Here is a 47,310-nt window from a genome sequence, read left to right as displayed (position 1 = left end):
CGGTGGCTCCCCCACGGTGTACCTGGATGACGAGAAGGACACCTACCTTGTACAGGGCTGGAAGGTACTGGACGACGAGCGACTGGGTCAGATGGACATCCCCGGCCACGAGTCCGTCGTGGAGATCCCGCGACGCATGGTTCAGTTCTTCTTGGAGGTACAGCGTGAGCACGGTTCCGACGTTTGAGGAACTGTTCCGCGACTGCCGGGAGTCGGCAGTCCACCTGGAGATGCGGGACTCCTACATGAAGTCGGATCCGTCTTACGTCGACTGGACCGCCGGCATCGCCATCGACCCTGCCGAGAGGTGGGCCGACTGGCTAGCCCTGGTGACCGAGGCAACGAGCCGCGGCGTGAAGGTCCGCCGAGCCCGCATCGTGTCTGAACCCGTAAGCCAGTACATCCGGTTCGAGTATGAGGTGACGAACGGCCTGAACATCGCCGCGGGTGAAGAAGTGCGCTGGCTTCCGCGACGAAGGACTACCGGCATAGCGTTGCCCGGCAACGACTTCTGGCTGTTCGACTCCGCACTGCTCTTGGTCAACCACTTCGACGGCAACGGCGAGTGTCTGGACCCGGTCCTCAGCACGGATCCCCAGGAGATCAAGCTGTGCGCCGACGCCTTTGAATCGGTCTGGCAACTGGGCATCCCGCACACCGACTACGAACTCGCATGAGCGGCAGGGAAAGAAAGTAGTGGGATACCTGGACGGGGAGGCCGTTGAACGACTCGGGACGGCGGGGGTCTTCGTTGCTTCGGGTTCCTGAAAGCTGTCGCGCGATGACTGTTCACAGCTCCGGGAACGGCGGGCTGTCGTCCATCACCTGCAACAACTTCCAATCAGGTGCTTCCTCCGCGGTATCACCGGCCCGCGTCGCCGAGAGGTTGTCCGGCAGGTGGGTTCATGAGGTCGGTGTGCCGGGTCCGCCACCATGGTGCGAGCTGGACGATGCCGAGCGCCATCTCGGCTGCGAGGAACACCCACAGCCAGCGCGGGGCGCCGTGTGCCAGGGCGTATGCCTGCCATGTGGAGAAGAGGGTGCGTGCGAGGCCGTCGTAGAGTCCGTGCGCGGGTAACGGGTTGATGATCCTCAGGAGTGCCCAGACGACCACCACCGAGCCCATCAGGTTGGCGTAGAGGGTCTCGATCGGGTCGAGGGCGGGCAGGGTGCCGAGTTTGAGCGCGTCGCCGAGCTTCGACAGCGCGTCGTGTACCAGTGCGTAGGTCCACGGTGTGGCGAATGCGGCGGTGACCACGAGGTCGTACCACGCACTCGTGCGTACGACGCGCAGATAGGCGGGGTGGGACGGGGGGACAGGTCGGATCACGGTGACGCTCCTGCTGGTCTTCTGCACGGACGCCACGACGGTAAACAGTGGAGTACTGTCCAGGGTCAAGTCGGCAGTTCAGGGAGAGCCGTGCGTATCGGGGAGCTGGCCGCGCAAGCGGGACTGAGCAGGGACGCCATCCGTTTCTACGAGAAGATCGGTCTCGTCACGGGGCGGCGTCTGGCCAACGGGTATCGCGACTTCCCGCCGGAGGAGGTGCCCTGGCTGCAGTACGTGCGCACCGCGCAGACGCTCGGCTTCTCGCTGGCGGAGATCGCGCAGACCCGCGAGGAACTGCGCGAACAGCCCGACACCGCGGCGGCGTTGTCGGCGCTGTTCGCGGAGAAGATCAAGGTCATCGATGCGCGTATGACGCAGCTTGCCGCCCTGCGGGCCGAACTCGACGCCCGTGTGGGCACCGGGTGTCCACTGCGGGCGGCCGGCTGAGCCGGGTGGATATGGATTGACAGGACGGTAGCTCCGGCGCGGGCGGGATGGGCCTGGTCAGGCGGGTTTTGTCTTTCCGCTCAAGGGAGTTCGGCGCGGCGAGACTTTGCGATGGCTGATGCGCCAGCCGTCCGCCGTACGCACGACGGTGTCGTCGTAGGAGACAGAACCGCAGGTGCCGTCAGCCTTGATGCCCAGCCCTTTGGAACGGGCGTGCACTTGGCCGTCCGCCGACGCGGTGACGACGACGTTGGTGACATGGTGCGCGACAGGGTTGGCCGCTCCCAGCGCCCATGCCGCTTCTCGGATGGCCGCCACCCCGTGCAGCGGCTCCTGGCCGAAGTCGGTCAGGTCGTAGACCACGTCGGCGGTGAACAACTCCTCCAACCGGTCGAGGCATCCGTCGTCCACAAGATGACCGTGCAGCGAGACCAGTTCGGTGATGGCCAAGCGATCTTCAAGAGCGAGCGACACACGCGGTCCTCTCTGAGGCGACGTGGAGAGCACCAAGCCGAGCGTCCATTGGCCGGCTCTCGTTCCGTTGGCTTCAACGTGCCCAAGGCCGCCCGGGTTTCCTGATCGTGGCGGTTCCGGGGTGAGCGTCAAGAGCGCCCTTCGGGCGTCGGCTGCGCCGATTCCGCTTCGCTGCACTCTTGACGCTCGCCCCTCCACCGCGGGGTGTTGTGAGGCCGGGCGGCCTCAGGGGTGGGCGGCGGAGGCTGGTGGGTTGGGGTGCGGGAGCGTTGCCGGGTGCGGGTGAGTGGGGTTTGTCGTAGGGGCGGCCGCCCTTGGGCGGCCTTGCGTCCGGTGGCCGTGGCGTGTCGGCTCAGGTGTGTTGGCCCCACTGGCCTCTGTGGATGACTTCGGCTGCGGGGCGGCGGCGTTGGGCGATGCGGGGGCTTGGTGGGGGTGCGTCTTCGGCTCGGTAGCCGACTGTGATGGCGCCGATGGGGGCGTACTCCTCTGGTACGTCGAACTCCTCGCGGAACGGCTGGAGATGCTCCGGCATGATGCCGAAGAAACAGGCGCCCAGGCCCTCGTCCACGGCGGTCAGGAGCATGAGGAGGGCTGCCATGCCGGTGTCGATGTGCCAGTACGGGGCGGGCCAGCGGGCCTCGGCTCGGTCCTCCCAGCCCTTGTCCGGCTCGGCGTAGCGGTTGAGGTAGGTGGCCTTGTGGGCCAGGGGTACGACGACGAGCGGGGCGTCCTGCATGGTCGGGGTCTGCTCGACCCGGGTGGGGATGAACGGCCAGAAGCGGGCGCGGTCCGCGGGGTCGGTCAGGGCGAGGAAGGCCCAGCCCTGCGAGAAGCCGGCCGAGGGGGCGCGGAGTGCGGAGGCGAGGATGCGTTCGATGACTTCCGGGGACAGGGGCTTGTCGGAGTAGTGCCGGATCATGCGGCGTCGGCGTACGACCTCGGAGAATTCCATGTCCGTCGATCTTGCCACTGACGCACCTGACTTCAAGGGCAGTTGACGCTGTCCTTTCGCTTCTGTGGCTAACCTGGCCCCATGGCCGTATCCGACAAATTGCCTCTCATCCTGCGTCCTGCTGAGCCTGCCGATGCGGCTGTCGTGGCGGAGATCTGGCGGAGTGGGTGGAGTGATGGGCATTTGGGGCACGTGCCTGCGGAGTTGGTGGCCGTTCGTACGCCTGAGTCGTTCGGGGTGCGGGCGGCTGAGCGGGTGGCCGATACGACGGTGGCGGTCGTTGGTGGGGAAGTCGCGGGGTTCGTCATGGTGGTGGGCGACGAAGTGGAGCAGTTGTACGTCGGTGCCGACAGTCGCGGTACGGGGGTGGCGGGGGCGTTTCTTGCGCATGCCGAGCGGGTGGGGCGGGAGGCGGGGTTCGAGCGGGTGTGGCTCGCTGTTGCCACCGGTAATGCTCGGGCTCGGCGGTTCTATGAGCGGCAGGGGTGGGTCGACGAGGGGGCGTTCGACTATCCGGCCGCGGGGCCCGACGGGCCGATTGCCGTTCCGTGCCATCGGTACGTCAAGCAGTTGGCGGCGCCGGCCAAGGGCTAGTGTTCCAGTATCCGCGCCCGCATGATCTCGAGCCACTGCTTGAGTGACTTCCCTGGGGGCGGCAGGATTTCGAGGCCGATCGCTTTGGTTGCCAGGTTCAGTTGCTCTTCGGAGGGGACGATCGTCAGGAGTTCGGTGATTTCGTTGACGGACCCCCTGACCTCATCTTCAATCAGTTCACTGCGATAGTCATCGACGGCTTCTTCCCAGGAGTCGTAGAAGTCCGGGCAATCCTGGTTGAGATACGCGCCGAACAACTGACCCAGATTGGGAAACCTCTCCTTCCATTCCCAGGAGTTCTGCGGATTTTGCTGTGGCACTCGAGACGGATCCTGCAAAACTTCGCTGATGTGATTCCTTGCAATACGGAGACAGTCCTCCACGCTCATCCCCATGGGCGGTTCGATCTCGGGCAGCCATGCGATCTCATCAGCGATCTCCTCCGAGAACAGCCCCACGGCGAGCAGGTCGTCGAGCTGCTGGACCGCCACGGCGCCGCGTGTGGGGTCGCGGGCCACGATTCTCAGATAGGAGGCGAGGCCCGGGCCAGGTTCCTCGGCTGTGTCAGAGAACACGAAGCCGCTGTTCGCGTAGGACTCCAGGAGATCGCTGACTTCGTAGAAGCGCTGTCCCGGCGGAGGTGGCTGACTCATGATTCGCTCCCAGTGCGTGCGTCAGGAAGGTCCCCGCCACAGCCGATCCATGATTGCGCCTGTGGTCCTACGGCGTCTCGTTCGGCCCCTCGTTCAAGCGGCGCAAAAGTTCGAGGAGGGTCGCGCGGTCGGACGGGGGCAGTGGGGCGAAGCACTGCTTCAGGACCTCGTTGGCCACCTTGTGGCCGGCGTTCAGGATGCGCTCGCCCTCTGGGGTGAGGTGGTGTTCGATGCGGCGGCCGTGGCCGGGGCGGCGTTCGATGAGGTTCTGGGTGGTGAGGCGGGTGGCGAGGGTGCCGAAGGCCTGTTCCGTCTGGAAGGTGGCGGCGGCGAGGTCGCGGGCCGACGAGCCGGGGGTGCGGCTGATGGCGCGGAGGGCGTCCCACTGGGCGAGGGTTGTGCCGACCGCCGCCAACGCGGTGTCCATGGCGCGGTGTTGGCGGTACTGGGCCTGTTTGACGGCTCGACCGAGGAGTTGCAGGTCAACGGGGGCTTCGGTGTCCATGGGGGTAGTTTAGGCGAAGACCAAGCTTGCTTACATAAGGATGTTTAGTTAGGCTCTCGGGCATGACTTCAGAACACAGCTCGCAGCTGTACGCCGACCTGCCCCTGACCATCGACGAAGCCGGCCCCGAAGCCGGCCGCCCCGTTCTCGTCCTCCATGGTGGCGGAGGTCCCGCCACCGTCGCCGGGATCGCGAAGCATCTGGCCGCGGCCTCCCGCACCCTCACTCCCGTTCACCCTGGTTGGGACGGCACTCCCCGGCCCGACTGGCTGACCGGCATCGACGATCTCGCCCTCGCCTACCTCCATCTCCTCCAGGACCGTGACCTCACGGACGTACTGGTCGTCGGGTCCTCGCTCGGCGGGTGGATCGCCGCCGAGATGGCCGTACGGGACACCGCACAGCGCATCAGCGGGCTGGTGCTCGTCGATGCCGTCGGCGTGCATGTCGACTCCGCGCCGATCGCCGACTTCTTCGCGCTGGATCCCCGTGCCGCGGCCGAGTTCTCGTGGCACGACCCGGACCGCTTCTACGTCGACCCGGCCACGGTGCCCGCCGATCAACTCGCCGTCCGCCAGGCCAACATGGCCATCATGCGCGTCCTCGCCGGCGACCCGTACATGCACGACCCCAAGCTGCTGCGCAGGCTCGGGCGGGTACGGCAGCCCGCGCTGCTGGTGTGGGGAGAGAGCGACCGCGTCGTCACGCCCGCCTACGGCGCCGCGTACGCCGCCGCCTTCGGGGACGGGCGGCTCGAGGTCGTCCCCAAGGCGGGGCACCTTCCGCACATCGAGCAGCCGGAGATCACGCTCGACCTCATCGACGAGCACCTGCGGCGGACGAGCGGGCGAGTGTGAGGCGGGCCTCAGCCCTCACCCACGAGGCGGGCCTCGGCCCCCACCCACAAGGCGGACCTCAGCCCCGCCCTCACACACCAAGCAGCCGCAGCGCCCCCATCAAGACGGCGCCGCGGCCAAAAAACGCACCCCCTACGCCGTAGCCGGACTAGACCCCGGCTTCGATCCCCCCGTCTTCCCGCGCACCGACGACGCTGCTGAACTGGCCGCCGCTGTAAGAGGCTTCGCGATGTCCTCCAGGGAGCGGCGTTCCGCGCGTACCGCGAGGAAGGCTGCCACCAGGCCGGCTGCGACCATGAGGCCCGCGCCGATCTGGAAGGCGAGGACTGTGTCGGCGACCTTGCCGGTGTTGGTGAGGTCGGCGAAGAGGAGGGGGCCGCTGATGCCGCCGGCCGCGGTGCCGAGGGCGTAGAAGAAGGCGATGGACATGGCGCGGGTCTCCATCGGGAAGATCTCGGAGACCGTCAGGTAGGCGCTGGAGGCGCCTGCCGAGGCGAAGAAGAGGACCGCGCACCAGCAGGCCGTCAGGGTGCCCGCGCTGAGCGAGCCCTGGTCGAAGAGCCAGGCCGTGCCGAAGAGGAGGATGCCGGAGAGCAGGTAGGTGCCGGAGATCATCACGCGGCGGCCCACCGTGTCGAACAGCTTGCCCAGCAGGAGCGGGCCGCAGAAGTTGCCGATGGCGATCACGGCGAAGTAGTAGCCGGTGTCGCCGGTCGGCACGTCGAAGAACTTCGTCAGGATCGCGCCGAAGCCGAAGGTGATCGCGTTGTACAGGAACGCCTGGCCGATGAAGAGGGAGAAGCCGAGCACCGAGCGCTTGCGGTAGTCCGTGAACAGGGTGCGGGCGATCTCGCGGAAGGTCACGCTGTGCCGCTGGTTGATCGTGATCTCGCTCTGGGGGCGGTCCAGCGGCTCCCCCTTCTCCGCCTCCACGCGCTCCTCGATCGACGTGACGATCTCTTCGGCTTCTCGGTCCCTGCCGTGGATCAGCAGCCATCGCGGGCTCTCGGGGACATGGCGTCGTACGAGAAGGATCACCAGCGCCAGCACCGCGCCCAGCGCGAACGTCAGCCGCCAGCCCACGTCCTTGGCGAAGATGTCGGTGTTCAGCGCGACGATCGACAGCAGCGAGCCGCCGACCGCGCCCAGCCAGAAGCTGCCGTTGATGATCAGGTCGACCCGGCCGCGGTAGGCCGCCGGGATGAGTTCGTCGATGGCGGAGTTGATCGCCGCGTACTCACCGCCGATGCCGAAGCCCGTCAGGAAGCGGAAGGCGAAGAACCACCAGGTGGAGAAGGAGACCGCGGTCAGGGCCGTGGCCGCCAGATACACCACCAGCGTGATCATGAACAGCTTCTTGCGGCCGAAGCGGTCGGTCAGCCGGCCCCAGAACAGGGCGCCGACGCACGCGCCCGCCACATACAGTGCGGCCGCGAGGCCGGTGATCTGGCCGGAGGTGATCGGCAGACCGCTGCCCGGCTCCGACAGACGGCTGGCGATGTTTCCGACGACCGTGACCTCCAGGCCGTCGAGGATCCATACGGTCCCGAGCCCGATGACGATCGTCCAGTGCCAGCGCGACCAGGGCAGACGGTCAAGGCGTGCGGGGATGTTCGTGGTCACGGTGCGTCCGGTGTCGGCCTCGGCAGTGGACATGGGCTCCCTCCTCGTCGAGCGGAACGCTCTTCGAGTGCCCGTGATCGGCGCGTCTACGCCCCGAGCGCCCGCGTCACGGCGTAGATCAGCAGTCCTGCCAGCGAGCCCACCACCGTGCCGTTGATCCGGATGAACTGCAGGTCGCGGCCGATGTGCGCCTCGATCTTCTTCGTCGTGTGCTCGGCGTCCCAGCCCGCCACCGTGTCCGTGATCAGCGAGGTGATCTCCTTGCGGTAGGTGCTGACGACGTACACCGCGGCGCTCTCCACCCAGCCGTCCACCTTGGCCTGCACCTTCGGGTCCTCGGCCATCCGCGCCCCCAGCGACAGCAGCGAGGCCCGCACGCGCAGCCGCAGCTCGCTGCGCTCGTCCTCCGCCGCCGAGACGATCATGGAGCGTACGGCGGTCCAGGCGGACGCGATCAGGTCCTGCACCTCGCCGCGGCCCAGCACCTCGCCCTTGAGGCGCTCCACGCGCGCGCGGGTGTCGGTGTCGGACTGCAGGTCGGAGGCGAAGTCGGTGAGGAAGCGGTCCAGCGCCCCGCGCGCCGGGTGGGTGGGCATGTCGCGCATCTCGGTCACGAAGCGCAGCAGCTCCCGGTAGATCCGCTCGCCGACCTTCTTGTCGACGAAACGGGGGGTCCAGCCGGGGGCGCCGCCCTGGACGGCGTCCATGATCTCGGTGTCGTGCCAGACCAGCCAGTCGTGCGCCCGCGTCACGATCAGGTCGACGACCCGCTTGTGGCCGCCGTCGGCGACGACCTTCTCCAGCATCTTGCCGATGCCGGGCGCGATCTCCTGGGCGTCGGCGCGACGGGTGATCGCCTCGCCGACCACCGCCTGCACGTCCGAGTCGCGCAGCACCGTCAGCGCGCCCCGCAGGGCGGCCGACAGCTCCGCGGTCACCCGGTCCGCGTGCTGGGGCTCGGCCAGCCACGCGCCCAGCCGGCTGCCGATGCCGACGGCGCGCAGCCGCTGCCGTACGACGTCCCGGGACAGGAAGTTCTCGCCGACGAACTCGCCCAGGGAGACGCCCAGCTGGTCCTTCTTGGTCGGGATGATCGCGGTGTGTGGGATCGGCAGGCCGAGGGGGTGGCGGAAGAGGGCGGTGACGGCGAACCAGTCGGCGAGCGCGCCGACCATGCCGGCCTCGGAGGCCGCGGCGACATAGCCCGCCCAGGCGCCGGCGCCGGAGTCGTCCGCCCACTTGGCGAGGACGTAGACCAGCGCCACGAACAGCAGCAGCCCGGTCGCGGTGAGTTTCATGCGGCGCACCCCGCGCTGCTTCTCCTCGTCGGCGGCGCTGAAGGTGTTCATCGCGCGTGCGGCCGCGGCGGGCACGGTGCGGTTCTCCGTGGCCGCCGGGTGGGCATGCTCATTTACGCCACGCTCACCCGTTTCTTCCGGATTCGTGCGTTCCATCCACTCCACCCGTTCGTGATCCCCTGCACACATTGTCCCTTCCTGACCGACTCCTGGAACGGAAGATGAGTTCCCGGCGTCTTGGTGGAAGGGGGAGTTCGTCATGAACTCCGGTGACCCAAAGGGGGGTCCAGTTCGTCTACCCCGCATCCCATGACGCATCATGGGGTGATCACATCGGAGCCTCGGGCTCCCACTCGCCCGAGGAGAACCGCACCGCATGACCAAGCGTCACGGTTATGCCCTGCTCTGCGCGATCATCGCCGTGATCGTGGGCCTTTCCGCCGCCCTGTACGTCGGGGTCGCGGCCGACGACGGCAGCGACAGCAAGAACACCCTCGCCGGGGGCCGCACCCCGCACAACTCCGCCGCCCCCGCCTCCACCGGCATCTGGGTCGGCGCCTGGTCGGCCTCCCCCGCGGGCGCCGAGCCCGGCACCGAGACGACCGGCATGGCGGGCCGCTCCGTGCGCAACGTCGTCCACGCGAGCGTGGGCGGCACCAGCGCCCGCATCACCCTGTCCAACCTCTACGGCCAGTCGCCGCTGACCATCACCCACGCCTCGATCGCCGTGGCCTACGCCGACAACACCCCGGCGGCCAACGCCGACACCATGCGGCGGCTGACCTTCGGCGGCAGCCCCGCGGTCGTCATCCCGGCCGGCCGGCAGGTGCTGAGCGACGCCGTGCGCATCGTCGTCCCCCAGGGCAGCGACGTGCTGGTCACCACCTACTCCCCCAGCTCCTCCGGCCCGGTCACCTACCACCCGCACGCCCGCCAGATCTCCTACGTCGCCCAGGGCGACCGCACCGAGGACGCGACCGGCGCCGGATACACCGAGCAGGTGCCGTACTGGCGCTACCTCACCGCACTGGACGTCCTGAGCAACGAGTCGGACGGCACCGTCGTCGCCTTCGGCGACTCCCTCACCGACGGCATAACGTCCACCCAGGGCGCCAACCACCGCTGGACGGACGTCCTTTCGCAGCGGCTGCGCACCGCCATCGAGTCCGGCCGGGACCTGCCGCGCTACAGCGTCGTCAACCAGGGCATCAGCGGCAACCAGATACTCGCCGACGGCCTCGGCCGCCCCGCCGACAACCCCAGCGGCCTGCTGCGCTTCTCCCGCGACGCCCTGGACCGCACGAACGTCAAGGTCGTCGTCATCGACCTCGGCGTCAACGACATCCTGCGCAACCCGCAGCTCGCCGACCCGGACAAGATCCTCGACGGACTGCGCACCCTGGTCCGCGAGGCCCACTCCCGCGGCATCAAGGTGATCGGCGCGACCCTCATGCCCTTCCAGGGCCACCGCGGCTACACCCCGGCCCGCGAGGCGGTACGGCAGCAGGTCAACGCGGAGATCCGCTCGGGCCGCGTCTACGACGCCGTGGTCGACTTCGACAAGGCGCTGCGCGACCCGTACAACCCGCGCAGGCTCCGCTCCGACTACGACTCCGGCGACCATCTGCACCCCAGCGACAAGGGGTACGCGCGCATGGCGGACGTCTTCGACCTGGAAGACCTCAAGGGCTCGGCGCCCGCGGAACTGTAGCCGGCCATCGCCCGTCAGTAGTCGTCGTAGCGGCGCCGGTGGCGCTCCTCGCGGCGCTCACGGTGCCGCTGGCGCCGCTCCTCCTGCCGCTCCCGGCGCTCCTCCTGCCGTTCGCGCATCAGGTCGTGGTGGCTGTCCAGCATCCGGCGGTGCGCGTCGTAGGCACCGTCGCGGTAGTCCGCCTTCAGCTCCCGCAGGGAGGACTTGCGGTCCAGCTTGCCCTGCCGGCGCTCCTCCTTGAGCCGGCGCCGCTCCTCCTTGGTCAGCTTGCGCTCGATGCCGACGCCGCCCCAGAACGCGAAGCCGTTGACGATGACGCGCGGCCCACCGGGGTCCCCGGGCACGCCCGACTCGCGGTGGTCGAAGCCTCCCATGATCCCGATGCCGCGGACGACGACCTCGACGCCGGGCGGCACGATGATGTTCACCCCGCCCATGATCGCGACGCAGGTGATCTCGACCTCGCGGTCGGCGAAGTTCGCCTCGCGCAGGTCCAGCTCGCCGCCGCCCATGAAGGTGACGCAGGTGAACTGCTTGGGCACGGTCCAGCGGCCCCTGCGCTCGAAGCCGGACATCACGGCGACCGCCCACGACGAGGACCCCTCGCCGCCGGTGATCCGCCCGGCCCAACTCCCGCTCTGGGCGGGCTCCTTGGTCAGCGACACGACCGGCGGCGGGGCCACCGCCCCGACCGGCAGATCACGGGTGATCGGCGTCAGCTCGCCGTAGGTACGCGCCTTGTAGGTGGCCTCCAGCCGCTCGTTGAACTCCTCCATGTCGAGACGGCCCTCCGCGAGGGCGTCCCGCAGGACCTCGGCGACTCGTTCACGGTCGGCGTCGGATGCGCGGAGTTCGGGGACTGCGGCGTCATCGGTCATGTGGCCAGCCTACGAGTTGGCCCGGCCGGAGGCTACGAGACCGCTTTCTCCGACCGCCCCGGAACGGCACCCGCGTACATACGGGCGATCACGTCCTCGATGTCCGGCTCACGCACCGACAGGTCCGCGAGCGGATACTCCGCCGCGATCCGCGCGACCAGCGCCGCCGCCGACTCGCCCGCCGGGAACGCCAGCCACTGCCGCGGGCCCTCCACCTTCACCACCCGCGCGGGCGCCACGTCGACGGGCGGCAGCTCCCGCTCCAGATCCACCACCAGGGTCCGCTCGCTCTCCCCCACCTCGTGCAGCCCGGCGAGCGCGCCGTCGTACATCAGCCGCCCGTGGTCGATGACCATCACCCGCGAGCACAACTGCTCGATGTCCTGCAGATCATGGGTGGTGAGCAGGACGGTGGTGCCCAGCTCGGCGTTCAACTCCTTGAGGAAACCCCGCACCTTGGCCTTGGAGATCACATCCAGGCCGATCGTCGGCTCGTCGAGGTAAAGCACCTCCGGGTCGTGCAGCAGCGCCGCCGCGATGTCGCCGCGCATCCGCTGCCCGAGGGAGAGCTGCCGCACCGGCGACTCCAACAGGTCGCCCAGCTCAAGGAGTTCGACACAGCGGTCGAGGTTCTCGCGGTAACGGGCGTCGGGGATGCGGTACATGCGGTGCATCAGCCGGTACGAGTCGATCAGCGGCAGATCCCACCACAGCGTCGTCCGCTGCCCGAACACCACCCCGATGCGGTGCGCGAGCCGGGTGCGCTCGCGCGAGGGGTCGATGCCCGCGACCCGCAACCGGCCCGCGCTCGGGGTCAGAATGCCGGTGAGCATCTTGATCGTGGTCGACTTGCCGGCGCCGTTCGGCCCGATGTAGCCGACCATCTCACCGCGCGCCACGGTGAAGGACAGGGAGTCGACGGCGCGCACCTGCCGCCGCTCCCTCTTCAGGAACCCGGTCTTCCTGCGCACGTCGAAGACCTTCTCGACCCCGTCGAGTTCGATCAGCGGCTGCTCGGTCACGCTCACGCCCACCCTCAACTCCCCGTACTCCGATACGAACCAAGGCCCGCCCGCCACGCCAGGCCGGCCAGCGCGCAGCACACCAGCGCCACCAGCGGCGGCGCGAACGCCGCCCACCCGGGCAGATCCAGCGGGTACGCCCGGCCCAGCACATGGCAGGCGGGCACCCAGTTGACGAAGGCGAGCGGCAGCACGAACGTCACCCCGCGCACGAAGTCCTTGCCGAAGACCGTCGGCGGGTACTGCAGCAGCGTGGTGCCGCCGTAGGTGAAGGCGTTCTGCACCTCCGCCGCGTCCTGCGCGTAGATCTGGAAGGCCGCGCCCGCCACGAACACCGCACTGAAGATCACCGTGCCGCTGACCAGCATCAACGGCACCAGCAGCACCTTCACCGGGTCCCAGTCGACCTCCACCGACCACAGCGCCCAGCCCAGCACCAGCGCACCCTGCGTGATCCGGCCCAGGCGGCGCACCGCGAAGTGGTCCGCGCCGATCTGCGCGAGCACCGGCACCGGCCGCACCAGCAGGGTGTCGAAGGAGCCGTCGCGGATCCGGGAGCCCAGCACGTCCATCGAGCCCAGCACCAGATCGGCGACGCCGAACGCGGTCGCCGACAGGCCGTACAAGAAGGCGATCTCGGGCAGCGACCAGCCGCCGAGCGAGTCGACCTGCGAGAACATCAGCAGGATCCCGACGAAGTCCATGCCGGTCATCAGCAGATTCCCGGCCATCGTGACGACGAAGGAGGTCCGGTACGTCATGCTGGAGCGGATCCACATCCCGGCGATCAGCCGGAACGCCCGCAGCCCCTCCAGCAGGGTGCCGCGCTCACCCACCCTGCACCACCACCCGCCGCGTCGCCGCCGACTGCAGCAGCCGCCCCGCCGCCAGCAGGGCCACCGCCCACACCGCCTGGAAGGCGAACGCCCCCAGCGGATCGGTCTTGCCCATCAGCACATCCGCCGGCATCTGGAGCTGCCCCGCCCACGGCAGCACCCGCACGATGTCGCCCAGCACTCCGGGGAAGGCGTTCAGCGGCAGCACGATCCCGGAGAAGAACACACCTGTGATCATCACGGCCTGCGAGACGCCCATGCCGTCCATCAGCCAGAACGCGCTCAGCGCCGCCAGATAGCGGATGCCGAAGCTGACGACCATCGCCAGCAGCAGCGCGACCGCGAACGCCGCCCAGGTGGTGACCTCGCCCGGCAGCGCCATCGGGAAGAACACCGCGCCGAACACGAACGGGACCACACCCCGGCCCAGCAGCTGGAACAGCGACCGCCCCACGTCGCTCGCCAGCCACCACAGCTGCAGGTCGGCGGGCCGGTAGAGATCGACCGCGATCTCGCCCGTACGGATACGGGCCATCAGGTCCTTCTCGAAACCGCCGCCCTGGATGGCGAGCGTCGCGTAGAGGCACTGCCCGAGCCAAACGTAGGTGACCGCCTGCGCCTGGTCGTATCCGCCCAGGTGCGGCTTCTCGTCCCACAGCGCCAGGTAGGTGTAGACGAGGATGATCCCGAAGGCGGTGTTGGTGAACACCCCCGCCGCCGTTGCCGCCCGATACGTCGCGTACCGTCTGAAACCGCCCGCTGCGACGGCCGTGTACAACCGTCCCGAGCCCACGTCAGTCAACCTCCCGGACCCCTTGACACCAAAGCGCAGGAGCCTAGTCCGCCGAGAGTGGCGCACGCCACGCATTTTCCGGGCCGGACGCGTGCCGCGATCCGGGAACGGAACGCATGGTGCGAGAGTCTTCAAGAGGGGGCGCAGAAGGCGTACGAGGGCGTACGGGAACGTATGTTCCCACACGAGGGCGTACGGCGACGTACGACGCGAAACAGGAGTCCGTACACACGATGAGCGACGAGCCGCAGCCGCAGCAGCCGGACCAGGGCTGGGCACCGAGAGAGCCGGAGGCGACCGCCGACATGGGCGAGCAGGGGGACGGCAAGCCGAAGCGGGCCAGGCGGACGGGCTGGCGCCGGCTGGTCCCGACCTGGCGCATGGTGCTCGGCACCTTCGTCATCGGCGTACTGGTCCTGGTCGGCCTGTTCTACCTCGGCTACTCGCTGGTCAAGATCCCCCCGGCCAACTCCCTCGCCATGAAGCAGGCCAACGTCTACCTGTACGCCGACGGCTCCCAGATCGCCCGCGACGGCGAGGTCAACCGCGAGAACGTCTCGCTCGCCCAGGTCTCCAAGGCCGCCCAGCACGCCGTGCTCGCCGCCGAGGACCGCGACTTCTACACCGAGTCCGCCATCGACCCCAAGGCGATGCTGCGCGCCGGCTGGAACACCGCGACCGGCAAGGGCAAGCAGTCCGGCTCGACCATCACCCAGCAGTACGTCAAGAACTACTACCTCGCGCAGGAACAGACCGTCACCCGCAAGGTCAAGGAGTTCTTCATCTCCATCAAGCTGGACCGCGAGAAGTCCAAGGACGAGATCCTCGAGGGCTATCTGAACACCAGCTACTTCGGCCGCAACGCCTACGGCATCCAGGCCGCCGCCCAGGCCTACTACGGCCAGGACGCCACCGACCTCGACGCCGCCCACGCCGCCTACCTCGCCGCACTCGTCAACGCCCCCAGCGAGTACGACGTCGTCGCCCACCCCGAGAACAAGCCCTCGGCCGTCGCCCGCTGGAACTACGTCCTGGACGGCATGGTCAAGAAGGGCTGGCTCACCGAGAGCAAGCGGGCCGGCCTGAAGTTCCCCATGCCCAGGCAGCAGACCGCCTCCACCGGCATGTCCGGGCAGCGCGGCTACATCGTCGAGGCGGTCAAGAACTACCTCACCGAGAACAAGGTCGTCACCGACGCCGAACTCGACGCCGGCGGCTACCGCATCACCACCACCCTGCAGAAGAGCAAGCAGGACGCCTTCGTGAAGGCCGTCGACGACAAGGTGATGTCCAAGCTCGACAAGAAGGACAACAAGGTCGACAACTACGTCCGCGCCGGCGGCGCCTCCGTCGACCCGAAGACCGGCAAGGTCGTCGCCATGTACGGCGGCATCGACTTCGTCAAGCAGTACACCAACGGCGCGACCCGCGAGGACTTCCAGGTCGGCTCCACCTTCAAGCCGTTCGTGTTCACCTCGGCCGTCCAGAACCACTCCGAGACCCAGGACGGCGAGACGATCACCCCCAACACCTACTACGACGGCACCAACAAACGCCCCGTACAGGGCTGGAGCGGCAGCTACGCACCCGCCAACGAGGACGACGTCTCCTACGGCGACATCTCCGTGCGCACCGCCACCGACAAGTCCGTCAACGCGGTCTACGCGCAGATGGCCGTCGACGTCGGCTCCGACAAGGTGAAGCAGACCGCGATCGACCTCGGCCTGCCCGCCGACACCCCCGAACTGACCCCGACCCCCTCCATCGCACTCGGCGTGACCAGAGCCAGCGTCCTCGACATGGCGGAGGCGTACGCCACGCTCGCCAACCACGGCGAGCGCGCCACGTACACCATGATCGACAAGATCACCAAGGACGGGCAGACCGTCGTCGACCTGCCCGAGCGCAAGACCACCCGGGCCGTCAGCCGCGAGGCCGCCGACACCACCACCTCGATCCTGCAGAGCGTCGTCGACAACGGCACCGCGACCGCGGCCCAGGCCGCGGGCCGCCCCGCCGCCGGCAAGACCGGCACCGCCGAGGAGGACATGGCCGCCCTGTTCGCCGGCTACACGCCCGACCTCGCCACCGTCGTCTCCGTGATGGGCCAGAACCCCAAGACCGCCCACCACGAGTCGCTGTACGGCGCGCTGGGCCTGGAACGCATCAACGGCGGCGGCCCGCCCGCCGAGATCTGGGCGCAGTACACCAGGGACGCACTGAAGGGGAAGCCCGTGTCGGACTTCGACCTCCAGCTGCAGTCGGGCGCCGAGCAGACCGAGCCGCCCGCCACCACAGAGCCCCCGGAGCAGCCGGGCACGGGCGGCCTGGACAACGGCGGCACGGCGACCACCGGCGGCGAGGACGACGAGGGCCAGACCCAGGGCCAGGACAACGGCGGCACGACGGACGGCGGCACCACCACCGACGGCGGGACGACGGACGGCGGCACCACGACCGACGGCGGGACGACCGACGGCGGGACCACCGGTGGCACGACGGACGGCGGCACCACCGACGGCGGGACCGACGGAGGCACCACCACCGACGGCGGAACGACGGACGGCGGCGGCGCCACGAACGGCACGGACACGGGCGGTACGACAGGGGGGCCGGGCGGCCCGCAGGGCACCCGGAGACAGTGAACCCTCAGTGTCCCGAGGTCGCCTTCAGACCCACCACGGCGACCAGCAGCAGACACACGAAGAAGATCCGGGCGGCGGTGACCGGCTCACCCAGCACCACCATGCCGAGCACCGCCGCACCGGCCGCCCCGATCCCGACCCAGACGCCGTAGGCGGTACCGATGGGATGGGACTTGGCGGCGTACGACAGCAGCACCATGCTGGCGACGATGCCGGACGCGGTGAGCAGGCTCGGGACGAGCCGAGCCCAAGTTAGCAAAGGAACGACAAAAGGGCTGGTGACGAGGGTCACCAGCCCTTGGTGCCGCTGCTACGGCAGTCGCTCTGGACGTTCCGGTCGCTCTACAGATACAGGCCCGTCGTGTCCTCGGACCCCTCGAACCGGTCGGCGGCCACGGCGTGCAGATCGCGCTCGCGCATGAGCACGTACGCCACACCCCGGACCTCGACCTCGGCCCGGTCCTCCGGGTCGAACAGCACCCGGTCGCCGGGCTCCACCGTCCGTACGTTCTGCCCCACCGCGACGACCTCGGCCCAGGCCAGCCGCCGGCCGACCGCCGCCGTCGCGGGAATCAGGATGCCCCCACCCGACCGGCGCTCGCCCTCACCCGTCTCCTGCCGCACGAGAACCCGGTCGTGCAGCATCCGGATGGGCAGCTTGTCGTGGTGGCTCGGCTCGTTTCTGTTGGCGCTCACGCCCTGAACCTACAACTCCCGCTCAGCTCCTGCGCCGCCGGGTACCGAGCGCGAGCAGACCCACGAGACCCACGGCGACGACCGCGACCGGCACGATCCGCTCCAGCCGGGGAGAGCCCTCCTCGTCGACGAACTTCGCCTTGACGTCGCTGACGACCCTGTTGACCCCGACGTAGGCCCTGCCGAGGGTGTGATCGACATTGGACGCGATCCTGGCTTTGGCATCCCCGACGATCGTCTTCGGGTGCACCCGCACCCCGATCTCGTCCAGGGTCTCGGCCAGCACTTCGCGGCGGCTCTTGATGTCCGCCTCGATCTGCGCCGGGGTTCGGGTGTCCGGCGTGTCCGACGTGTGCGCCACCGTGGGGCCTCCGAAGTCAGCTGGTACCTGATGCTGCCTGCTGCGGACAGTCTGTCAGTTCCGCCCGCGCCTGCACTGTCAGGACCCCCGGTTACGCTGGTCCGATGAGTGAGCGACTGCAGCCCGGGGACGTGGCCCCCGACTTCACCCTCCCGGACGCCGACGGCACCGAGGTCTCCCTGTCGGCCCGCAAGGGCCGCAAGGTCATCGTCTACTTCTACCCCGCCGCCCTCACCCCGGGCTGCACCAAGCAGGCCTGCGACTTCACGGACAACCTCGACGTCCTGGCCGGCGCGGGCTACGACGTCATCGGGATCTCCCCGGACAAGCCCGAGAAGCTGGCGAAGTTCCGCGAGAAGGAGTCCCTGAAGGTCACACTCCTGGCCGACCCCGAAAAAACCGTCACCGAGGCCTACGGCGCCTACGGCGAGAAGAAGAACTACGGCAAGACCTACCTGGGCGTCATCCGCTCCACGATCATCGTGGACGAGGAAGGCAAGGTCGAACGCGCCCTCTACAACGTCCGGGCAACCGGCCACGTAGCCAAGATCATCAAGGACCTGGGGATCTGAGCGCCCCTTCCGTCAGGTGCTGTTGAGCGGCCCGCACCGGGTGTCCCGGTGCGGGCCGCTTCACGGTTCGGGCGTGACTGTCGGACAAATGCTTCGTTACTCCGTACGAGCCGCGAACACGCGGCCGGAACGGGGGGTCTTGATGGGGGCCGGCGTTTACACCAGGGAGCGGCTGGAGGAGGCGGCTCGCGGGGCGCGGACGTTGTCGGAGGCATTGGGGAAGCTGGGGGTTGATCCACAGAGCTCCACGCGGCAGTACGTGTCGGGACGGATGAAGAAACTCGGGGTGGATGTGTCGCACTTCGAGCGGGAGGGGGTGAAGTGGACGCGGGAGATCCTCCAGGCGGCGGTCTCGGCGTCGACGAACATGTGCGAGGTGTTACGCCACCTCGGCCTTGAGGTGGTCGGCGGGCACCACACGCACATCAGCCGCCGTATCAGGGCCTACGGGATCGATACGTCACACTTCCAGCAGCCTGCCCATCGGGGCGACGCATGGCGCCCCCGGACACCGGAGGGCCTGCTGGTCGAGCAGCTGCCTGACCGGGCCCGACGCATCCCCAGTGATCGGCTCAAGTGGGCCATGGCCTCGACGGGCATGCCCGAGCGATGCGCGATGTGCGGCGTGGAGCCCGTGTGGCGGGGGCGTCCGCTCCCGCTCGAGGTCGACCACATCGACGGCAACTGGCGCGACAACCGGATCGAGAACCTGCGGTTCCTGTGCCCCAACTGCCACTCGACGACGGACAGTTACCGCGGCCGCGGCAAGAGGAAGGCCCGAGGTGGGGCCGTATGAGCAGCGCTGACGTCTCGCACATGCCCCGTCGCAGAGGGGCGACGTCCGACAGACCCACGGCCGACGCGTTGCGCAGGGCCGTCGAGGGGGCGACCTCGCTCGCAGACACGCTCCGTGCCCTGGGAATGGAGCCGTACAACAGCAGACTGCGCACACAGCTCCGCACTTGGATCGCCGAGGACGGGCTCGACACCTCGCACTTCCTGGGGCGGGCGCACCGCCGAGGCAAGCAAGGGACCGTCCCGCTCAAACGCGCCGCGGACATTCTCGTCCAGCACGACGGCATCCGTCGGACTCGAACTCACCTGCTTCGCAGATCACTCCTGGAGGTGGGCGAGGCGGAGGTGTGTGCGGAATGCGGAGTCGGCCCCGAGTGGCTCGGCAAGCCCATGACGCTGGAGGTCGATCACATCAGCGGGGACTGGAGCGACGACCGGCGGGAGAACCTGCGGCTGCTGTGTCCCAACTGCCACGCGATCACCAGCACCTGGTGTAGGGGAGGCAACCAGCGACGACCGCTCACCGGGTGCCAGTAAGCTGTACGCGGGGCCGTAGCCCAATTGGCAGGAGGCACCACTTTTAGGTAGTGGACAGTGCGAGTTCGAGTCTCGTCGGCCCCACTTTCGGGCGCGGCTCCCCATGGGGCGCCGCGCCCTTGTGCGTACCTCAGCCCAACAATTCCCGCACCACCGGCACCAACGCCCGGAACGCCTCCCCCCGGTGGCTGATCGCGTTCTTCTCGGACGGGGTCAGCTCCGCGCAGGTTCGGGTGTCTTGGTCGGGCTGGAGGATGGGGTCGTAGCCGAAGCCGTTCGTGCCGGACGGGGTGTGGCGGAGGGTGCCGCGGAGGCGGCCCTCGACGACGCGTTCCGTGCCGTCCGGGAGTGCGAGGGCTGCCGCGCAGGCGAAGTGGGCGCCCCGGTGTTCGTCCGCGATGTCGGCGAGCTGGGCGAGGAGGAGGTTGAGGTTGGCCTGGTCGTCGCCGTGGCGGCCGGCCCAGCGGGCGGAGAAGATGCCGGGGGCGCCGCCCAGGACGTCGACGCAGAGACCGGAGTCGTCGGCGACGGCGGGCAGCCCGGTCGCCTGCGCCAGGGCGTGCGCCTTGAGCAGGGCGTTCTCCGCGAAGGTCACGCCGGTTTCCTTGACGTCGGGAATGTCCGGGTAGGCCTCGGCGCCCACCAGCTCGTGGCTGAGTCCCGCGTCGGCGAGGATCGCCCTCAGTTCGGTGATTTTCCCGGCGTTGCGGGTGGCGAGGATCAAGCGCGTCATGGGGACGAGGTTACGAGGTTACGAGGTGCAGACCTTGGTCAGTTCCCCGGCGGCGTCCGTGACCGGGCTGATGTCCGGGGTGTTGTCGCCGTTCTTGACGGCCGTACGGACGTTTTCAACCGCCTTGTCGAGGTCGTCGACCGCCTTGTTGACGTCGGCGTTGTCCGTCTTGTCGCCGATCTTGTCGAGGTTCTTGTCGATGGAGGAGAGCGACTCGTCGAGCTGCGAGGGGTCGTTCGAGGCGTTCTCGACGGCCTGCTGGAGGTCGGTGACGCTGTCGGCGATGGTGTCGGCGGTCTGGACGCAGTCCAGGGCCTTGTCGACGGCGTCGCAGCCTGTGGTCAGGCCCGCGGTGAGTCCCACGGCGGCCAGTGCTGCGACGGTGATGGTGATGCGGCGGCCTCGGCTCACGGCCATGACTGCGGTCCCTCCTTGGTCCAGGCCCCGGTGAGGCCCCCCGTACTGGTCGGGCGCACGGTGGTGTGCCGTGCGCCCGCACTCGTAGGGACGCGAGGGCGGTCGGCCGGGTTGCCCCGGGCCGCCGCTTCTCTTGGTGCGTCCTTTACTTTTCCAGGACCGTATCAAGAGCCTTGCGCTGGAGGACAGCGAGTTCTGTGCAGCCCGAAACCGCCAGGTCGAGAAGGGAGTTGAGCTCTTCGCGCGCGAACGGCTCGGCCTCGGCGGTGCCCTGCACCTCCACGAAGCGGCCGTCGCCGGTGCAGACGACGTTCATGTCGGTCTCGGCGCGGACGTCCTCCTCGTAGCAGAGGTCGAGGAGCGGGACCTGGCCGACGATGCCGACCGAGACCGCGGAGACGGTGCCGGTGAGGGGCTGGCGGCCGGCCTTGATGAGTTTCTTGCCCTGGGCCCAGTTGATGGCGTCGGCGAGGGCGACGTAGGCGCCGGTGATGGCGGCGGTGCGGGTGCCGCCGTCGGCCTGGAGTACGTCGCAGTCGAGGACGATCGTGTTCTCGCCGAGCGCCTTGTAGTCGACGACGGCGCGCAGGGAGCGGCCGATGAGCCGGCTGATCTCGTGGGTGCGGCCGCCGATCCGGCCCTTGACGGACTCGCGGTCGCCGCGGGTGTTGGTGGCGCGGGGCAGCATGGCGTACTCGGCGGTGACCCAGCCCTCGCCGCTGCCTTTGCGCCAGCGGGGGACGCCTTCGGTGACGGAGGCCGTGCAGAGGACCTTGGTGTCGCCGAAGGAGACGAGGACGGAGCCCTCGGCGTGCTTGCTCCAGCCGCGCTCGATGGTGACCGGGCGGAGTTGGTCGGGGGTGCGACCGTCGATTCGAGACATGGCGTCGAGCCTAGTCGCAGATGCGGCAGGGGCTCCTCCCGCGGTGGGAAGGGGCCCCTGTCGGTGGTCCGGTCGGTAGGGACCGGGTGTCACATCATGTCTTCGATCTCCGCTGCGATGGGGTCGGCGTCGGTGCCGATGACGACCTGGATCGCGGTGCCCATCTTGACGACGCCGTGTGCGCCGGCGGCCTTCAGTGCGGCTTCGTCGACCTTGCCGGCGTCGACTACCTCGGTCCGCAGGCGGGTGATGCAGCCCTCGACCTCTTCGATGTTGTCGATGCCGCCGAGCCCGGCAACGATCTTCTCAGCCTTGCTGGCCATGACGTCTCCTCACGCACAGTTGGCCCAACTTCACGAGCGATGGCGCCGCGCGTACCCAATGATGGCGTCACAGCATCCCAATCGTCGTAACTGGTCTACACCACCTTGCAGGCGGTCGCCAACTCATGAGTGCCGACACCGAGATCTCCCCCGCCCGACGCCGGTGGCAATCGGCGTTCCAGGGTCTGCAGAAGATGGGCCGCAGCCTGCAGTTGCCGATCGCGGTGCTGCCCGCGGCGGGCATCCTGAACCGGCTCGGGCAGCCGGACGTCTTCGGTGCGGACGGGCTCGGCTGGGACAACGTCTCCAAGGTGATGGGGGCTGCGGGCGGCGCGCTGCTGGACGGGCAGCTGGGTCTGCCGCTGCTGTTCTGCGTGGGTGTGGCCATCGGCATGGCGAAGAAGGCGGACGGTTCGACGGCGCTGGCCGCGGTGGTGGGTTTCCTCGTCTACTACAGCGTGCTGCGCGCCTTCCCGGAGGACTGTCCGTCGGGCAGCACGGCCGTGCAGGTGGGCTGCCGGCTGGAGGACAACTCGGTCGTCGAGTTCACGTACCAGAACCCGGGTGTGTTCGGGGGCATCGTGATCGGCCTGCTTTCGGCGTTCTTCTGGCGGCGGTTCCACCGTACGAAGCTGGTGGACTGGCTCGGTTTCTTCAACGGCCGCCGGCTGGTGCCGATCATCATGGCGTTCGTGTCGATCGCGTTCGCGGCGCTGTGTCTGTGGATCTGGCCGCCGATCGGTGACGGTCTGGAGAGCTTCAGCGACTGGATGAGCGATCTGGGGGCGTGGGGTGCGGGCGTGTTCGGTCTCGCGAACCGGGCGCTGCTGGTGATCGGTCTGCACCAGTTCCTGAACGTGCCCATCTGGTTCCAGTTCGGCAGCTTCACCAAGCCGGACGGGTCGGTGGTGCACGGTGACATCAACATGTTCCTGGCGGGCGATCCGAACGCGGGCCAGTTCACCTCGGGCTTCTTCCCGATCATGATGTTCGCGCTGCCGGCGGCGGCGCTGGCGATCACGCACTGCGCGCGGCCGGACCGGCGCAAGGAGGTCGGCGGTCTGATGCTGTCGGTGGCGCTGACGTCGTTCGTCACCGGTATCACGGAGCCGATCGAGTACTCGTTCCTGTTCATCGCGCCGGTCCTGTACGCGGTGCACGCGGTGCTGACGGGTGTGTCGATGGCGGTGACGTGGGGGCTGGGCGTGCACGACGGGTTCAGCTTCTCGGCCGGGCTGATCGACTACGTCATCAACTGGAACCTGGCGACGAGGCCGTGGGCGATCATCCCGATCGGCCTGTGCTTCGCGGTGGTGTACTACGCCGTCTTCCGTTTCGCGATCACCAAGTTCGATCTGAAGACGCCGGGGCGGGAGCCGGAGGAGGAGCGCGAGGACGTGACGAAGGCCTGAGAACCCCTGCTCGCGGAGCCGTCGCACAGGCACGGCGCGTAGCGTTCCGGTTGCGAATTTGACGGGTTCCTTATACGGCCTCCATCGTGTACAACAGGTCTACACCACTGAGTGGTGTAGACCACCACCGATGGAGGAAAGAAAGATGAGCACCGCCACCGCCTCGGCGGCTCCCGCGACGAAGCGGGGATCTGGCCTGTTCAAGGGCCTGCAGAAGGTAGGACGCAGCCTTCAGTTGCCGATCGCCGTGCTGCCGGCGGCGGGCATCATGGTCCGCCTCGGTCAGGACGACATCTTCGGCAAGGACGGCCTGGGCTGGGACAAGGTCGCCGCCGTGTTCAACAACGCGGGCGGCGCCCTCACCGGGGCCCTGCCGATTCTGTTCTGCATAGGCGTGGCCATCGGCTTCGCCAAGAAGGCCGACGGCTCGACGGCCCTGGCCGCCGTGGTGGGCTTCCTCGTCTACAGCAAGGTCCTCCAGGCCTTCCCCGTCACCGAGGCGAAGATCCAGAAGGGCGCGGACATCGCCGCGACCTACAACGATCCCGGCATTCTCGGCGGCATCGTCATGGGTCTGCTCGCCGCCGTGCTGTGGCAGCGCTTCCACCGCACCAGGCTCGTGGACTGGCTGGGCTTCTTCAACGGCCGCCGCCTGGTGCCGATCATCATGGCGTTCGTCGGCATCGTGATGGGTGTCTTCTTCGGCCTCGTCTGGGAGCCCATCGGCGACGGCATCTCGAACTTCGGCGAGTGGATGACCGGCCTCGGCTCGGGCGGCGCGGCCCTGTTCGGCGGCGTGAACCGGGCGCTGATCCCGGTCGGCATGCACCAGTTCGTCAACACGGTGGCCTGGTTCCAGCTCGGCGACTTCACCGACTCCGCCGGCCAGGTCTGGCAGGGTGACATCCCGCGCTTCCTGCACGGCGACCCGTCCGCCGGTCTGTTCCAGACGGGCTTCTTCCCGATCATGATGTTCGGCCTTCCGGCCGCCGCCCTGGCCATGGCGCACACCGCACGGCCCGAGCGCCGCAAGGCGGTGCTCGGCATGATGATCTCCCTCGCCCTGACGTCGTTCGTCACCGGCGTCACCGAGCCCATCGAGTTCTCGTTCATGTTCATCGCGCCGGTCCTGTACGTGCTGCACGCCGTCCTGACCGCCGTGTCCATGGCGGTGACCTGGGGCCTGGGGGTCCACGACGGCTTCAACTTCTCGGCCGGTGCCATCGACTACGCCCTCAACTGGCATCTGGCGACGAAACCATGGCTGATCATCCCGATCGGCCTGGTCTTCGCGGTGATCTACTACGTGACGTTCCGCTTCGCGATCGTCAAGTTCAACCTCCCCACCCCGGGCCGCGAGCCCGAGGAGGAGGTCGAGGACCTCACCAAGGCGTGAGCGCCCTCCAGGCATGACGAAGGCCCCGGCACCGTTTCGGTACCGGGGCCTTCGCGTGGGGCGGGGTCAGATGTCGTACGCCATGCGCGGCGCCGCCAGCTCCACCGGCCCGGAGAAGACCTCGCGCGCGTCGCGCAGGTTGACCTGCGGATCGGTCCACGGCGGGATGTGGGTCAGCACCAGCCGCCCGGCCCCGGCCCTGGCGGCTGTCTCGCCCGCCTCGCGGCCGTTGAGGTGCAGGTCCGGGATGTTCTCCTTGCCGTGCGTGAAGGCGGCCTCGCACAGGAACAGGTCGGTGTCGCGGGCGAGTTGGTCCAGCGCGGGGCTGATCCCGGTGTCGCCGGAGTACGTCAGGGACGACCCGCCGTGCTCGACGCGGATGCCGTACGCCTCCACGGGATGGGCCACGCGTTCCGTGTGCACCGTGAACGGGCCGATCTCGAAGGTGGACGGCTTGACCGTGTGGAAGTCGAAGACCTCGCTCATGGAGGAGGCGGTGGGGGTGTCGGCGTACGCCGTGGTCAGGCGGTGTTCGGTGCCCTCGGGGCCGTAGACCGGGATGGGGTCGCAGCGGCCGCCGTCGTGGCGGTAGTAGCGCGCGACGAAGTACGCGCACATGTCGATGCAGTGGTCGGCGTGCAGATGGCTGAGGAAGATCGCGTCGAGGTCGTAGAGACCGCAGTGGCGCTGCAGCTCGCCAAGGGCACCGTTGCCCATGTCGAGAAGCAGCCGGAAGCCGTCGGCCTCTACGAGGTAGCTCGAGCAGGCCGATTCCGCGGACGGGAACGACCCCGAGCAACCGACGACGGTGAGCTTCATGAAGCAGAAACCTCCGCGGGCGGGAACTTTTTCTGGCGGGAGACGGGGGTCGTGCGGTCCGTCGAGCGTAAGGCGCAAAACGCCCGGTCGCTCCTCCGGCATGACCTGTTGTGGGCGAACTCACCTGGCACCGCTGCCATCCGGGTTACCTGGCGGTCAGCCGTTCGGTGAAGATCCGGGGGCACGCCGAGGGCACACGTGCATACGTGTGCCTCAGAGCACGCAGCTCATCCGATCCCCGCTCCCGGCGCCATCGAACTGGCGTCCGATTGGAGATCCCACACCACCACGCTCACCTTGTGCGCCAGCTCTTCAATGTCCGGGGCTGCTTGGATGATCTGCGCGGTGTCGTCGGTCACGGTCCACAGCACCACGTCGGCGCCGACTTTCTCGTCGCGCCAGGCGTAGCGGAGGGCGGCGAGCACTTCGGGGGCATCATCCTGGCGCAGGTAGCGAAAGGACCGCAGTCCCTCCCCGAGCCGCTCCGTGCAAAAGGGACTCGGGTGCGAAGGCTTGCGCGAAGCGCCGCAGCGCATCCGCAAGAAACGCGACGCCCGACCTTCCCGGGTCCAGTCCGTACGACCGCCAGGACAACGCGGCACACGTACGTGCCCAGACACTGATGTCCGGCCACTCCTCCGTGTCCCAGCGCGGCGGGAGCTCCAGCCATCGGCTCGGGTCGTACTCGATGTCGAGGCTGAACTCGTGTTCCAGTTCAACCCGGGGTTCGGTCATGTCCAGCTCCACCGAAAGGTAGTCATGAGCGCGTCGAACCACTCGACCATGGCGCTGGCGAGGTCGTCGTGCGGATTCCCAGCTCCAATCGTGGAGAAGGCGGCCACGAACCAGTGACCGGGATCGCCGGGTACGGAAACGAAATAGTCGACATTCCGGCCACCCGGGAGGGGCAGCCGCGACTTGGACACGATGATCGACGCACCGAGATTCTGCTGGTGGACGGGCGAAGGCCGAAGCGAGGATGGAGCGTACGACCTCCTGCGTAACGCCTTTGCCCAGCGGAATCTGCACCCAGTCCGCGGGGAGCAGCAGGTGATAACCGGTAGGCGGGGAGATCGGCTCAGTCACGAGTGCGGGCCTGTTCGTATGCCAGATACCGGCGACGACGGCGATACTGAAGGCGACAGCAGGCCACAGTTGCCAGTGACCCATCAGGGCGGCAGGGACGGCGTAGAGCGCGTAGAAACCGCTCACAAATACGAGTTCCCCTGACAACAGGGATACCCGCCGACGGAATTCTGCGTCCCACAGGAGCAAGAGCGCCAGCAACGGTGTGAACGCCGCCACATCCCACTCCCACGTGGGCAGCGGCAGAAGTCCCAGGGAGCCACGCAAGCGGTCGCTGACGAACAGCCGGACCAGGGCGAGCATCACGACAACGATGACCATCCACCGCAATTTCTCGCCGTGTTCGAGGACTGCGCGCTGTGCTTTGGTCGGCTGTGGACCCGTGATCCGGCTTTCCTCACGCTGCACGGCCGCAACTTGTTGAGCCTTGCGGCGACGCACAGCAGGCGAGTCCATGCGGGGACTCTGCGAACCAGCAGAACGTACGCGCCGCTGGGCCTGCTCGGCCTTCCATCCGTTGGCAGCTTCCGAACTGCCGGGTCCCTGCTGTGCGGGACGGCGCCTCACCACTGCGACGTCCCAGGAAGCGGAGCGGTCAGGTCACCCTTGGTCTGAGCGTAAGTCCCACCGATGAGCGGGTCCCATTGGTCCGAGGACTTGTCCGCGAGGTCCATGCCGGTTCCTACTCCCCAGGACGCGCGTTGGATGCCGAGTTGTCGACCAGCCTCAGCCGCGTTCTTCTGCAGCGCCTCGTTGCCGGGAAAGGCGTCTCGCGCTCGGCTGATGTCATCCATGCGCTGCTTCATCAGCTTGTCTCCCATCGCGCTGGCAGTACCTGTTGTCGTCGCCTCGGGCAGAGGAGCTTCTCGTACTTCCCTTGCCGCAGCGCGCGCCTTGTTCCCGTCCGCGAGCCTATGCAGCCGTGCTGCCTTACCACCGACAGCCGCACGACGCGTGGCGCTCGCGCGGGTGGCAGTCCTGAACGCGCCGATGTCCATGAGCACCAGGCAGATACATCTCGAGTGCGTCGGCCCTCCGGGCCTCAGTGGCCGCCGTAAGCAGGCTCCGCCTCAACTTCTCGGCCAACACCGCGACGGAGCGGGATCTGTGCCCAGTCCACGGGCAGGAGAAGACGGTCGGTGGGAGGCTGGGCGAGTGGCGAGGTCAGCCATGGTCACGGGCCTGCCTGTTCGTGTGCCAAATGCCTGCGTGCACCGCCACGCTTATCGCGACTCCGGGCCACAGTTGCCAGTAGCCACCGAGAGCGGCTCCGAGGATGGCCATGAGGAAGTAGAGACCGCTGAGGAGCTTCAAGTCGAATTCCAACGTGTCGGTCTTCTTCCTGATCTCCGGGTTCCAGTACCGGGCCAGTGCCGCCAGAGGGCTGAGTGCCGCGACGTCCAACGCCCATGTGGGCAGGGGAATTTCAAGGTTCGACACCTTACCCGGCCGCAACGCCGTCATGAACCACAGGAGCATGACGAGGGAGATGGCCAGCAGCGCGTACCGCACCGGTGCCGCCATCCGGACGAGCCTGTCGTCTTCCGGGCCAGGGGCATGTGCTTCGGAGCCGGGGGAAACTTCCACCCCACTCAAGGGCGGGCCCTGAGCGGCACGGGCGCGCTCCTGGGCCCGTCGCGCCTGACGGGTGCGAGCGCTCTGCCTCAGGCCGGTCCTCCGCCTGTGCGGCTTGTTCCTCACCATTGCGATGCGATTCCCGCTCCCGGCACTGTCATGTTCCCCCTTGCTGTCCGTGGACGTGCTGGACAACTCGTCCCCGGCCCCGTCCACCCGGATCAAGGGCCGTGCGCGCGATCCAGTATGACTGGGAGGTGTCCTTCTGGTGAGCTGCTGCCTCCGAAACGATGTCGCTCAGTTGCTGGAGCCATAGTGTCCGAGAGAACCACGCAAAAGGCCCTCGCAGCGCCCCGGCAGGCCCCAACCCACGAGGAAATCATGACCGCAGTCACCGAGTTGCTCGACAGCATCCAAGGAGAGCTTTCACGTCTCGGTCGGCCCGTGGTGGCCGATCTCGAACGACCGGGTCTTCCCGCGGACGAACTGCGTCAACTGCTCGGCGACGTACCGGAGGAGGTTTCGGACTGGTTCTCCTGGTGCAATGGAGGTCGGCGCCGGTCGGGGCAGACCGTTTGAGACGCGGCGTTCGTTCCGGGCTACATTTTCCCCTCGGCGGAAGAGGCAAGAGACGTACGGCGACTGGGAAATCCAGACTTGGACACGCTGGGCGACTGGGTACCCATCCTCCTGTCTGCTTCGTCCGACCAATATGCTGCGGTCTGGAAAGCCGGCGATTTTATCGGTGTAGCCGGAGTTCTGGAGGGCGCCGACACCGAGATCGAGTTCCTCACCATCGAGGAAATGTTGCGAGTGCAGCTCGCGGCATACACGAGCGGAGCGTATTTTCTGGCCGAAAGGGAGATTGAAATCGAGGTCGATCTCCTCGACGGCATCTATCGGCAGATCACGGGAAGAGAGCCGTTGTACTGAACGCTCACCGCGCGGGTTCGACCGGAGCCTGTGCGGCGCACATTGTGCGCCGGTACCGTCGTCCGTATGGACACGTCATGGTGGCTTGCGCTGGCTGCGGTGGTGTTGCTTGCGCTGGTTGCCACGCTTGTTGATGGCTGGGGGCGGGGGCGGCGGCCTGCGGGGCGGCGGACGCGGCCGCCGGGGCGGGCGGGGGTGCGGAAGGGTGCGCGGCCGCGGCCGGCGGAGATCTGGTGGGCGAACGTGCCCTACGAGGACGGGCCCGGCGCGAAGGACCGGCCCTGTCTGGTGCTGGTGGTGCACGGGGGGCGGGCGACCGTCGCGAAGATCACCAGCAAGTACCACGACGAGCGGTCCGGAGTGATCCCGCTGCCCCCGGGTGCGGTGGGCGACGCCCACGGGCGTGCGAGCTTCCTGGAGACGGACGAGCTGCGCGAGGTGCCGGTGCAGGACTTCCGGCGCAGGGTGGGCGTGGTGGACCCGGTCCTGTGGGACCAGGTCCGGCACCTGGCTACGTAGGCAGGCGGCTCACGCCCAGAGCTGGCCCTGCAGCGTCTCGATGGCCTCTTCCGTCGTGGCCGCCGTGTAGACGCCCGTCGACAGGTACTTCCAGCCGCCGTCGGCCACGACGAACACGATGTCGGCGGACTCCCCCGCCTTCAGCGCCTTGTTGCCGACGCCGATCGCCGCGTGCAGTGCGGCCCCGGTGGAGACGCCCGCGAAGATGCCCTCCTGCTGGAGCAGTTCACGGGTGCGGGTGACCGCGTCGGCGGAGCCGACCGAGAAGCGGGTGGTGAGGACGGAGGCGTCGTACAGCTCCGGTACGAAGCCCTCGTCGAGGTTCCTGAGGCCGTACACCAGGTCGTCGTAGCGCGGCTCGGCGGCGACGATCTTCACGTCCGGCTTGTGCTCGCGCAGATAGCGGCCGACGCCCATCAGGGTGCCGGTGGTGCCGAGGCCTGCGACGAAGTGGGTGACGGAGGGCAGGTCGGCGAGGATCTCCGGGCCGGTCGTCGCGTAGTGCGCGCCGGCGTTGTCGGGGTTGCCGTACTGGTAGAGCATCACCCAGTCCGGGTGCTCGGCGGAGAGTTCCTTCGCGACCCGTACGGCGGTGTTGGAGCCGCCCGCGGCCGGGGAGGAGATGATCTCGGCGCCCCACATGCCGAGCAGGTCCCGGCGCTCCTGCGAGGTGTTCTCGGGCATCACGCACACCATGCGGTAGCCCTTGAGCTTGGCGGCCATGGCCAGGGAGATGCCGGTGTTGCCGGAGGTCGGTTCGAGGATGGTGCAGCCGGGGGTGAGCCGGCCGTCCTTCTCGGCCTGCTCGATCATGTGCAGGGCGGGGCGGTCCTTGACCGAGCCGGTGGGGTTGCGGTCCTCCAGCTTGGCCCAGATGCGGACGTCGGCGGACGGCGAGAGCCGCGGCAGGCGCACCAGAGGGGTGTTGCCCACCGCGGCGAGCGGGGAGTCGTAGCGCATTCCGATCAGGCCATGCCGCCGGCCACGGCCGGCAGGATCGTGACGTTGTCGCCGTCGGCGACCTTGGTGTTGATGCCTTCGAGGAAGCGGACGTCCTCGTCGTTCAGGTAGACGTTGACGAAGCGGCGCAGCTCGCCGGCGTCGACGATGCGCGCCTGGATGCCCGCGTGCCGGGTCTCGAGGTCGGCGAAGAGCTCGGCGAGGGTGTCCCCGTTGCCCTCCACCGCCTTCTGGCCGTCGGTGTACGTGCGGAGGATGGTCGGGATGCGGACCTCGATGGCCATGGTTGCGGGCTCCTGTCGGGAGGTACGGGAAGGGGCGGAAAGGTGGGCGCACGACAGCACGCCGCGGCTCACGGCCGTACGGCGGCAGGGAAGATCAACAGATGGCGCTGTTCAGCCTGCACAGGTCGACGTGCAGCCGCGCCACGAGCAGGGTGCTCGGCGCCTCGATGCTCACGTCGTTCAGAACCATGGGGTCATCGTATCGATTCCCGGTCCCGGGCCCGGAGTGTGATCTCGCATACTGGACGATTTACGACCGGAATGCGGGATCAGTAGGCCTCCACGATCGTGACCTCCTCCTCCGTGACCTCGCCTTCCACGATGCGGTACGAGCGGAACTGGAAGTCGCCGAGGCCGTCGGTGTCGGCGGTGGACACCAGGACGTAGTGGGCGCCGGGCTCGTTGGCGTAGGAGATGTCGGTGCGCGAGGGGTAGGCCTCGGTCGCGGTGTGGGAGTGGTAGATGACCACCGGCTCCTCGTCGCGGTCGTCCATCTCGCGGTAGAGCTTGAGCAGGTCGCCGGAGTCGAACTCGTAGAACGTGGGCGACATGGCCGCGTTCAGCATCGGGATGAAGCGCTCGGGGCGGTCCGAGCCCGCCGGGCCCGCGACGACGCCGCACGCCTCGTCGGGGTGGTCCTTGCGCGCGTGCGCGACGATCTGGTCGACGAGCGCCTGGGTGATGGTCAGCATGTCCGAAAGGATAAGCAGAAGGGCAGGCCCGTACCGAGGCGTGGTACGGGCCCGCCCGGATGCCGGACGGAAGAGGTCGGCCGACCGGTCAGCCGACCTTCTCCAGCTGCGGCTCGCGCCGCTGCGTGACCTCGGGGTTGCGGTTCTTCAGGACCGCCCAGCCGATGCCGAGCGCGACCGCCCAGCCGGCCATGACGTAGAGGCAGACGCGGGCGTCGGCGTCGTAGGCGATCAGGCCGGTGACGAAGAGCAGGAAGGCGATGGCGATGTACGAGCAGACCGCGCCGCCCGGCGCCGGGAAGGACGAGGCGGGCAGCCGGCCCGCGACGACCGCGCGGCGGTAGAGGACGTGGCTGATCAGGATCATCAGCCAGGTCCAGATACCGGCCGCGGTGGCCACCGAGGTGACGTAGCCGAAGGCCTTCTCCGGGACGACGTAGTTCAGGACCACGCCGATGCCCATGAAGAGCACCGAGACCGTGATGCCGAACGCCGGGGTCTTGGAGCCGGACAGCCGGCTGAAGACCTTCGGGGCCTCGCCGTTGTCGGCGAGGTTGCGCAGCATGCGGCCCGTGGAGTACATGCCCGAGTTGCAGGAGGACAGGGCCGCGGTCAGGACGACGAAGTTGACGATGCCGGCGCCGGCCGGGATGCCGATCTTCGCGAAGGCCGCGACGAAGGGGCTCACGCCCGGCGCGAACTCGGTCCACTTCACCACGCACAGGATGACGGTGAGGGCGCCGACGTAGAACAGCGCGATGCGCCAGGGCAGGGTGTTGATCGCCTTGGGGAGGGTCTTCTCCGGGTTCTCGGACTCGCCGGCGGTGACGCCGACCAGCTCGACGGCGAGGTAGGCGAACATGACGCCCTGCAGGGTCATCAGGGACGAGCCGATGCCCTTGGGGAAGAAGCCGTCGAACTGCCAGAGGTTGGAGACGGCCGCGGTGTCGCCGGCGGAGCTGAAGCCGAAGGTGAGCACACCCAGGCCGATGACGATCATGCCGATCAGCGCGGTGACCTTGACCATCGAGAACCAGAACTCCAGCTCACCGAAGACCTTGACGGAGATCAGGTTGACCCCGAAGAGGACCACCAGGAAGACCAGGGCCGTGACCCATTGCGGGATCGACGGGAACCAGTAGTTGACGTAGATCGCGGCGGCCGTCAGTTCGGCCATGCCGGTGACGACCCACATCAGCCAGTACGTCCAGGCCGTGAAGTAGCCGAAGAACGGGCCGAGGAACTCGCGGGAGTACTCCGCGAAGGAGCCCGAGACCGGGCGGTACAGGAGCAGCTCGCCGAGCGCCCGCATGATGAAGAAGATGATCACGCCCGCGAGGGCGTACATGAAGATGAGGCTGGGGCCTGCCTTGGCGATGTTCGCCCCGGCTCCCAGGAAGAGGCCGACGCCGATGGCGCCGCCGATGGCGATCATCTGGACCTGGCGGCTGCCGAGTCCGCGCTCGTACCCCTCTTCGGCCCGCTGCGGGGCCTCCTCGTTCTCGACCTGAGCGGAGGTCATCTGTGATGCGCCTTTCTCCATGCCGACCCGGGCCTCTCGTCGGCCTCGGATCGGGTCTCGATCCCCCCGGATTGATGGAGCTGGGCGGGCCTTGCGGGCCCGTCCGTGCCTGGCCGGCGATCCGCCGGCTCGGTGGCGCACCCGGCCGAACATGGGTGGTGTTCGCCGGGCGGTCGTGAAGATTTATCACGGCCGCAAGAGTGATCACCGCAGCGACATGTGTCACACACCACAGGAAGAAGCGGACAAAGGGGTTCGCGTGGCCGCATTCACGGCCGCCGCGGTGACGTGATCGTTATCCGGATTTGAGCGTTCTCTGAGCGAACACAGAACCGTCACACGTCACGGCATCAGGGTGCTCACCAGCGTCTCCTGGAGGCCGCCCAGCCAGAGATACGCCATCACCATGGGCTTGCGCGGGTCCTCGTCGGGGAGCCGGTAGAGGACCTCGGTGTCGTCCTCGTCGGTGATCTCCAGCCGGGAGCCGATCGCGAGCCGCAGGTCGTTGAGGGAGTTCAGCCACTGCCGGGACTCCCCGGCCGAGAGCTTGAGGACCGCGCCGCCGTCGGCTGCGGGCGTCAGCGCGTCCAGGCAGCGGACCACCGCGAGCGCGTTCTCACGCTTGCCGGCGCGCAGGTCGTTCTCGGTGTAGCGGCGGAACTCCGCGGAGTACGCCCGCTGTTCGTCGGCCGCCTCGGGATTGGCGGGCACGCCCTCGGGGTCGCTGTAGGCGTCCGGGAAGAGCCGTCTGAGCACCGGGTCCTTGGGGGGCTCGCTCGGGCCCTCCGCGAAGAGCTCGGCCAACGGGTCGTCGGAGGCGTCCTCGCCGGGGCCGGGCCCGATGAGTTCCAACAGCTGGACGGCCAGCGACCGGATGATGGAGATCTCGACGTCGTCGAGCGCGACGGCCGCGCCGCCGTCGGGGAGCGGTTCGAAGTGTCCTGGCATCAGAAGATGTCGCTACTTCCGGTCCTGTTGGAGGGTGGCCCACAGGCCGTAGCCGTGCATGGCCTGCACGTCGCGTTCCATCTCCTCGCGGGTTCCGCTGGAGACGACCGCCCGGCCCTTGTGGTGGACGTCGAGCATGAGCTTGGTGGCCTTGTCCTTGCTGTAGCCGAAGTACGTCTGGAAGACGTACGTCACATAGCTCATGAGGTTGACCGGGTCGTTGTGAACGATCGTGACCCAGGGGACGTCGGGCTCGGGTACGGCGAAGACCTCCTCCGCCGATTCGGTCTTCTCGATCTCAAGGGGAGCGGGTGACGTCACAAGGCCCATGCTGCCACGGCCCCCACAAATCGTCACACTGACGCGAAGTGCGGTAGCATCTGTTGCCATGAACACAGCGGACCTAGGGCTGCCGGTGGACGTTCCCTCGACGGCGCTCTTCACGGACCAGTACGAGCTCACGATGCTGCAGGCCGCCCTCAAGGCCGGTACGGCTGGGCGGCGGAGCGTCTTCGAGGTCTTCACCCGGCGACTGCCCGACGGGCGGCGCTACGGCGTCGTGGCGGGCACCGGGCGGGTCCTGGACGCCGTGGAGAACTTCCGGTTCGACGCGGACGTCCTGCGGTACCTGCGCGAGCGCTCCATCGTCGACGAGGCGACGCTGGAGTGGCTCGCCGGCTACCGGTTCAGCGGTGACGTGTGGGGCTACCCCGAGGGCGAGGTGTACTTCCCGGGCTCGCCGATCATGCGGGTCGAGGGGTCCTTCGCCGAGTGCGTGCTGCTGGAGACCGTGATCCTGTCGATCCTCAACCACGACTCCGCGATCGCCGCGGCCGCCTCCCGCATGTCCTCGGCCGCGGGCTCGCGCCCGCTGATCGAGATGGGCGCCCGCCGCACCCACGAGCTGGCCGCCGTCGCCGCCGCGCGCGCCGCCTACGTCGGCGGCTTCGCCTCCACCTCCGACCTGGCGGCCGGCTTCCGCTACAACATCCCGACCGTCGGCACCTCCGCGCACGCCTTCACCCTCCTGCACGACCACGAGCGGGACGCGTTCCGGGCCCAGGTCGACTCGCTCGGCCGCGGCACGACCCTGCTGGTGGACACCTACGACGTCACCGAGGCGGTACGGCTGGCGGTCGAGACCGCCGGGCCCGAGCTGGGCGCCGTGCGCATCGACTCCGGCGACCTGCTGCTGGTCGCGCACCGGGTGCGGCAGCAGCTGGACGAGCTGGGCGCCCGCGACACGAAGATCATCGTGACCTCGGACCTGGACGAGTACGCCATCGCCTCGCTCGCGGCGGCGCCCGTGGACGCGTACGGCGTCGGTACGCAGCTGGTGACCGGGTCCGGGCACCCCACGGCCTCGATGGTCTACAAGCTGGTGGCCCGCGCCGAGTCCGACGACCCCAGGGCGCCGCTGGTGCCGGTGGCGAAGAAGTCCAGCGGCGGCAAGACCTCCATCGGCGGCCGCAAGTGGGCCGCGCGCCGGCCCGACGCCGACGGGGTCGCGGAGGCCGAGGTCGTGGGCACCGGACCCGTCCCGCCCGAGCTCGCCGACCGGCAGCTGCTGGTCGAGCTGATCAAGGGCGGCGACGTGATCGCCCGTGAGCCGCTGGACGCCGTACGGGACCGTCATGTGGCCGCGCGGGACAGTCTGCCGCTGTCGGCGACGCAGCTCTCGCGCGGGGAACCGGTGCTTCCCACGGAGTACCTGCACACGCCCACGGGTAGCTGACTGCTTGTGACCCGAGGGGGGTGGCCGGTCGTACACCCCCCGCGCCCTCTCCCGGACCGACCGCGAAGTCTCTAGGCTCGTAAGCCACTCATAGTTGAAGGACACCGCCATGCGCCGCGCCTTGATCGTCGTCGATGTGCAGAACGACTTCTGCGAGGGGGGCAGTCTCGCCGTGGCGGGAGGTGCCGATGTGGCCGCCGCCGTGACCGAGCTGATCGGACAGGCGGCCGGCTCGGGCTACCAGCATGTGGTGGCCACCCGCGACCACCACATCGCACCCGGCGGCCACTTCGCCGACAATCCGGACTTCGTGCACTCCTGGCCCGCGCACTGCGTCGCGGGCACGGAGGGCGTGGGCTTCCATCCGAACTTCTCCCCCGCCGTCGCCTCCGGGGCGATCGACGCCGTCTTCGACAAGGGGGCGTACGCCGCGGCGTACAGCGGCTTCGAGGGCGCCGACGAGAACGGCGTCAAACTGGCCGACTGGCTGCGGGCCAGGGACGTCAGCGAGGTGGACGTCGTCGGGATCGCCACGGACCACTGCGTACGCGCCACCGCCCTGGACGCCGTACGGGAAGGCTTTCGCACGCAGGTCCTGCTCGACCTGACCGCCGGGGTGGCCGCGGAGACGACCGAGCGGGCGCTGGAGGAGATGCGCGAGGCGGGCGTGGAACTGTCCGGGAAGCCCGTGGTGGCCTGAGCCCTGAGCCGGAAGCCCGTGGTGGCCTGAGCCGAGAGCCCGGAGCCGGAAGCCCGTCGTGGCCTAGAGGGAGGCCGCGCCTAGGCAGGAGCCGTGGGGCGGCGCAGCAGGGCCCTCATCGGGTGCCACAGCTCCTGCGGAAGGTCCGTGTTGACACCGTTGTCGGGGGCTGTGCGCCATATGACGCCGTCGGGGTGGTGCAGGACCGCGGTGATCTCGTCCGGGGTCGGCGGGGCCCCGTTGCCGCGCAGGTAGACGGCCCGCATGCCCAGGTTGCGCAGCCTGGTCAGGGCGCGCGCCCGGTTGTGGGCGTGGACGAGGACACGGACGCAGCCCGTGCCGTCGGCGGTGGGTCTGGGCAGGTTCAGAGCCACCACCACGCTGCCGGTCGGCAGCTTGCAGAAACCTCCTGCGGCCATGCAGGTCACACCCCCGTGCGTGTCGGCGTCGATGGGACAGTCGGCAGGACTGTCAATAAGGGAAGCACAGGACGCACCTAAACACGATCGGCGGCGACCCGCCAGGGGGTCACCGCCGATACGCTTCTGACCTGCAGAAATGCCGATTACTTCACTGCAGGGCCGACCTCGAGCCGGATCGTGGAGCCGTCCTTGGCCTCCTGAACGATCTTGATCTTGGTGTTGGTGTCAGTGATCTTGACGCCGCCGGCCGGGTTCGCCGGGTCGTAGTAGGTGTTCGTCCGGTCGTTGAAGACCGGCACCCCGGAAGAGCTCTTGATCTTCGTCGCCACGTCCGCGTTGTGCAGCGTCATGCCGTCCGTGCGGTAGCGGCTGAAGGGCGAGTCGTAGGCCTGGATGCGGTTGCGCATCAGCGTGCCGTCGGACCACTTCAGCGCCGCCGGGTGCGAGTCGACCGGCAGGATCAGACCCGTGCCCGGGTGGTCACCGGTGTTGTTGTCCAGCTGCGAGGTGTCCCACTTCCAGATCAACAGGCCGTTCTGGTACGGGTAGTGCTCCACCCAGTCCGGACGGGTCGTCGAGAAGCCGAAGTTGTACGGGCCCGTCTTCAGGGTCTTGTCGTACGACACGTACTGACGGTTCTCCGCGACGTAGTACTGCTGGTAGTCCTTGGTGAAGGACGCGCCGATGCGGGAGAAGCCGTTCGCGGTCCAAGCGGCGTCCGCTGCCTCGGCGTTGTCGGAGAAGACCGGTGCGCCGTCCGCGGTCACGGTGATCTCGTCGGCCGCGAAGCCCTTCTGCGCCACACCGCCGTCGGTCTGGTAGCGGAAGCGCAGCTGGATCTTCTGGCCGGCGTAGGCGTCCAGCGGGTACGACAGCTTCTTGTACGCGTCGATCGTGCCGGTGAGCGCGGGCTTGTCGCTGCCGTCGCGCGGGATGGCCTGGCCGTCCACCGTGCCGTCCAGAGCGGTCCAGTTGGCGCCGCCGTCGGTCGACACCTCGGCGTAGAGGTAGTCGTAGCCCGCCTCGATGTCGTACCAGCCGTCGAGCGTGAGGGCGGCCGACTTCTTGCCGGTCAGGTCGACTTCACGCGTCAGCGTGTTCTTCAGGTCGTCGCCGCTGCCGCTCCACCACTGGGTCGAGCCCTCGGCGGGAGTGACCACCTCGGTGGTGACCGCCTTGTCGGGCAGCGAGACCACCAGCGCCTGCTTGTTCTTGGTGTTGTACTCGGCGACGCCCAGCTTGTGCTTCGACTTCTTCCCGGCCTTCGCCGTGTCGTAGTTGAGCCAGCCCAGCTGCAGCTTGTCCCAGGCGTTCATGTCGCCCGGCAGGTCGCCGATGGCGTTCTTGCCGGTGCCGAGCCAGGAGCCGGAGGACATCAGGGTCCAGAAGCCGGTGGAGTTCTCGCCGCCGTTGGTGTCGTACTCGTCCGGCAGGCCGAGGTCGTGTCCGTACTCGTGGGCGTAGACGCCGAGTCCGCCGTTCTCCGGCTGCATGGTGTAGTCGCCGACCCAGATGCCGGTGTCGCCGACCTGGGTGCCGCCGAGCTTGTTGTTCTCGGGGCCGGTGGCGCCGGCGTCGGTGCCGAAGGCGTACCAGCGGTGGGCCCAGATGGCGTCGGTGCCCTGGGCGCCGCCGCCCGCGGACTCGTCCTCGCCGGCGTGCACGATCTGGAAGTGGTCGATGTAGCCGTCGGGCTCGTTGAAGTTGCCGTCGCCGTCGAAGTCGTAGCGGTCCCACTGGTCGTACTGGGCGAGGTCCGCCTTGATGTCGGCGTCGGACTTGCCGGCCGCCTTCTGGTCGGCGACCCAGGCGTTGAGGCCGTCGCGCACCAGGTTCCAGGCGGTGGAGCAGGTGGTGGAGCCGCAGGCGTTGTTGCCGTAACGGGCCTCGTTGTAGGGCACCTTGACCCAGTCGCTGACTTCGCCGTCGACCGAGTAGCGGCCCGAGGACTGCTTCTCGTAGTACTTCTTCAGCGACTCGGTGTTCTTGCCGGTGCCGAAGTACATCTCCTCGAAGTGCTGCTGGTTGTAGTCCGCCTTCCAGTCCGTGGAGTTGTCCTTGGACCGGTCGGGAGCGGCTATCTGGTTGTGCAGGGGGCCGGGGGTGCCGCCGTACTTCGGGTCTGTCTGGTCGCCGAACTCCGCGAGGATGGTGAAGATCTTGTCGGTCTTCTCCCGGCTCAGCTCGACGTACTTGCTGTCGCCCTTGCGGCTCTTGAGCTGGACGACCTGCGAACCGTGCCGGTCCTTGGCCTGAGCCCGGCCGGATATGACCTCGTTCAGGGCCTCCTGGCGCTGGGCCTCCTGGGTCTTGGAGAGGGGTCCGTCGAGGTCGTGCTCCGCCATGTTCTTGACCGCCGCCGGGTCGTGGCGCTCGACGGTGGCGGATCCCGCCGGGTCGGCGGCCTGGGCCACGGCGAACGTCGAGAACGTGGCGGTGGCCGCCGCGAGCGCGACACCGATCGCGGTCGCTCTGAACGTCCAAGGTCTATGGGTCACTTGAGTTCCTCTGGGTCAAGGTGCATGTCAAGTGACGCAATTTGACTAGAGGCTGGTAAGAAAAAACAGACCTTGACTTGGACAGAACAAGTGCACTATGCGGAAGCGGAATCCGTTTTACGAACACCCCGACCGGCGCGTTGTTTCGTCCACGTGCTGGACGCCATGACTCCGTGCGCCCCCTGTGCACCGGCACTGTTGGTTAGGTCACGCTTACTGTTCGTTCCGCTCGGGCACACACGCGATTAGAGTCGGTTGGCGGACAGCCTTGAAAACGGCGGAAAGCCAGGCCGACACCCCCGTGGACCCCCACTTCCGAGGACACGATTGCCATGCCTCGTCCGACGCCCGCCCAGCTCGTCTACGGTTCGTGCACCGTGATCTTCTCGACGCTCGCCATGCTGCTGCTGTCACAGACGAGTTCGGGCGTGGGGATCGCCGTCATCGCCGTCTCGGCACTCGCCCTCGGACTCCTGGTCGCCATGACGGTCCCGCTGCCCAGGCCCAGGGTCGTCGCGGTCGAGCAGCCGGCCCGCAACGAGGCGCTGGTACCGGCCGCGGTCGCGTCCGGGGCGTCCGAGCCGGTGCGTGAACGCGCCGCTTCCTGAGCCACGGCGAGCGCGTCCCCGCGTCAACGGGTGCTGACCACCACCGTCTTGGCGGCCTTGTCGTGCAGGCCCTGCTTGTAGGGCCGGTCGAAGTAGCTCCAGCCGCCCGAGATCGCGGTCCAGATGCAGGCGCAGCAGAACGCGAACGGGATCCACAGCACCGCCGCGCGGGCCAGCGAGGTCTGCACGGAGGGCGTGGAGCCGTTGTTGAGGTTGGCCACGCGCATGTTCAGCCACTTCTTGCCGAGCGTCTGCCCCGACGTGCTGGTCATGAAGGTGTCGTAGGCGATGTAGAGCACGGCCGCGACGACCGACTGCGCGAAGGACTTGCCGTACTCGATGTCGTCGCCGTCCACGCTGTACTCGTGCACACCCATCGGCCAGGTGAGCAGCCAGACGACGATGCCGACGAGGATCATGTCGATGATCCGGGCCAGCGTGCGCTTCCCGCTGGGGGCGAGCGGGGGCATGCCGGCGAGCGGATCGGCGGGGTAGGAGGAGCCGCCGTAGGGGTCACTGGCACCGTGCGGGCCGCCGGCGTAGGGGGGCGGCTGGCCGCCGGGAGGGGGTGGTCCGCCGGGGGGCGGCTGTGGGGGCTGCCCGCCGCCTGAAGGGGCGTCGTACGGTGAGCCCGAGCCGGGGGCGGGCGGGGGCTGTTTCCGGAACGGGTCGTCCTCCGGCGGCCTGCCGGAGCCCGGGGGCGGTTCGGTGCTCATGGCCCGAGTGGACCGCGAACCTCCCGGCCGCGCATCCGGCGAACGTCCGTCCGGATGACCGAATCAGCTGCTGCCTACGCCGTATGCGGTCATCCCGCGACGAACGTACCCGCCGCCTTGTCGTGCCAGCACTGGTGCCAGGGGCGGTCGAACAGGCACCACACGATGCCCACGACCCCCACGACGAGCAGGCCCGGCACGCTGTAGACGAGCCAGCGGCGCAGCGCACCGCCGAAGGACGGCGGCTCGTGCGCCTCGATGTCCCGCACCTGCAGCCCCAGCAGCTTCTTGCCCAGCGTGCGGCCCCACTTGGCGGTGGGCAGCGCCTCGTAGAGGACGCCGAAGACGAGCAGTACCGCGAGGACCACGCCCAGGTACACCGAGGTCGTGCCGTCCAGCAGCCATACGGTCACGGTCTCGCCGGAGAGCTTGGCCGCGTCGATCTTCTCGTCGACGTGGTCGAGCGCCTTGGTGCCGAGCGGTACGGCGGCCACGGCGGTGACGCCCGCGAGGACGACGGTGTCCAGCAGCCGGGCGGCCAGCCGCTTGCCCAGGCCCGCCGGGCGGGCGGCGGACTGACGCCGGGCGGCGGCCGTGAAGACGTCCTCGACGGGCGGCCTCCAGGGGGCCACCGGCTGCTCCTCGCCGGCGCCCGCGAGCCGGTGCACCTGCTGCGCCCAGGAGGACTGACCGCCGCCGGGGCCGGTGGTCAGGGGTGCGGGAGGGGCGGCGGGTGTCTGGGCGGCAGGTGTCTGGGCGGCGGGGGCGGACGACTGCGGAGGGACGGTCGGGGCGGCCTGGGGGCCCGAGGGTCCGGGCGCGGCGGGGGCGGGGGACTGCGCCTGCGCCGCGGAGGCCCGCTCGGCCGCCGCCTTGCCCGCGCCGAAGCCGGGCTTGCCCGTGCCGCCGGACTGCGCCCCGTCCTGCCGTCCCGTGCGCGGGGAGACCGCGCGGAAGGTCATGGTGCCCTCGTCGCCCACGGGGCCGCCGGGACCGGGGATGCCGGGAGTGGCCGCGTCCGCGGGGCGCGCGGCGGGCGCACCGGATCCGCTCTTCGCGCCCGTCGCGGCGGCGCTCCCCGCGGCTCCCCCGGGGTTCGCCGTCGGCCTGCGGAAGACGAACGTGCCGCCGGAGGCCACGTCGTCGGCGCCGCCGTCCGCGGGCGGGATCGTCGCGGTGCCGTCGGTGCGCGCGGCCCGGCCGTCGGGCTGGGCCGGCGGATCGGCGGGCACGCGCGGGTCGGCGCCCTGCGGCGCGCCCCACGACACCCGGCGGTCCTGCTCGCCGCCGAAGCCCGACTGGTGCGCGCGGTCGGCGCCCCAGGCGGAGGCGGGTTCGGGACGGCTGCCGTGCTGGGCCTCGGACGGGGACGGCCCCGGCTGGGGGTCCTCGTCGAAGAAGTGCGGTCCCGTCTCCTCGACGGGAGCCGGGTTAGAGCCGGGCGGCGGCATGAGCGACTCGCCGTCGGTCGGCGCCGGACGGCTGGTGCCCGGTACCCAGGCCGCGCCGTTCCAGTACCGGACATATCCAGGAATGGACGGATCCGGGTAATAGCCTTCGCGGGGCCTGTTGTCACCGGGGGCCGGGGTTGGGGCGCTCATGTCCGTCGTCCCGTATCTGCTCGGGGGTGAATATCGGGGCTCCACATCTATCAGACCCGCCGCTCCCCCACCGACCGTCCCGCTGGACCCGCCCCCTTTCCGGGCAACCCCGTGCACGGCCTTCACAGAGTCGGACACAAAGTCGGACACAGAGCCGGAAAAAACTTCCGGCGACTCGCGTAATGCCCGGGCGGTTTCCCCCTCTCCCTCGTACGGACCCCGCACGGGGCCCGTACACCTGCCCGAGAGAGGAACCGCACGACATGCACTACACCGTGGTGGAACGCGAGCTCGAACTCAGACTGATCCTGTCCCCGGAGCGCAGCATCCCGGTCCCGGCGCGGCTGAGCTACCGCACCGACGACCCGTACGCCGTCCACGTCACCTTCCACATCAACTCGGACAGCCCCGTGTACTGGACCTTCTCCCGCGATCTGCTGGTGGAGGGGGTGTTCCGGCCGTGCGGGCACGGGGACGTGCGGGTGTGGCCGACCAAGTCGCAGGGGCGCAGCGTCGTTCTGATGGCGCTGAGTTCACCCGACGGTGACGCCCTGCTGGAGGCGCCGGCCGCCCAGGTGTCCGCCTGGCTCGAGCGCACGCTGCGGGTGGTGCCCCCGGGGACTGAGGGCGAGCAGCTCGGGATCGACGACGCGCTCGATCAGCTGCTCGCCCGGTGACCGGACCGGCGGACGGTTCAGAACAGCTTGCCCGGGTTGAGGAGGTTCAGCGGATCGAAGACCTGCTTGATGTTCCGCTGCATCTCCAGGCCCACCGGGCCGATCTCGCGCGCCAGCCACTCCTTCTTCAGGACCCCCACGCCGTGCTCGCCGGTGATCGTGCCGCCGAGTTCGAGGCCGAGGGCCATGATCTCGTCGAAGGACTCGCGGGCGCGGCGGGACTCGTCGGGGTCGGCCGCGTCGAAGCAGACGGTCGGATGGGTGTTGCCGTCGCCCGCGTGCGCGACGACCCCGATGGTGAGCTGGTACTTCTCGGCGATCCGCTCGGTGCCTTCGAGCATGTCGCCGAGCCGGGACCGCGGCACGCACACGTCGTCGATCATCGTGGTGCCGCTGACGGCCTCCAGCGCGGTGAGCGACAACCGCCGCGCCTGGAGGAGCAGTTCGGACTCGGCGACGTCGTCGGCGGGGACCACCTGGGTGGCACCCGCCGCCTCGCACAGCGCGCCGACGGCGGCGAGGTCGGCGGCCGGGTCGGAGGTGTCGAAGGCCGCGAGGAGCAGGGCCTCGGTGGTCTCCGGCAGGCCCATCTGCGCCATGTCGTTGACCGCCTTGACCGTCGTACGGTCCATCAGCTCCAGCAGCGAGGGCACATGGCCGCCCTCCATGATCCGGCAGACCGCGTCGCAGGCGGCCGCCCCGGACGCGAACTCGGCCGCCAGCACCAGCTGCTGCGGCGGCTTGGGCCGCAGCGCCAGGACCGCCCGTACGACGATGCCGAGGGAGCCCTCGGAGCCGACGAAGAGCCGGGTCAGGTCGTAGCCCGCGACGCCCTTGGCGGTACGGCGGCCGGTGGACATCAGCCGTCCGTCGGCCAGCACCACCTCCAGGCCGAGCACGTACTCGGCCGTGACCCCGTACTTCACACAGCACAGGCCGCCCGAGGCCGTCCCGATGTTGCCGCCGATCGTGCACATCTCCCAGCTGGAGGGGTCCGGCGGGTAGTACAGACCGTGCTCGCCCACCTCGCGCGAGAGGACGGCGTTGATCACGCCCGGCTCGACCACCGCGATGCGGTCGACGGGGTTGATCTCCAGGATCCTGTCCATCTTCGTCAGCGACAGCACGATGCAGCCGTCGGTGGCGTTGGCGCCGCCGGACAGTCCGGTGCGGGCGCCCTGCGGGACGACCGGGACCCGCAGCTCCGTGGCGGTCCGCATGACGTGCTGCACCTGTTCGACCGTGCGCGGCAGCACGACCACCGCCGGGGAGCCGGCCGGGCAGAAGCTGGCCATGTCGTTGGCGTAGGAGACCGTGATGTCCGGGTCGGTCAGGACGGCCTCGGCGGGCAGACCGGCCAGCAGACGGTCGACCAGGCTGCCCATCGCTGCTGTGTCTTCGTCGCGACGCGCTTCGATACGGCTCATGATCACAGCGTCGCACCCGGGGCCATCGGTGTGAACCCCGTCTACGGCACTGGACGTATGCCGGGATGTGCTCGTCGTACTGACGCACAGTGATCGCCATGGAGGAGACGCAAGCGGAGGCGGCCGGGCGCGGACACCGGGCGGCGCGGGGGCGGCGGCTGCTGATCGCCGCCGTCGCGGGATGTGCCGTGCTGGGCGGGGCGCTCGCGCTGTGGCCGTGGCAGCGGCCGGCCGCGCACCCGCCCGCCCTGCCGGCACCGGGAGCGCAGGCGCTGTCGGCGGTCGCCGCGGGGGTGCCGGCCGCGCTGCCCGACCTGGCGGCGCTGATCGACGAGCGCGAGGCCCTGGTGCGGACGCATCCGAAGGACGCGGGGTCGTGGGCGGTGCTCGGGGCGGCCTATGTCGAGCAGGGGCGGCGCACCGCGGACGCCACGAACTACCCGCGGGCCGAGAAGGCGCTGCGCACCTCGCTGACGGTCCGGCCCAAGGGCAATGCGCAGGCGCTGGACGGCATGGCGGCGCTGTCCGCCGCCCGGCGGGACTTCCGTTCGGCGCGGACCTGGGGCGAGGCGGCGCTGAAGGCCGCGCCCAGGCGGTGGACGACGTACCCGCTGCTGATCGACGCCTACACGGGGCTCGGCGACTACAAGGCGGCCAAGCGCACGCTGGACCGGCTGCTGGAGCTGCGCTCCGGGGCGGCCGTGCAGGCGTGGGCCGCGGCCGTCTACCGCGACCGGGGCTGGCGCGAGGACGCGGCGGCCGCCCTGTCCGACGCGGCGGCCGGCGCCCTGCGGCCCGCCGAGCAGGCGGCGTATCTGGAGCGGGCCGGGCAGCTGGCGTTCGAGCGCGGGGACCTGGACGAGGCGCTGCGGCGCTTCGAGGAGGCCGTGCGGCTCGACCCCGATCAGCGTGCGGCGCAGGCCGGGCAGGGGCGGACGCTGGCCGCGCTGGGCCGCACGACGGAGGCGCTGAACGCCTACCGGGTGGCGCTCGGCAAGCGGCCGTGTCCCCGGTACGCCCTGGAACTGGGCGAGTTGTACGAGTCGCTGGGGCTCACCCAGGCGGCCCGGGTGGAGTACGACCAGCTGCGCGCGCGGGTGGCGGACGAGACGGCGGGCGGGGTGGACGGCGAGCTGGTGCTCGGCATCCTGGAGGCGGACCACGGGGACCCACGGGCGGCCGTGCGCCGGCTGCGCGCCGAGTGGCAGCGGCAGCCGGGGATCGAGGTGGCCGACGCGCTGGGGTGGGCGCTGCACCGCGCCGGGGACGACAAGGAGGCGCTGAAGTTCGCCGCGAAGGCGACGGACCACGCGCACGGCGGCGGGGTGCGCAGCGCCCTGTACGCGTACCACCGGGGCATGATCGAGCGGGAGTTGGAGCTGGCCGGGCCCGCGCGGCGGCATCTGCAGGAGGCGCTGCGGATCAACCCGTACTTCTCGCCGCCGGCCGCGCCCCTGGCCGAGCAGGCCCTCGCGGCGCTCGGCGAACCGCCCGACGAGCCGGTGCCCACGGGCTCCCCGGACGGCGACGACGAGGACAACAAGCCCTCGCGGCAGCCCCGTTGAGTCAGACCGCCGCCGTCCCGATCAGGGCGTTGCGGGTGACGAGGGCGGCGAGCTGCTCCTCGGTCAGCCCGTCCGTGCCGTCCGGGCGGCGCGGCAGCACCATGTAGCGGGTCTCCGCGCTGGAGTCCCACACCGTGATCTCGGTGCCGGCGGGCAGGTCGAGGCCGAACTCGCCGAGCACGGCGCGGGGTTCGCGGACCACGCGGGAGCGGTAGGCCTCGGACTTGTACCAGCTCGGCGAGGGGCCGAGCAGCCGCAGCGGATAGCAGGAGCAGAGGGTGCAGACGATGACGTTGTGCGTCGCTTCCGTGTTCTCGACGACCCGCAGACGCTGGTACGAGCCCTCCATGAAGCCGAGTTCACGCACGGCGGCGGTGCCGTCGGCCAGCAGCCGGGCCTTGAACTCCGGGTCGGTCCAGGCGCGCGCGACGACCCTCGCGCCGTTCGCCGGCGAGGCCCCGGACAGGGACGCGTCGATGATCTCGTCGAGCCGGGCGCCGGAGAGCACCCCCTTGTCCTCCAGCAGGGTCTCCAGCCGCCGCACCCGCTGTGCGATCGTCGCGTCCGCGTGGTCACCGCTCATCGGCCGCATCCTCTTCGTCCGCTTCCAGATAGCTTTCCCACAGGTCCAGTACGACGTGGTGGTCGCCCTCGCCCCACAGGTCCCGGGCCGCGAACCGGACCGCGTAGACCTGCTCGACGGGTGCGTCCCCGCGGCCCTGTGCGCTGACGTCGGCGAGTTCGGCGTGCCCCTCCGGTTCGACGACGACGCCCCGTTTGCCGCGGGCGTAGCGCGGCAGGCGGGTGTGGTGCGGCGGGTCGTGGCGGAAGGTGCGCACGGGCGTGCCCGGCGGGAAGCGGTCAGGCATCGAGCTCACCGGGCTCGATCACGCCCTTGCGTTCCAGCAGGGTGCACACCGCCCGGAACCAGCGCTCGTAGTACGACGCCGCCAGATACTCGGCCGGCGGCATCGACTCGATCGCGTCGCGGAACTCGTTGGTGTTGAAGATCCCCTGCGCGCGCAGGGCGTTGAAGAGCCCGACGACGCGCGCCTCCCAGTCCGCGTGGAAGGGCTCGGGATCGTCGCCGGTGTCGATGGCACCGAAGCCCTCGAAGCCGCCCACGTCGTTGATCCTCGCCATGCGGCCAGCCTACGACCGGGCCGCCGCCGCGTCGTCCTTGACGACGATGGAGAAGCGGCGGGCCCCCAGCTCCCCCGACGCGAGACCGAAGTACACCTTCGGCCGCGAGCCGCCGCGCACGGCCACGCCCTCCG

The 47,310-nt window shown here is 69.2% G+C and carries 58 protein-coding genes, 1 tRNA gene and 1 pseudogene (1 of these 60 cut by a window edge); 21 read left to right on the top strand and 39 right to left on the bottom strand.

The genetic code is table 11. From position 1 onward, the window contains the following. Together MQN93_RS36995 and MQN93_RS36990 are read left to right on the top strand one after the other, a co-directional pair. Window positions 1-187: hypothetical protein (locus MQN93_RS36995; protein WP_242712969.1), on the top strand; the 187-nt coding region annotated here is incomplete at its 5' end. Continuing rightward, complete coding sequence (locus MQN93_RS36990) at window positions 165-677, top strand: DUF6879 family protein (RefSeq protein WP_242712968.1); 513 nt, start codon at window positions 165-167, stop codon at window positions 675-677. The genes MQN93_RS36995 and MQN93_RS36990, both read left to right, overlap by 23 nt. Before the next feature lie 185 nt (window positions 678-862). On the opposite strand, the gene MQN93_RS36985 is transcribed toward MQN93_RS36990, so the two are convergent. Beyond that, the gene (locus MQN93_RS36985; RefSeq protein WP_242712967.1) at window positions 863-1,330 is read right to left on the bottom strand and encodes a hypothetical protein; all 468 of its coding nucleotides are present in this window, start codon (window positions 1,328-1,330) and stop codon (window positions 863-865) included. Window positions 1,331-1,420: 90 nt separating this feature from the next. Here MQN93_RS36985 and MQN93_RS36980 point away from each other — a divergent pair, with 90 nt between their 5' ends. Then, window positions 1,421-1,777: a MerR family transcriptional regulator gene (locus MQN93_RS36980; RefSeq protein ID WP_242712966.1), complete on the top strand. Its 357-nt coding sequence runs from the start codon at window positions 1,421-1,423 to the stop codon at window positions 1,775-1,777. Window positions 1,778-1,834: 57 nt separating this feature from the next. Here MQN93_RS36980 and MQN93_RS36975 read toward each other — a convergent pair whose 3' ends face one another. Together MQN93_RS36975 and MQN93_RS36970 are read right to left on the bottom strand one after the other, a co-directional pair. Next, window positions 1,835-2,251, bottom strand: coding sequence for a nuclear transport factor 2 family protein (locus MQN93_RS36975; RefSeq protein ID WP_242712965.1), 417 nt, complete (start codon window positions 2,249-2,251; stop codon window positions 1,835-1,837). A 352-nt stretch (window positions 2,252-2,603) separates the two neighbouring features. Continuing rightward, on the bottom strand, window positions 2,604-3,206 hold the full coding sequence (locus MQN93_RS36970) for a nitroreductase family protein (RefSeq protein ID WP_242712964.1): 603 nt from the start codon (window positions 3,204-3,206) through the stop codon (window positions 2,604-2,606). 81 nt (window positions 3,207-3,287) lie between these two features. Here MQN93_RS36970 and MQN93_RS36965 point away from each other — a divergent pair, with 81 nt between their 5' ends. Beyond that, complete coding sequence (locus MQN93_RS36965; RefSeq protein ID WP_242712963.1) at window positions 3,288-3,800, top strand: GNAT family N-acetyltransferase; 513 nt, start codon at window positions 3,288-3,290, stop codon at window positions 3,798-3,800. Here MQN93_RS36965 and MQN93_RS36960 read toward each other — a convergent pair. Together MQN93_RS36960 and MQN93_RS36955 are read right to left on the bottom strand one after the other, a co-directional pair. Beyond that, window positions 3,797-4,453 (bottom strand): contact-dependent growth inhibition system immunity protein, encoded by a 657-nt coding sequence (locus tag MQN93_RS36960; RefSeq protein ID WP_242712962.1) that lies wholly within the window; start codon window positions 4,451-4,453, stop codon window positions 3,797-3,799. The genes MQN93_RS36965 and MQN93_RS36960 overlap by 4 nt on opposite strands. Before the next feature lie 67 nt (window positions 4,454-4,520). Further along, complete coding sequence (locus MQN93_RS36955; RefSeq protein WP_242712961.1) at window positions 4,521-4,958, bottom strand: MarR family winged helix-turn-helix transcriptional regulator; 438 nt, start codon at window positions 4,956-4,958, stop codon at window positions 4,521-4,523. Between the two features lie 62 nt (window positions 4,959-5,020). Here MQN93_RS36955 and MQN93_RS36950 point away from each other — a divergent pair, with 62 nt between their 5' ends. Next, window positions 5,021-5,815 (top strand): alpha/beta fold hydrolase, encoded by a 795-nt coding sequence (locus MQN93_RS36950; protein WP_242712960.1) that lies wholly within the window; start codon window positions 5,021-5,023, stop codon window positions 5,813-5,815. Between the two features lie 132 nt (window positions 5,816-5,947). Here the strand turns inward: MQN93_RS36950 and MQN93_RS36945 are convergent, their stop codons facing one another. Both MQN93_RS36945 and MQN93_RS36940 read right to left on the bottom strand, forming a co-directional pair. Then, a complete protein-coding gene (locus tag MQN93_RS36945) occupies window positions 5,948-7,471 on the bottom strand; it encodes an MFS transporter (RefSeq protein WP_016438035.1) in 1,524 nt (507 codons plus the stop codon). 53 nt (window positions 7,472-7,524) lie between these two features. Next, on the bottom strand, window positions 7,525-8,925 hold the full coding sequence (locus MQN93_RS36940) for a DUF445 domain-containing protein (RefSeq protein ID WP_242712959.1): 1,401 nt from the start codon (window positions 8,923-8,925) through the stop codon (window positions 7,525-7,527). Window positions 8,926-9,112: 187 nt separating this feature from the next. On the opposite strand from MQN93_RS36940, the gene MQN93_RS36935 reads away from it, so the two are divergent. Beyond that, entirely contained in the window at window positions 9,113-10,447 is a 1,335-nt protein-coding gene (locus MQN93_RS36935; protein WP_242712958.1) for an SGNH/GDSL hydrolase family protein, read from the top strand. Window positions 10,448-10,461: 14 nt separating this feature from the next. On the opposite strand, the gene MQN93_RS36930 is transcribed toward MQN93_RS36935, so the two are convergent. Genes MQN93_RS36930 through MQN93_RS36915 form a run of 4 tightly spaced genes read right to left on the bottom strand, consistent with a single transcriptional unit; the run spans window position 10,462 to window position 13,976 of the window. Beyond that, the gene (locus MQN93_RS36930) at window positions 10,462-11,325 is read right to left on the bottom strand and encodes a DUF1707 SHOCT-like domain-containing protein (protein WP_242712957.1); all 864 of its coding nucleotides are present in this window, start codon (window positions 11,323-11,325) and stop codon (window positions 10,462-10,464) included. A gap of 32 nt (window positions 11,326-11,357) precedes the next feature. Then, window positions 11,358-12,359, bottom strand: a complete 1,002-nt coding sequence (locus tag MQN93_RS36925) for an ABC transporter ATP-binding protein (protein WP_016438039.1) — start codon at window positions 12,357-12,359, stop codon at window positions 11,358-11,360. Between the two features lie 2 nt (window positions 12,360-12,361). Next, complete coding sequence (locus MQN93_RS36920) at window positions 12,362-13,183, bottom strand: ABC transporter permease (RefSeq protein ID WP_242712956.1); 822 nt, start codon at window positions 13,181-13,183, stop codon at window positions 12,362-12,364. Continuing rightward, window positions 13,176-13,976, bottom strand: coding sequence for an ABC transporter permease (locus MQN93_RS36915; RefSeq protein WP_242712971.1), 801 nt, complete (start codon window positions 13,974-13,976; stop codon window positions 13,176-13,178). The genes MQN93_RS36920 and MQN93_RS36915 overlap by 8 nt, the downstream gene beginning before the upstream one ends. A 233-nt stretch (window positions 13,977-14,209) precedes the next feature. Between MQN93_RS36915 and MQN93_RS36910 the strand changes: the two genes are divergently transcribed. Further along, entirely contained in the window at window positions 14,210-16,621 is a 2,412-nt protein-coding gene (locus MQN93_RS36910) for a transglycosylase domain-containing protein (RefSeq protein ID WP_242712955.1), read from the top strand. Window positions 16,622-16,625: 4 nt separating this feature from the next. Here the strand turns inward: MQN93_RS36910 and MQN93_RS36905 are convergent. The 3 genes and pseudogenes from MQN93_RS36905 to MQN93_RS36895 all read right to left on the bottom strand — a co-directional run. Next, a pseudogene (locus MQN93_RS36905) lies at window positions 16,626-16,871 on the bottom strand (DMT family transporter); the annotation flags it as partial. A 92-nt stretch (window positions 16,872-16,963) separates the two neighbouring features. Continuing rightward, window positions 16,964-17,266, bottom strand: coding sequence for a GroES family chaperonin (locus MQN93_RS36900; protein WP_278191605.1), 303 nt, complete (start codon window positions 17,264-17,266; stop codon window positions 16,964-16,966). 73 nt (window positions 17,267-17,339) lie between these two features. Then, on the bottom strand, window positions 17,340-17,678 hold the full coding sequence (locus MQN93_RS36895) for a DUF3618 domain-containing protein (protein WP_242712954.1): 339 nt from the start codon (window positions 17,676-17,678) through the stop codon (window positions 17,340-17,342). A 104-nt stretch (window positions 17,679-17,782) separates the two neighbouring features. On the opposite strand from MQN93_RS36895, the gene bcp reads away from it, so the two are divergent. From bcp to MQN93_RS36875, 4 genes are all read left to right on the top strand, one after another. Next, window positions 17,783-18,250, top strand: coding sequence for a thioredoxin-dependent thiol peroxidase (bcp, locus tag MQN93_RS36890; RefSeq protein ID WP_242712953.1), 468 nt, complete (start codon window positions 17,783-17,785; stop codon window positions 18,248-18,250). Window positions 18,251-18,392: 142 nt separating this feature from the next. After that, window positions 18,393-19,046, top strand: a complete 654-nt coding sequence (locus MQN93_RS36885) for an HNH endonuclease signature motif containing protein (RefSeq protein WP_242712952.1) — start codon at window positions 18,393-18,395, stop codon at window positions 19,044-19,046. Then, the gene (locus MQN93_RS36880) at window positions 19,043-19,582 is read left to right on the top strand and encodes an HNH endonuclease (RefSeq protein WP_242712951.1); all 540 of its coding nucleotides are present in this window, start codon (window positions 19,043-19,045) and stop codon (window positions 19,580-19,582) included. The genes MQN93_RS36885 and MQN93_RS36880 overlap by 4 nt, the downstream gene beginning before the upstream one ends. Before the next feature lie 9 nt (window positions 19,583-19,591). Next, a tRNA-Leu gene (locus MQN93_RS36875) sits at window positions 19,592-19,666 on the top strand. Between the two features lie 46 nt (window positions 19,667-19,712). Here the strand turns inward: MQN93_RS36875 and rdgB are convergent. The 4 genes from rdgB to MQN93_RS36855 all read right to left on the bottom strand — a co-directional run bounded on the left by rdgB (window position 19,713) and on the right by MQN93_RS36855 (window position 21,938). Further along, window positions 19,713-20,315, bottom strand: coding sequence for an RdgB/HAM1 family non-canonical purine NTP pyrophosphatase (gene rdgB / locus MQN93_RS36870; RefSeq protein ID WP_016438049.1), 603 nt, complete (start codon window positions 20,313-20,315; stop codon window positions 19,713-19,715). A gap of 18 nt (window positions 20,316-20,333) precedes the next feature. After that, window positions 20,334-20,732: a hypothetical protein gene (locus MQN93_RS36865; protein ID WP_016438050.1), complete on the bottom strand. Its 399-nt coding sequence runs from the start codon at window positions 20,730-20,732 to the stop codon at window positions 20,334-20,336. Between the two features lie 145 nt (window positions 20,733-20,877). Then, window positions 20,878-21,615: a ribonuclease PH gene (gene rph / locus MQN93_RS36860; protein ID WP_016438051.1), complete on the bottom strand. Its 738-nt coding sequence runs from the start codon at window positions 21,613-21,615 to the stop codon at window positions 20,878-20,880. Window positions 21,616-21,704: 89 nt separating this feature from the next. Continuing rightward, complete coding sequence (locus MQN93_RS36855; RefSeq protein WP_016438052.1) at window positions 21,705-21,938, bottom strand: PTS sugar transporter subunit IIB; 234 nt, start codon at window positions 21,936-21,938, stop codon at window positions 21,705-21,707. Between the two features lie 125 nt (window positions 21,939-22,063). Between MQN93_RS36855 and MQN93_RS36850 the strand changes: the two genes are divergently transcribed. Then, complete coding sequence (locus MQN93_RS36850) at window positions 22,064-23,350, top strand: PTS transporter subunit EIIC (protein ID WP_242712950.1); 1,287 nt, start codon at window positions 22,064-22,066, stop codon at window positions 23,348-23,350. 145 nt (window positions 23,351-23,495) lie between these two features. Beyond that, complete coding sequence (locus MQN93_RS36845; protein WP_242712949.1) at window positions 23,496-24,746, top strand: PTS transporter subunit EIIC; 1,251 nt, start codon at window positions 23,496-23,498, stop codon at window positions 24,744-24,746. 66 nt (window positions 24,747-24,812) lie between these two features. Here MQN93_RS36845 and MQN93_RS36840 read toward each other — a convergent pair whose 3' ends face one another. The 5 genes from MQN93_RS36840 to MQN93_RS36820 all read right to left on the bottom strand — a co-directional run bounded on the left by MQN93_RS36840 (window position 24,813) and on the right by MQN93_RS36820 (window position 28,175). Then, window positions 24,813-25,565, bottom strand: coding sequence for an MBL fold metallo-hydrolase (locus MQN93_RS36840; RefSeq protein ID WP_016438055.1), 753 nt, complete (start codon window positions 25,563-25,565; stop codon window positions 24,813-24,815). A 227-nt stretch (window positions 25,566-25,792) separates the two neighbouring features. Beyond that, window positions 25,793-25,990: a hypothetical protein gene (locus MQN93_RS36835; protein ID WP_242712948.1), complete on the bottom strand. Its 198-nt coding sequence runs from the start codon at window positions 25,988-25,990 to the stop codon at window positions 25,793-25,795. Window positions 25,991-26,000: 10 nt separating this feature from the next. Beyond that, window positions 26,001-27,107 carry a hypothetical protein gene (locus tag MQN93_RS36830; protein ID WP_242712947.1) on the bottom strand — a complete coding sequence of 369 codons (1,107 nt, stop codon included), beginning with the start codon at window positions 27,105-27,107 and terminating at the stop codon, window positions 26,001-26,003. 107 nt (window positions 27,108-27,214) lie between these two features. Next, window positions 27,215-27,472: a hypothetical protein gene (locus tag MQN93_RS36825; protein ID WP_242712946.1), complete on the bottom strand. Its 258-nt coding sequence runs from the start codon at window positions 27,470-27,472 to the stop codon at window positions 27,215-27,217. Between the two features lie 343 nt (window positions 27,473-27,815). Further along, window positions 27,816-28,175: a hypothetical protein gene (locus MQN93_RS36820; RefSeq protein WP_242712945.1), complete on the bottom strand. Its 360-nt coding sequence runs from the start codon at window positions 28,173-28,175 to the stop codon at window positions 27,816-27,818. 432 nt (window positions 28,176-28,607) lie between these two features. Here MQN93_RS36820 and MQN93_RS36815 point away from each other — a divergent pair, with 432 nt between their 5' ends. The 3 genes from MQN93_RS36815 to MQN93_RS36805 all read left to right on the top strand — a co-directional run bounded on the left by MQN93_RS36815 (window position 28,608) and on the right by MQN93_RS36805 (window position 29,678). Then, window positions 28,608-28,805, top strand: coding sequence for a hypothetical protein (locus tag MQN93_RS36815; RefSeq protein ID WP_242712944.1), 198 nt, complete (start codon window positions 28,608-28,610; stop codon window positions 28,803-28,805). 78 nt (window positions 28,806-28,883) lie between these two features. Then, entirely contained in the window at window positions 28,884-29,159 is a 276-nt protein-coding gene (locus MQN93_RS36810) for a hypothetical protein (RefSeq protein WP_242712943.1), read from the top strand. A 66-nt stretch (window positions 29,160-29,225) separates the two neighbouring features. After that, window positions 29,226-29,678: a type II toxin-antitoxin system PemK/MazF family toxin gene (locus MQN93_RS36805; RefSeq protein WP_037783770.1), complete on the top strand. Its 453-nt coding sequence runs from the start codon at window positions 29,226-29,228 to the stop codon at window positions 29,676-29,678. Window positions 29,679-29,687: 9 nt separating this feature from the next. Here MQN93_RS36805 and MQN93_RS36800 read toward each other — a convergent pair whose 3' ends face one another. The 7 genes from MQN93_RS36800 to clpS all read right to left on the bottom strand — a co-directional run bounded on the left by MQN93_RS36800 (window position 29,688) and on the right by clpS (window position 34,414). Further along, window positions 29,688-30,638 carry a PLP-dependent cysteine synthase family protein gene (locus tag MQN93_RS36800; RefSeq protein WP_016438057.1) on the bottom strand — a complete coding sequence of 317 codons (951 nt, stop codon included), beginning with the start codon at window positions 30,636-30,638 and terminating at the stop codon, window positions 29,688-29,690. A gap of 5 nt (window positions 30,639-30,643) precedes the next feature. After that, window positions 30,644-30,922: a MoaD/ThiS family protein gene (locus MQN93_RS36795; protein ID WP_016438058.1), complete on the bottom strand. Its 279-nt coding sequence runs from the start codon at window positions 30,920-30,922 to the stop codon at window positions 30,644-30,646. 94 nt (window positions 30,923-31,016) lie between these two features. Then, a complete protein-coding gene (locus MQN93_RS44450) occupies window positions 31,017-31,112 on the bottom strand; it encodes a putative leader peptide (RefSeq protein ID WP_324604419.1) in 96 nt (31 codons plus the stop codon). Window positions 31,113-31,191: 79 nt separating this feature from the next. Continuing rightward, entirely contained in the window at window positions 31,192-31,614 is a 423-nt protein-coding gene (locus MQN93_RS36790) for a M67 family metallopeptidase (RefSeq protein WP_242712942.1), read from the bottom strand. Between the two features lie 88 nt (window positions 31,615-31,702). Next, window positions 31,703-33,136 carry an amino acid permease gene (locus MQN93_RS36785; protein WP_242712941.1) on the bottom strand — a complete coding sequence of 478 codons (1,434 nt, stop codon included), beginning with the start codon at window positions 33,134-33,136 and terminating at the stop codon, window positions 31,703-31,705. Between the two features lie 342 nt (window positions 33,137-33,478). After that, the gene (locus MQN93_RS36780; RefSeq protein WP_016438061.1) at window positions 33,479-34,084 is read right to left on the bottom strand and encodes a DUF2017 domain-containing protein; all 606 of its coding nucleotides are present in this window, start codon (window positions 34,082-34,084) and stop codon (window positions 33,479-33,481) included. 12 nt (window positions 34,085-34,096) lie between these two features. Further along, window positions 34,097-34,414, bottom strand: a complete 318-nt coding sequence (clpS, locus tag MQN93_RS36775; RefSeq protein WP_016438062.1) for an ATP-dependent Clp protease adapter ClpS — start codon at window positions 34,412-34,414, stop codon at window positions 34,097-34,099. A gap of 58 nt (window positions 34,415-34,472) precedes the next feature. On the opposite strand from clpS, the gene MQN93_RS36770 reads away from it, so the two are divergent. Then, the gene (locus tag MQN93_RS36770) at window positions 34,473-35,819 is read left to right on the top strand and encodes a nicotinate phosphoribosyltransferase (RefSeq protein ID WP_016438063.1); all 1,347 of its coding nucleotides are present in this window, start codon (window positions 34,473-34,475) and stop codon (window positions 35,817-35,819) included. A 109-nt stretch (window positions 35,820-35,928) separates the two neighbouring features. Continuing rightward, on the top strand, window positions 35,929-36,519 hold the full coding sequence (locus MQN93_RS36765) for an isochorismatase family protein (protein ID WP_016438064.1): 591 nt from the start codon (window positions 35,929-35,931) through the stop codon (window positions 36,517-36,519). 80 nt (window positions 36,520-36,599) lie between these two features. Here MQN93_RS36765 and MQN93_RS36760 read toward each other — a convergent pair whose 3' ends face one another. Together MQN93_RS36760 and MQN93_RS36755 are read right to left on the bottom strand one after the other, a co-directional pair. After that, entirely contained in the window at window positions 36,600-36,938 is a 339-nt protein-coding gene (locus MQN93_RS36760) for a hypothetical protein (RefSeq protein ID WP_242712940.1), read from the bottom strand. A 146-nt stretch (window positions 36,939-37,084) separates the two neighbouring features. Then, window positions 37,085-39,439, bottom strand: coding sequence for an immune inhibitor A domain-containing protein (locus MQN93_RS36755; protein ID WP_242712939.1), 2,355 nt, complete (start codon window positions 39,437-39,439; stop codon window positions 37,085-37,087). A 332-nt stretch (window positions 39,440-39,771) separates the two neighbouring features. Here MQN93_RS36755 and MQN93_RS36750 point away from each other — a divergent pair, with 332 nt between their 5' ends. Next, complete coding sequence (locus tag MQN93_RS36750) at window positions 39,772-40,047, top strand: hypothetical protein (RefSeq protein WP_242712938.1); 276 nt, start codon at window positions 39,772-39,774, stop codon at window positions 40,045-40,047. A 23-nt stretch (window positions 40,048-40,070) separates the two neighbouring features. Here MQN93_RS36750 and MQN93_RS36745 read toward each other — a convergent pair whose 3' ends face one another. Together MQN93_RS36745 and MQN93_RS36740 are read right to left on the bottom strand one after the other, a co-directional pair. After that, a complete protein-coding gene (locus MQN93_RS36745; RefSeq protein ID WP_242712937.1) occupies window positions 40,071-40,763 on the bottom strand; it encodes an RDD family protein in 693 nt (230 codons plus the stop codon). 89 nt (window positions 40,764-40,852) lie between these two features. Next, a complete protein-coding gene (locus MQN93_RS36740) occupies window positions 40,853-42,364 on the bottom strand; it encodes an RDD family protein (protein ID WP_242712936.1) in 1,512 nt (503 codons plus the stop codon). Window positions 42,365-42,627: 263 nt separating this feature from the next. Between MQN93_RS36740 and MQN93_RS36735 the strand changes: the two genes are divergently transcribed. After that, window positions 42,628-43,041 (top strand): SsgA family sporulation/cell division regulator, encoded by a 414-nt coding sequence (locus MQN93_RS36735; protein WP_016438070.1) that lies wholly within the window; start codon window positions 42,628-42,630, stop codon window positions 43,039-43,041. 17 nt (window positions 43,042-43,058) lie between these two features. Here MQN93_RS36735 and MQN93_RS36730 read toward each other — a convergent pair whose 3' ends face one another. After that, window positions 43,059-44,474, bottom strand: a complete 1,416-nt coding sequence (locus tag MQN93_RS36730) for an FAD-binding oxidoreductase (RefSeq protein WP_037783733.1) — start codon at window positions 44,472-44,474, stop codon at window positions 43,059-43,061. Window positions 44,475-44,566: 92 nt separating this feature from the next. Here MQN93_RS36730 and MQN93_RS36725 point away from each other — a divergent pair, with 92 nt between their 5' ends. Continuing rightward, entirely contained in the window at window positions 44,567-46,033 is a 1,467-nt protein-coding gene (locus MQN93_RS36725) for a tetratricopeptide repeat protein (protein WP_242712935.1), read from the top strand. A 1-nt stretch (window position 46,034) separates the two neighbouring features. On the opposite strand, the gene nthA is transcribed toward MQN93_RS36725, so the two are convergent. The 4 genes in view from nthA to MQN93_RS36710 are tightly spaced (at most 9 nt apart) and all read right to left on the bottom strand, a layout consistent with a single transcriptional unit that may run on beyond the window. Next, window positions 46,035-46,616: a nitrile hydratase subunit alpha gene (gene nthA, locus MQN93_RS36720; protein WP_242712934.1), complete on the bottom strand. Its 582-nt coding sequence runs from the start codon at window positions 46,614-46,616 to the stop codon at window positions 46,035-46,037. Then, window positions 46,606-46,902 carry an SH3-like domain-containing protein gene (locus tag MQN93_RS44445; protein WP_016438074.1) on the bottom strand — a complete coding sequence of 99 codons (297 nt, stop codon included), beginning with the start codon at window positions 46,900-46,902 and terminating at the stop codon, window positions 46,606-46,608. Before MQN93_RS44445 ends, nthA begins: the two co-directional genes overlap by 11 nt. Further along, window positions 46,895-47,176, bottom strand: a complete 282-nt coding sequence (locus MQN93_RS44440) for an SH3-like domain-containing protein (RefSeq protein WP_016438075.1) — start codon at window positions 47,174-47,176, stop codon at window positions 46,895-46,897. The genes MQN93_RS44445 and MQN93_RS44440 overlap by 8 nt, the downstream gene beginning before the upstream one ends. A gap of 9 nt (window positions 47,177-47,185) precedes the next feature. Then, window positions 47,186-47,310 carry the end of a phage baseplate protein gene (locus tag MQN93_RS36710; protein ID WP_242712933.1) on the bottom strand. It continues 754 nt past the right edge of the window, so the window shows 125 of its 879 coding nt (coding positions 755-879); its start codon lies beyond the right edge, outside the window — the gene reads right to left on this strand; the stop codon is at window positions 47,186-47,188.

This window comes from Streptomyces spinosisporus (assembly GCF_022698145.1).
Taxonomy (GTDB): domain Bacteria; phylum Actinomycetota; class Actinomycetes; order Streptomycetales; family Streptomycetaceae; genus Streptomyces; species Streptomyces spinosisporus.
This window is presented reverse-complemented; position numbering and strand designations above follow the sequence as displayed.

Bases quoted from the DNA above. Each gene is read 5' to 3' on its own strand.
- MQN93_RS36970 (WP_242712964.1), bottom strand. From the start codon at position 3,206: ATGGAATTCTCCGAGGTCGTACGCCGACGCCGCATGATCCGGCACTAC.
- MQN93_RS36965 (WP_242712963.1), top strand. From the start codon at position 3,288: ATGGCCGTATCCGACAAATTGCCTCTCATCCTGCGTCCTGCTGAGCCT.
- MQN93_RS36960 (WP_242712962.1), bottom strand. From the start codon at position 4,453: ATGAGTCAGCCACCTCCGCCGGGACAGCGCTTCTACGAAGTCAGCGAT.
- MQN93_RS36955 (WP_242712961.1), bottom strand. From the start codon at position 4,958: ATGGACACCGAAGCCCCCGTTGACCTGCAACTCCTCGGTCGAGCCGTC.
- MQN93_RS36950 (WP_242712960.1), top strand. From the start codon at position 5,021: ATGACTTCAGAACACAGCTCGCAGCTGTACGCCGACCTGCCCCTGACC.
- MQN93_RS36945 (WP_016438035.1), bottom strand. From the start codon at position 7,471: ATGTCCACTGCCGAGGCCGACACCGGACGCACCGTGACCACGAACATC.
- MQN93_RS36940 (WP_242712959.1), bottom strand. From the start codon at position 8,925: ATGTGTGCAGGGGATCACGAACGGGTGGAGTGGATGGAACGCACGAAT.
- MQN93_RS36935 (WP_242712958.1), top strand. From the start codon at position 9,113: ATGACCAAGCGTCACGGTTATGCCCTGCTCTGCGCGATCATCGCCGTG.
- MQN93_RS36930 (WP_242712957.1), bottom strand. From the start codon at position 11,325: ATGACCGATGACGCCGCAGTCCCCGAACTCCGCGCATCCGACGCCGAC.
- MQN93_RS36910 (WP_242712955.1), top strand. From the start codon at position 14,210: ATGAGCGACGAGCCGCAGCCGCAGCAGCCGGACCAGGGCTGGGCACCG.
- MQN93_RS36900 (WP_278191605.1), bottom strand. From the start codon at position 17,266: ATGCTGCACGACCGGGTTCTCGTGCGGCAGGAGACGGGTGAGGGCGAG.
- bcp (WP_242712953.1), top strand. From the start codon at position 17,783: ATGAGTGAGCGACTGCAGCCCGGGGACGTGGCCCCCGACTTCACCCTC.
- MQN93_RS36885 (WP_242712952.1), top strand. From the start codon at position 18,393: ATGGGGGCCGGCGTTTACACCAGGGAGCGGCTGGAGGAGGCGGCTCGC.
- MQN93_RS36880 (WP_242712951.1), top strand. From the start codon at position 19,043: ATGAGCAGCGCTGACGTCTCGCACATGCCCCGTCGCAGAGGGGCGACG.
- rdgB (WP_016438049.1), bottom strand. From the start codon at position 20,315: ATGACGCGCTTGATCCTCGCCACCCGCAACGCCGGGAAAATCACCGAA.
- MQN93_RS36865 (WP_016438050.1), bottom strand. From the start codon at position 20,732: ATGGCCGTGAGCCGAGGCCGCCGCATCACCATCACCGTCGCAGCACTG.
- rph (WP_016438051.1), bottom strand. From the start codon at position 21,615: ATGTCTCGAATCGACGGTCGCACCCCCGACCAACTCCGCCCGGTCACC.
- MQN93_RS36855 (WP_016438052.1), bottom strand. From the start codon at position 21,938: ATGGCCAGCAAGGCTGAGAAGATCGTTGCCGGGCTCGGCGGCATCGAC.
- MQN93_RS36850 (WP_242712950.1), top strand. From the start codon at position 22,064: ATGAGTGCCGACACCGAGATCTCCCCCGCCCGACGCCGGTGGCAATCG.
- MQN93_RS36845 (WP_242712949.1), top strand. From the start codon at position 23,496: ATGAGCACCGCCACCGCCTCGGCGGCTCCCGCGACGAAGCGGGGATCT.
- MQN93_RS36840 (WP_016438055.1), bottom strand. From the start codon at position 25,565: ATGAAGCTCACCGTCGTCGGTTGCTCGGGGTCGTTCCCGTCCGCGGAA.
- MQN93_RS36830 (WP_242712947.1), bottom strand. From the start codon at position 27,107: ATGGACTCGCCTGCTGTGCGTCGCCGCAAGGCTCAACAAGTTGCGGCC.
- MQN93_RS36825 (WP_242712946.1), bottom strand. From the start codon at position 27,472: ATGGGAGACAAGCTGATGAAGCAGCGCATGGATGACATCAGCCGAGCG.
- MQN93_RS36820 (WP_242712945.1), bottom strand. From the start codon at position 28,175: ATGGCGGCACCGGTGCGGTACGCGCTGCTGGCCATCTCCCTCGTCATG.
- MQN93_RS36815 (WP_242712944.1), top strand. From the start codon at position 28,608: ATGACCGCAGTCACCGAGTTGCTCGACAGCATCCAAGGAGAGCTTTCA.
- MQN93_RS36805 (WP_037783770.1), top strand. From the start codon at position 29,226: ATGGACACGTCATGGTGGCTTGCGCTGGCTGCGGTGGTGTTGCTTGCG.
- MQN93_RS36800 (WP_016438057.1), bottom strand. From the start codon at position 30,638: ATGCGCTACGACTCCCCGCTCGCCGCGGTGGGCAACACCCCTCTGGTG.
- MQN93_RS36795 (WP_016438058.1), bottom strand. From the start codon at position 30,922: ATGGCCATCGAGGTCCGCATCCCGACCATCCTCCGCACGTACACCGAC.
- MQN93_RS44450 (WP_324604419.1), bottom strand. From the start codon at position 31,112: ATGGTTCTGAACGACGTGAGCATCGAGGCGCCGAGCACCCTGCTCGTG.
- MQN93_RS36790 (WP_242712942.1), bottom strand. From the start codon at position 31,614: ATGCTGACCATCACCCAGGCGCTCGTCGACCAGATCGTCGCGCACGCG.
- MQN93_RS36785 (WP_242712941.1), bottom strand. From the start codon at position 33,136: ATGACCTCCGCTCAGGTCGAGAACGAGGAGGCCCCGCAGCGGGCCGAA.
- MQN93_RS36780 (WP_016438061.1), bottom strand. From the start codon at position 34,084: ATGCCAGGACACTTCGAACCGCTCCCCGACGGCGGCGCGGCCGTCGCG.
- clpS (WP_016438062.1), bottom strand. From the start codon at position 34,414: ATGGGCCTTGTGACGTCACCCGCTCCCCTTGAGATCGAGAAGACCGAA.
- MQN93_RS36770 (WP_016438063.1), top strand. From the start codon at position 34,473: ATGAACACAGCGGACCTAGGGCTGCCGGTGGACGTTCCCTCGACGGCG.
- MQN93_RS36765 (WP_016438064.1), top strand. From the start codon at position 35,929: ATGCGCCGCGCCTTGATCGTCGTCGATGTGCAGAACGACTTCTGCGAG.
- MQN93_RS36760 (WP_242712940.1), bottom strand. From the start codon at position 36,938: ATGGCCGCAGGAGGTTTCTGCAAGCTGCCGACCGGCAGCGTGGTGGTG.
- MQN93_RS36750 (WP_242712938.1), top strand. From the start codon at position 39,772: ATGCCTCGTCCGACGCCCGCCCAGCTCGTCTACGGTTCGTGCACCGTG.
- MQN93_RS36745 (WP_242712937.1), bottom strand. From the start codon at position 40,763: ATGAGCACCGAACCGCCCCCGGGCTCCGGCAGGCCGCCGGAGGACGAC.
- MQN93_RS36740 (WP_242712936.1), bottom strand. From the start codon at position 42,364: ATGAGCGCCCCAACCCCGGCCCCCGGTGACAACAGGCCCCGCGAAGGC.
- MQN93_RS36735 (WP_016438070.1), top strand. From the start codon at position 42,628: ATGCACTACACCGTGGTGGAACGCGAGCTCGAACTCAGACTGATCCTG.
- MQN93_RS36725 (WP_242712935.1), top strand. From the start codon at position 44,567: ATGGAGGAGACGCAAGCGGAGGCGGCCGGGCGCGGACACCGGGCGGCG.
- nthA (WP_242712934.1), bottom strand. From the start codon at position 46,616: ATGAGCGGTGACCACGCGGACGCGACGATCGCACAGCGGGTGCGGCGG.
- MQN93_RS44445 (WP_016438074.1), bottom strand. From the start codon at position 46,902: ATGCCTGACCGCTTCCCGCCGGGCACGCCCGTGCGCACCTTCCGCCAC.
- MQN93_RS44440 (WP_016438075.1), bottom strand. From the start codon at position 47,176: ATGGCGAGGATCAACGACGTGGGCGGCTTCGAGGGCTTCGGTGCCATC.